Origin of the sequence: Cytobacillus gottheilii, assembly GCF_018582665.1 — a bacterium.
Lineage (GTDB): Bacteria > Bacillota > Bacilli > Bacillales > Cytobacillaceae > Cytobacillus > Cytobacillus gottheilii.
Window position 1 is genome coordinate 520,001 of record NZ_CP071709.1, and the last position, 57,671, is coordinate 577,671.

51 protein-coding genes, 1 rRNA gene and 1 riboswitch (2 of these 53 running past the window's edge) are annotated in these 57,671 nt (G+C 40.2%); of the genes, 44 read left to right on the forward strand and 8 right to left on the reverse strand.

Annotated elements, in window-relative coordinates; genetic code table 11:
* From rrf to purD, 15 genes are all read left to right on the forward strand, one after another.
* Window positions 1-106 (forward strand): 5S ribosomal RNA (gene rrf / locus J1899_RS02610) (it extends 11 nt beyond the left edge of the window).
* Between the two features lie 467 nt (window positions 107-573).
* A complete protein-coding gene (locus tag J1899_RS02615; protein ID WP_180320300.1) occupies window positions 574-1,098 on the forward strand; it encodes a DUF2179 domain-containing protein in 525 nt (174 codons plus the stop codon).
* Entirely contained in the window at window positions 1,095-1,292 is a 198-nt protein-coding gene (locus tag J1899_RS02620; protein ID WP_066450385.1) for an NETI motif-containing protein, read from the forward strand. Before J1899_RS02615 ends, J1899_RS02620 begins: the two co-directional genes overlap by 4 nt.
* Before the next feature lie 125 nt (window positions 1,293-1,417).
* Window positions 1,418-1,519: riboswitch (purine riboswitch) on the forward strand.
* A 199-nt stretch (window positions 1,520-1,718) separates the two neighbouring features.
* Window positions 1,719-2,207 carry a 5-(carboxyamino)imidazole ribonucleotide mutase gene (purE, locus tag J1899_RS02625; RefSeq protein ID WP_066450384.1) on the forward strand — a complete coding sequence of 163 codons (489 nt, stop codon included), beginning with the start codon at window positions 1,719-1,721 and terminating at the stop codon, window positions 2,205-2,207.
* The gene (gene purK, locus J1899_RS02630) at window positions 2,194-3,348 is read left to right on the forward strand and encodes a 5-(carboxyamino)imidazole ribonucleotide synthase (RefSeq protein WP_214477353.1); all 1,155 of its coding nucleotides are present in this window, start codon (window positions 2,194-2,196) and stop codon (window positions 3,346-3,348) included. Before purE ends, purK begins: the two co-directional genes overlap by 14 nt.
* A 4-nt stretch (window positions 3,349-3,352) precedes the next feature.
* Window positions 3,353-4,645 carry an adenylosuccinate lyase gene (gene purB, locus J1899_RS02635; RefSeq protein WP_214477355.1) on the forward strand — a complete coding sequence of 431 codons (1,293 nt, stop codon included), beginning with the start codon at window positions 3,353-3,355 and terminating at the stop codon, window positions 4,643-4,645.
* Between the two features lie 372 nt (window positions 4,646-5,017).
* The gene (purC, locus tag J1899_RS02640; protein ID WP_214477357.1) at window positions 5,018-5,743 is read left to right on the forward strand and encodes a phosphoribosylaminoimidazolesuccinocarboxamide synthase; all 726 of its coding nucleotides are present in this window, start codon (window positions 5,018-5,020) and stop codon (window positions 5,741-5,743) included.
* Window positions 5,731-5,985, forward strand: coding sequence for a phosphoribosylformylglycinamidine synthase subunit PurS (purS, locus tag J1899_RS02645; protein WP_214477358.1), 255 nt, complete (start codon window positions 5,731-5,733; stop codon window positions 5,983-5,985). The genes purC and purS overlap by 13 nt, the downstream gene beginning before the upstream one ends.
* The gene (purQ, locus tag J1899_RS02650; RefSeq protein ID WP_214477361.1) at window positions 5,982-6,668 is read left to right on the forward strand and encodes a phosphoribosylformylglycinamidine synthase subunit PurQ; all 687 of its coding nucleotides are present in this window, start codon (window positions 5,982-5,984) and stop codon (window positions 6,666-6,668) included. Before purS ends, purQ begins: the two co-directional genes overlap by 4 nt.
* Window positions 6,652-8,868: a phosphoribosylformylglycinamidine synthase subunit PurL gene (gene purL, locus J1899_RS02655; RefSeq protein WP_214477363.1), complete on the forward strand. Its 2,217-nt coding sequence runs from the start codon at window positions 6,652-6,654 to the stop codon at window positions 8,866-8,868. Before purQ ends, purL begins: the two co-directional genes overlap by 17 nt.
* Entirely contained in the window at window positions 8,853-10,250 is a 1,398-nt protein-coding gene (gene purF / locus J1899_RS02660; RefSeq protein ID WP_066450365.1) for an amidophosphoribosyltransferase, read from the forward strand. Before purL ends, purF begins: the two co-directional genes overlap by 16 nt.
* Window positions 10,251-10,528: 278 nt before the next feature.
* Window positions 10,529-11,554, forward strand: a complete 1,026-nt coding sequence (gene purM, locus J1899_RS02665; RefSeq protein WP_214477365.1) for a phosphoribosylformylglycinamidine cyclo-ligase — start codon at window positions 10,529-10,531, stop codon at window positions 11,552-11,554.
* A 23-nt stretch (window positions 11,555-11,577) separates the two neighbouring features.
* On the forward strand, window positions 11,578-12,159 hold the full coding sequence (gene purN, locus J1899_RS02670) for a phosphoribosylglycinamide formyltransferase (protein WP_214477366.1): 582 nt from the start codon (window positions 11,578-11,580) through the stop codon (window positions 12,157-12,159).
* A gap of 49 nt (window positions 12,160-12,208) precedes the next feature.
* Window positions 12,209-13,741, forward strand: coding sequence for a bifunctional phosphoribosylaminoimidazolecarboxamide formyltransferase/IMP cyclohydrolase (purH, locus tag J1899_RS02675; RefSeq protein WP_214477368.1), 1,533 nt, complete (start codon window positions 12,209-12,211; stop codon window positions 13,739-13,741).
* Window positions 13,742-13,766: 25 nt separating this feature from the next.
* On the forward strand, window positions 13,767-15,038 hold the full coding sequence (gene purD / locus J1899_RS02680) for a phosphoribosylamine--glycine ligase (RefSeq protein ID WP_214477370.1): 1,272 nt from the start codon (window positions 13,767-13,769) through the stop codon (window positions 15,036-15,038).
* Here the strand turns inward: purD and J1899_RS22805 are convergent.
* On the reverse strand, window positions 15,019-15,129 hold the full coding sequence (locus J1899_RS22805; RefSeq protein ID WP_338024103.1) for an EYxxD motif small membrane protein: 111 nt from the start codon (window positions 15,127-15,129) through the stop codon (window positions 15,019-15,021). The genes purD and J1899_RS22805 overlap by 20 nt on opposite strands.
* Before the next feature lie 65 nt (window positions 15,130-15,194).
* The gene (locus J1899_RS02685) at window positions 15,195-15,479 is read right to left on the reverse strand and encodes a YgaP family membrane protein (RefSeq protein ID WP_214477371.1); all 285 of its coding nucleotides are present in this window, start codon (window positions 15,477-15,479) and stop codon (window positions 15,195-15,197) included.
* A gap of 186 nt (window positions 15,480-15,665) precedes the next feature.
* Here J1899_RS02685 and J1899_RS02690 point away from each other — a divergent pair, with 186 nt between their 5' ends.
* The 8 genes from J1899_RS02690 (at window position 15,666) to pruA (ending at window position 27,238) form a co-directional block, all read left to right on the forward strand.
* Window positions 15,666-17,408: an adenine deaminase C-terminal domain-containing protein gene (locus J1899_RS02690; protein WP_214477373.1), complete on the forward strand. Its 1,743-nt coding sequence runs from the start codon at window positions 15,666-15,668 to the stop codon at window positions 17,406-17,408.
* 167 nt (window positions 17,409-17,575) lie between these two features.
* Window positions 17,576-18,625: a DUF3048 domain-containing protein gene (locus tag J1899_RS02695; RefSeq protein ID WP_214477375.1), complete on the forward strand. Its 1,050-nt coding sequence runs from the start codon at window positions 17,576-17,578 to the stop codon at window positions 18,623-18,625.
* A 30-nt stretch (window positions 18,626-18,655) separates the two neighbouring features.
* Complete coding sequence (locus tag J1899_RS02700; RefSeq protein WP_066450336.1) at window positions 18,656-18,967, forward strand: YerC/YecD family TrpR-related protein; 312 nt, start codon at window positions 18,656-18,658, stop codon at window positions 18,965-18,967.
* 203 nt (window positions 18,968-19,170) lie between these two features.
* Window positions 19,171-19,854 (forward strand): heptaprenylglyceryl phosphate synthase, encoded by a 684-nt coding sequence (pcrB, locus tag J1899_RS02705; protein WP_214477377.1) that lies wholly within the window; start codon window positions 19,171-19,173, stop codon window positions 19,852-19,854.
* Between the two features lie 71 nt (window positions 19,855-19,925).
* A complete protein-coding gene (gene pcrA / locus J1899_RS02710) occupies window positions 19,926-22,145 on the forward strand; it encodes a DNA helicase PcrA (RefSeq protein WP_066450327.1) in 2,220 nt (739 codons plus the stop codon).
* A 200-nt stretch (window positions 22,146-22,345) separates the two neighbouring features.
* A complete protein-coding gene (gene ligA, locus J1899_RS02715; RefSeq protein WP_214477379.1) occupies window positions 22,346-24,352 on the forward strand; it encodes an NAD-dependent DNA ligase LigA in 2,007 nt (668 codons plus the stop codon).
* A gap of 13 nt (window positions 24,353-24,365) precedes the next feature.
* Window positions 24,366-25,535, forward strand: a complete 1,170-nt coding sequence (locus tag J1899_RS02720) for a CamS family sex pheromone protein (protein ID WP_214477381.1) — start codon at window positions 24,366-24,368, stop codon at window positions 25,533-25,535.
* 155 nt (window positions 25,536-25,690) lie between these two features.
* Window positions 25,691-27,238, forward strand: coding sequence for an L-glutamate gamma-semialdehyde dehydrogenase (gene pruA / locus J1899_RS02725; protein ID WP_214477382.1), 1,548 nt, complete (start codon window positions 25,691-25,693; stop codon window positions 27,236-27,238).
* Between the two features lie 98 nt (window positions 27,239-27,336).
* Here pruA and putP read toward each other — a convergent pair whose 3' ends face one another.
* Window positions 27,337-28,800 (reverse strand): sodium/proline symporter PutP, encoded by a 1,464-nt coding sequence (putP, locus tag J1899_RS02730; protein ID WP_281420609.1) that lies wholly within the window; start codon window positions 28,798-28,800, stop codon window positions 27,337-27,339.
* Between the two features lie 623 nt (window positions 28,801-29,423).
* Between putP and J1899_RS02735 the strand changes: the two genes are divergently transcribed.
* The 11 genes from J1899_RS02735 (at window position 29,424) to J1899_RS02785 (ending at window position 41,860) form a co-directional block, all read left to right on the forward strand.
* A complete protein-coding gene (locus J1899_RS02735; RefSeq protein WP_066450315.1) occupies window positions 29,424-29,861 on the forward strand; it encodes a YueI family protein in 438 nt (145 codons plus the stop codon).
* A 452-nt stretch (window positions 29,862-30,313) separates the two neighbouring features.
* The gene (locus J1899_RS02740) at window positions 30,314-31,669 is read left to right on the forward strand and encodes a sodium-dependent transporter (RefSeq protein ID WP_214477384.1); all 1,356 of its coding nucleotides are present in this window, start codon (window positions 30,314-30,316) and stop codon (window positions 31,667-31,669) included.
* A 71-nt stretch (window positions 31,670-31,740) separates the two neighbouring features.
* The gene (locus tag J1899_RS02745; RefSeq protein WP_214478730.1) at window positions 31,741-33,372 is read left to right on the forward strand and encodes a pyridoxal phosphate-dependent decarboxylase family protein; all 1,632 of its coding nucleotides are present in this window, start codon (window positions 31,741-31,743) and stop codon (window positions 33,370-33,372) included.
* Window positions 33,373-33,620: 248 nt separating this feature from the next.
* Window positions 33,621-33,917, forward strand: coding sequence for an Asp-tRNA(Asn)/Glu-tRNA(Gln) amidotransferase subunit GatC (gatC, locus tag J1899_RS02750; RefSeq protein ID WP_066450312.1), 297 nt, complete (start codon window positions 33,621-33,623; stop codon window positions 33,915-33,917).
* A 51-nt stretch (window positions 33,918-33,968) separates the two neighbouring features.
* Window positions 33,969-35,429: an Asp-tRNA(Asn)/Glu-tRNA(Gln) amidotransferase subunit GatA gene (gatA, locus tag J1899_RS02755; protein WP_214477386.1), complete on the forward strand. Its 1,461-nt coding sequence runs from the start codon at window positions 33,969-33,971 to the stop codon at window positions 35,427-35,429.
* A gap of 12 nt (window positions 35,430-35,441) precedes the next feature.
* Complete coding sequence (gatB, locus tag J1899_RS02760; protein ID WP_151574547.1) at window positions 35,442-36,869, forward strand: Asp-tRNA(Asn)/Glu-tRNA(Gln) amidotransferase subunit GatB; 1,428 nt, start codon at window positions 35,442-35,444, stop codon at window positions 36,867-36,869.
* Between the two features lie 505 nt (window positions 36,870-37,374).
* A complete protein-coding gene (locus tag J1899_RS02765) occupies window positions 37,375-38,403 on the forward strand; it encodes a LytTR family transcriptional regulator DNA-binding domain-containing protein (protein ID WP_246586561.1) in 1,029 nt (342 codons plus the stop codon).
* Window positions 38,404-38,527: 124 nt separating this feature from the next.
* The gene (locus tag J1899_RS02770) at window positions 38,528-39,376 is read left to right on the forward strand and encodes an ABC transporter ATP-binding protein (protein WP_214477391.1); all 849 of its coding nucleotides are present in this window, start codon (window positions 38,528-38,530) and stop codon (window positions 39,374-39,376) included.
* On the forward strand, window positions 39,373-40,080 hold the full coding sequence (locus J1899_RS02775) for an ABC transporter permease (protein WP_214477393.1): 708 nt from the start codon (window positions 39,373-39,375) through the stop codon (window positions 40,078-40,080). Before J1899_RS02770 ends, J1899_RS02775 begins: the two co-directional genes overlap by 4 nt.
* A 78-nt stretch (window positions 40,081-40,158) precedes the next feature.
* Window positions 40,159-40,710: a thioredoxin family protein gene (locus tag J1899_RS02780; protein WP_214477395.1), complete on the forward strand. Its 552-nt coding sequence runs from the start codon at window positions 40,159-40,161 to the stop codon at window positions 40,708-40,710.
* A gap of 94 nt (window positions 40,711-40,804) precedes the next feature.
* Window positions 40,805-41,860: an NAD(P)H-dependent flavin oxidoreductase gene (locus J1899_RS02785; RefSeq protein WP_214477396.1), complete on the forward strand. Its 1,056-nt coding sequence runs from the start codon at window positions 40,805-40,807 to the stop codon at window positions 41,858-41,860.
* A gap of 82 nt (window positions 41,861-41,942) precedes the next feature.
* Here the strand turns inward: J1899_RS02785 and J1899_RS02790 are convergent, their stop codons facing one another.
* Complete coding sequence (locus J1899_RS02790) at window positions 41,943-42,875, reverse strand: manganese-dependent inorganic pyrophosphatase (RefSeq protein WP_214477398.1); 933 nt, start codon at window positions 42,873-42,875, stop codon at window positions 41,943-41,945.
* A gap of 149 nt (window positions 42,876-43,024) precedes the next feature.
* Here J1899_RS02790 and J1899_RS02795 point away from each other — a divergent pair, with 149 nt between their 5' ends.
* From J1899_RS02795 to J1899_RS02805, 3 genes are all read left to right on the forward strand, one after another.
* Complete coding sequence (locus J1899_RS02795; RefSeq protein ID WP_214477400.1) at window positions 43,025-43,777, forward strand: metallophosphoesterase family protein; 753 nt, start codon at window positions 43,025-43,027, stop codon at window positions 43,775-43,777.
* A gap of 12 nt (window positions 43,778-43,789) precedes the next feature.
* Window positions 43,790-44,524: a class I SAM-dependent methyltransferase gene (locus J1899_RS02800; RefSeq protein WP_214477402.1), complete on the forward strand. Its 735-nt coding sequence runs from the start codon at window positions 43,790-43,792 to the stop codon at window positions 44,522-44,524.
* Between the two features lie 377 nt (window positions 44,525-44,901).
* Window positions 44,902-45,300: a DUF2500 domain-containing protein gene (locus J1899_RS02805; protein WP_214477403.1), complete on the forward strand. Its 399-nt coding sequence runs from the start codon at window positions 44,902-44,904 to the stop codon at window positions 45,298-45,300.
* A 331-nt stretch (window positions 45,301-45,631) separates the two neighbouring features.
* On the opposite strand, the gene J1899_RS02810 is transcribed toward J1899_RS02805, so the two are convergent.
* From J1899_RS02810 to J1899_RS02820, 3 genes are read right to left on the reverse strand one after another with little or no spacing between them, the layout of a single operon-like run.
* The gene (locus J1899_RS02810; RefSeq protein WP_214477405.1) at window positions 45,632-46,501 is read right to left on the reverse strand and encodes a GNAT family N-acetyltransferase; all 870 of its coding nucleotides are present in this window, start codon (window positions 46,499-46,501) and stop codon (window positions 45,632-45,634) included.
* Between the two features lie 35 nt (window positions 46,502-46,536).
* Window positions 46,537-47,151 (reverse strand): glycerol-3-phosphate 1-O-acyltransferase PlsY, encoded by a 615-nt coding sequence (gene plsY, locus J1899_RS02815; protein WP_214477407.1) that lies wholly within the window; start codon window positions 47,149-47,151, stop codon window positions 46,537-46,539.
* A gap of 59 nt (window positions 47,152-47,210) precedes the next feature.
* Window positions 47,211-48,047, reverse strand: coding sequence for a hypothetical protein (locus J1899_RS02820; protein ID WP_214477409.1), 837 nt, complete (start codon window positions 48,045-48,047; stop codon window positions 47,211-47,213).
* A 114-nt stretch (window positions 48,048-48,161) separates the two neighbouring features.
* Here J1899_RS02820 and J1899_RS02825 point away from each other — a divergent pair, with 114 nt between their 5' ends.
* The 6 genes from J1899_RS02825 to rlmD all read left to right on the forward strand — a co-directional run bounded on the left by J1899_RS02825 (window position 48,162) and on the right by rlmD (window position 54,426).
* Window positions 48,162-48,737, forward strand: a complete 576-nt coding sequence (locus J1899_RS02825) for an RNA polymerase sigma factor (RefSeq protein ID WP_214478731.1) — start codon at window positions 48,162-48,164, stop codon at window positions 48,735-48,737.
* A complete protein-coding gene (locus J1899_RS02830; RefSeq protein WP_214477411.1) occupies window positions 48,734-49,216 on the forward strand; it encodes an anti-sigma factor in 483 nt (160 codons plus the stop codon). The genes J1899_RS02825 and J1899_RS02830 overlap by 4 nt, the downstream gene beginning before the upstream one ends.
* On the forward strand, window positions 49,213-50,286 hold the full coding sequence (locus tag J1899_RS02835) for a hypothetical protein (RefSeq protein WP_214478732.1): 1,074 nt from the start codon (window positions 49,213-49,215) through the stop codon (window positions 50,284-50,286). The genes J1899_RS02830 and J1899_RS02835 overlap by 4 nt, the downstream gene beginning before the upstream one ends.
* Window positions 50,287-50,301: 15 nt before the next feature.
* Window positions 50,302-51,216, forward strand: coding sequence for a hypothetical protein (locus tag J1899_RS02840; protein ID WP_214477413.1), 915 nt, complete (start codon window positions 50,302-50,304; stop codon window positions 51,214-51,216).
* 308 nt (window positions 51,217-51,524) lie between these two features.
* A complete protein-coding gene (locus tag J1899_RS02845) occupies window positions 51,525-52,460 on the forward strand; it encodes a diacylglycerol kinase (RefSeq protein WP_214477415.1) in 936 nt (311 codons plus the stop codon).
* Between the two features lie 595 nt (window positions 52,461-53,055).
* The gene (gene rlmD, locus J1899_RS02850; RefSeq protein ID WP_214477417.1) at window positions 53,056-54,426 is read left to right on the forward strand and encodes a 23S rRNA (uracil(1939)-C(5))-methyltransferase RlmD; all 1,371 of its coding nucleotides are present in this window, start codon (window positions 53,056-53,058) and stop codon (window positions 54,424-54,426) included.
* A gap of 685 nt (window positions 54,427-55,111) precedes the next feature.
* Here rlmD and J1899_RS02855 read toward each other — a convergent pair.
* Complete coding sequence (locus tag J1899_RS02855) at window positions 55,112-56,947, reverse strand: AAA family ATPase (RefSeq protein WP_214477419.1); 1,836 nt, start codon at window positions 56,945-56,947, stop codon at window positions 55,112-55,114.
* Between the two features lie 499 nt (window positions 56,948-57,446).
* On the opposite strand from J1899_RS02855, the gene J1899_RS02860 reads away from it, so the two are divergent.
* Window positions 57,447-57,671: the 5' portion of a hypothetical protein gene (locus J1899_RS02860; protein WP_214477421.1), read on the forward strand. It continues 270 nt past the right edge of the window; 225 of the gene's 495 nt are visible here — the first part of the coding sequence; the start codon lies at window positions 57,447-57,449; its stop codon lies beyond the right edge, outside the window.

Here is a 57,671-nt window from a genome sequence, read left to right on the forward strand (position 1 = left end):
TAGCGAGAAGGTCACACCCGTTCCCATCCCGAACACGGAAGTTAAGCTTCTCAGCGCCAATGGTAGTTAGGGGCTGTCCCCTTGTGAGAGTAGGACGTTGCCGGGCAATATGAAAAAAGTACATCTTTATGGATGTGCTTTTTTTGTCGTTGGAATTCTAAATTGAAGACGATGCTGTTGGAGGACTAGTCATTCAAAATCTTATACTTGAAGCTGGAGTAATGGACCTAAACGACCGTATGGTCTAGTTTTAAAAATGTAAGCTTGCTCAACTGATCTTTTTACCAAACCATAAGGGAAAATATTGATGTTAATGATTTATCCAAAGCAAGCCACCGAGTTTGAATCGTTAAAAATAGGTTAACATAATAAAGAATACATAAATAGTCTTCGCAAAACAGTTATTCTCCTGTAAAATAGGGACTTAACGAAAGACCTCATTGATAAAAGCGCTATTCTGCTAAAGGATTTACCTGCATACTAGACGGTGAATCTTATAAAATGCAGAAAATATTAATAAGGTTAAGTGAATAAGAAATACAAGGAGGGCTTCATTTGCTCGAAAATAGTCTTATGATGGTTGCCATCATTTTAGTGATTAACATTGTGTATGTTTCCTTTTTTACAATCCGTATGATATTAACGTTAAAAGGTCAGCGGTATTTAGCTGCTTTAATAAGTATGATCGAAATTATTATTTATGTAATCGGTTTGGACTTGGTTTTAGACAATGTAGATGAAATACAAAACTTGATCGCTTATGCAGTTGGATACGGGATCGGTGTCATTGTCGGCATGAAAATTGAAGAGAAGTTAGCGCTTGGCTATATCACAGTAAATGTGATCACAAAGGAATATGATCGTGATTTACCTAAAGATCTGCGTGAAAAAGGCTATGGTGTCACAAGCTGGGCTGCAAATGGGTTAGAAGGAGACCGGATGGCGCTGCAGATTTTAACACCTAGAAAATATGAATTAAAGCTGTATCAGACAATTAAAGAGCTTGACCCAAAAGCATTTATTATTGCTTATGAACCAAAAACGATACATGGCGGCTTCTGGGTGAAGTCGGTTAAGAAAGGAAAACTATTTTCATGAGTAAAGGAAAACAGAAATTTGAGGTGCTGGAAAACGAAAGTATTGATGAGTGCCTTGAAAGAATGAAAAAAGAAGGCTATATGGCAGTTAAAAGAACGGAAAAACCAATATTTAAAGAAGTAAAAGATGGGGGAACCGTAACATATGAACCTGCTGGACGGCAAATTATCTTTGAAGGAATTCAAATGAACTAGTAAAACACGAACATTAATTGTCTGACTTTTTATATTGTTCGAGATTTCCGTTGACATACTCTTTCACAAGTTGTTAAGATAAATGTGACAGAAACAGAAGAAAACGAATGTAATCAGTTAATGACGATAAACGAATATTTAACCCTCGTATAATGTTGGGAATATGGCCCAGAAGTTTCTACCCGGTGACCGTAAATTACTGGACTATGAGGGAGAGTTAATATGACCGGCGTTTGGTGCTTCCACATTTGAATTGTCGATGGAATTATTGGCACCTCATATATTTTAGCCTGGGCAGATAACTTTCTCTCATGAGAAGGCATCTGCCTGGGCTTTTTTTATGCAACATGAGTGTTTAGTATGTAAGAGATGTTTGGAGTTTAATAGAATCAAAAAAATAGAAAGTCACACTGCTGGAGGAGAGACATGGGAACAAGAGTAGCAGTCATTATGGGCAGTAAATCAGATTGGGAAACAATGCAGCATGCTTGCGACGTTTTAGAAGAATTGGAAATTGCTTATGAAAAGAAGGTTGTTTCCGCACATCGCACTCCAGATTTAATGTTTGAATATGCCGAAAAAGCCCGGAATAACGATATAAAGGTCATCATTGCCGGAGCGGGCGGTGCAGCACATTTGCCTGGCATGGTAGCAGCAAAAACGACTTTGCCTGTCATTGGGGTTCCTGTTCAGTCAAAGGCTTTAAATGGGTTAGATTCTTTACTATCCATTGTACAGATGCCAGGCGGTGTTCCGGTTGCAACAGTTGCAATTGGGAAGGCAGGTGCTGTAAACGCAGGTTTACTGGCAGCTCAAATGCTTGGAGCGTTTGATGAAAATATAGCTCAAAGATTAGAACAAAGGCGGGAAAGAATAAAGAAAGAAGTATTGGAGAGCAGTGATGAGCTTGTCTAACAAAGTAATTTTACCAGGACAAACAATTGGTATTATTGGCGGCGGACAGCTGGGGAAAATGATGGCCCTCTCGGCAAAGGCTATGGGATATAGAGTAGCTGTTCTAGACCCTGCTGAAGATTCGCCATGCGGACAGGTGGCAGATATTACGATCGTCGACGCTTATGATAGTTTTGAGGGCATCAAAGAGCTGGAAGCTGTAAGTGATGTAATCACATATGAATTTGAAAATATCAGTGCAGAAGCACTTGATTGGCTCTGCAGCCATGCCTATGTTCCACAAGGGAAAGAGCTGCTGGAAATTACCCAAAATCGTATTACGGAAAAAGCAGCAATATCAGCTTCAGGCTCTGCTGTAGCTCCATACGCAGTGATACAAACAGAAAACGACATTTATGATAATATAGAAAAGCTTGGTCTTCCAGCCGTTTTAAAGACTGCCAGAGGAGGATATGATGGTAAAGGGCAATATGTTCTAAAAGATGAAAGCGATATTGCTGAAGCAGCAAAACTTCTTCAAAACGGTCCGTGTGTGCTGGAGCAATTCATTTCTTTTCATAAAGAAATCAGCGTGATCATTTTTAGAAGTCCATCAGGAGAAAAGGCAGTTCTTCCGGTTGCTGAAAATGTCCATAAAGACAATATTCTGCATCAGACAATTGTGCCAGCAAGGATTTCAGGCAAAGCAGCGGAAAAGGCGATTATGGCTGCAGAACATCTGGCTGAGAAGCTGAATCTGACTGGTACGCTTGCTGTTGAAATGTTCTTAACGGATGAGGACGAAATATTTATTAATGAGTTGGCACCTAGACCGCATAATTCCGGTCATTATTCGATTGAAGCATGTGAAACGTCACAGTTTGAGCAGCATATTCGGGCTGTTTGTAATTTGCCCCTGGGAAGCATGAGCTTATTAAAGCCAGCTGTCATGGTGAACATCCTAGGTGAGCATCAGGAGCCATTGCTTGCAAGAATCCCCGCTCTTTATAACTGGAAGGTGCATCTGTACGGCAAGAAGGAAGCTAAGTTTAAAAGAAAAATGGGACATATTACATTATTAAGAGACCATGTCGAAGAAGCGCTTGCTGAGGCGGAGCATACTGGCATCTGGTCTCGCAGTAAGGAAAGAATCGGAGGATAAAAAGATGATTGAACGTTATACTCGCCCAGAAATGGGAGCCATTTGGACGGAAGAAAACCGCTTCCAGGCATGGCTGGAGGTTGAAATTTTAGCATGTGAAGCATGGGCAGAGCTTGGTGACATCCCAAAGGCGGATGTTCAAAAGATTCGCGAAAATGCTTCCTTTAATATCGATCGCATTAAAGAAATCGAAGAAGAAACAAGACATGATGTTGTTGCATTTACACGTGCGGTTTCTGAAACATTGGGCGATGAAAGAAAATGGGTACATTACGGCTTAACATCAACAGATGTAGTAGATACCGCACTTTCATACTTAATTAAACAGGCTAATGATATTTTAGTAAAAGATTTAGAACGCTTTGTGGAGATTTTGAAAAACAAAGCACAAGAGCATAAATACACAGTTATGATGGGTCGTACACATGGCGTGCATGCAGAGCCGACTACATTTGGCTTAAAGCTTGCACTATGGCACGAAGAAATGAAAAGAAATCTAGATCGTTTCAAAGAAGCGGCAGCTGGCGTGGAGTTCGGGAAAATTTCCGGCGCTGTTGGAACATATGCCAATATCAATCCGTTTGTTGAAAGCTATGTATGTGAGAAGCTTGGAATTCAGCCAGCACCCATCTCTACACAAACGTTACAGCGTGACCGCCACGCTCATTATATGAGCAGCATTGCTTTAATCGCAACTTCCATTGAAAAGTTTGCAACAGAAGTACGCGGTCTGCAAAAAAGCGAAACGCGGGAAGTGGAAGAGTTTTTCGCAAAAGGGCAAAAAGGCTCCTCTGCGATGCCTCATAAGCGCAACCCAATAGGTTCAGAAAATATGACAGGCTTAGCAAGAGTGATTCGCGGTTATATGATGACAGCTTATGAGAATGTTTCACTTTGGCATGAAAGGGATATTTCTCACTCTTCTGCTGAAAGAATCATTCTTCCTGATGCAACCATCGCATTAAACTATATGTTAAATCGTTTTGGCAATATCGTGAAAAACTTAACGGTATTCCCTGAAAACATGAAACGCAATATGGATCGAACTCTTGGATTAATTTATTCACAGCGTGTTCTGTTAGCATTGATTGATAAAGGTCTGCCGCGTGAAGAAGCATATGATACTGTGCAGCCGCGTGCAATGGAAGCGTGGGAAAAGCAAGTGCCATTCCGCAGCCTAATTGAAGCAGATGAAACGATTACAGCGAAGCTTTCTCCAGAGGAGATTGAAGATTGTTTTGACTATAACTACCATATCAAACATGTAGATACAATATTTGACCGCTTAGGTCTGTAAAAATGAGCAATATCTGTAATGCATAGGAAAGCTTGAGATTAGATTTTTATAGGGTCAGCCTTTGTCAATTGTTGAGCAGGGGCGATCCCGCTTTCCCTAAATTCTCTTTTCTAAATGATTAATATTGTGTGTAATTGAAACAGTTCTACTTATTTAATATGCTTGTTGATTGGAACGGAATGGTGCGAGACTCCTGCGGGAGGAGTGGGAAGGTGAGACCCCGCAGAAGCGTAGCGACGAGGAGGCTCACCACCCGCCCCGCGGAAAGCGAGTACCATGAAGTGGAAATCACTCATTTTTAGGTCTGAAAATTCATTTGGATCTGACTACCTGGATTATTCCTACTATTTCGTTAAAGGGGGCTCTCCTGTTATGGAAAAAAGAACACTGTTATACGAGGGCAAGGCGAAGAAAATATATAGCACTGATGAAAAGGAAATCGTCTGGATTGAATATAAAGATTCTGCTACTGCCTACAACGGGGAGAAAAAAGCAAGCATTGCCGGCAAAGGAAGACTAAACAATGAAATTACCAGTTTACTATTTTTAAAGCTTCAAGAGCTTGGCATAGGTTCACATTTTGTGAAACGCATTTCTCCAACAGAGCAGCTTGTGAAAAGAGTAGACATTATCCCTCTTGAAACAGTCGTTCGCAATTACTCCGCAGGAAGCTTCTCCAAGCGATTAGGAATGGAAGAAGGACTTCTGCTTTCTCGGCCAATCGTTGAATTTTATTATAAGGATGACGATCTGGGAGATCCGATTTTAACTGAGGATCATATTGAGATTTTAGCATTGGCCAGTGTTGAAGAAGTTGAAGAATTAAAGGTAAAAGCACTGCAGGTAAACAAAGTATTATCTCAATTTTTCAAAGAGTTAGGTATTGTGCTTATTGATTTTAAGCTTGAGTTTGGGAAAGATGCAAACGGAGATATTATCCTTGCAGATGAAATATCTCCAGATACCTGCAGGCTTTGGGATGAAAAAACAAAGGAAAAGCTTGATAAAGATGTCTTTAGAAGAGACTTAGGAGATTTAACAGAAGCATACGAAACTATTTTAGCCAGATTGGGAGGCAGGACAGCATGTACAAAGTAAAAGTCTTCATCACATTAAGAGAGAGTGTATTAGATCCTCAAGGTTCAGTCGTAAAAAATTCTCTGCATTCTCTAAATTATAACGAAGTATCAGATGTCCGCATTGGGAAGTATATGGAGTTGACTGTGGAAAAAACGGAGCGGAATATTGAAGAAGTCGTTAAGGAAATGTGTGAGAGATTGCTGGCTAATGTCGTGATTGAAGACTATCGCTTTCAAATTGAGGAGGCTGTTGCACAGTGAAGTTTGCCGTTATTGTATTCCCAGGGTCAAACTGCGATATCGACATGTTTCATGCCATAAAGGATGAGCTTGGTGCAGAAGCAGAGTATGTGTGGCATGATACAGAAAATCTTGATGAGTTTGATGGTATTTTGCTTCCTGGCGGGTTCTCCTATGGTGACTACCTGCGGTCTGGAGCAATTGCACGCTTCAGCAATGTAATGAAAGAGGTTATGAAGGCAGCAGAAGCTGGAAAGCCAATCTTAGGCGTTTGCAACGGATTCCAAGTATTATTAGAGGCTGGCCTGCTGCCGGGTGCAATGAGACGGAATGAAACGCTGAAGTTCATTTGCCGCCCAGTCAAGCTAAAGGTTGAAAATCGTGAAACGATGTTTACATCCTCTTATCAAGAGCAAGAAGAAATCATGATTCCAATTGCGCATGGTGAAGGAAACTATTATTGTGACGAGCAAACATTAGCTCAGCTAAAAGGAAACAAGCAAATTGTGTTCTCATACAGCGGAACAAATCCCAATGGCAGCCTGGAAGACATTGCAGGCATTGTGAATGAGAAGGGCAATGTTCTTGGAATGATGCCCCACCCAGAAAGAGCAGTAGATGAACTTTTGGGCGGAGCAGATGGTCTGAAACTTTTTCAATCGATCGTAAAAAATTGGAGGGAAGCACATGTCGTTAATGCTTGAACCTAGTCCGGAAGAATTAAAACAGCAAAAGGTATATGCAGAAATGGGATTGACGGATGAAGAATTTGCGATGGTTGAAAAGATTCTCGGACGTCTGCCAAATTACACCGAAATCGGCCTCTTCTCTGTTATGTGGTCAGAGCATTGCAGCTATAAAAATAGTAAACCAGTATTAAAAAAATTCCCTACAAGCGGTGAGAGGGTTCTGCAGGGGCCAGGTGAAGGTGCAGGGATTGTAGACATTGGAGATGAGCAGGCGGTTGTATTTAAAATCGAGAGCCATAACCACCCTTCTGCCATTGAACCATATCAAGGTGCAGCTACTGGTGTAGGCGGAATTATCCGTGATGTTTTTTCAATGGGTGCAAGACCTATTGCTCTATTAAACTCTCTTCGATTTGGAGAGCTTGAAACAGCTCGAGTGAAATATTTGTTTAAAGAAGTGGTTGCCGGAATTGCCGGATATGGCAACTGTATTGGCATTCCGACTGTTGGAGGCGAAATTCAGTTCGAATCTTCCTATGAAGGAAATCCGCTCGTTAATGCGATGTGTGTTGGTCTTATTGATCATAAGGATATTAAAAAAGGGCAGGCACATGGAGTCGGCAACACAGTTATGTATGTGGGAGCGAAGACTGGCCGTGACGGCATTCATGGTGCAACTTTTGCCTCAGAGGAATTAACAGAGCAATCAGAAGAAAAACGTCCGGCTGTACAGGTTGGCGATCCATTCATGGAAAAACTTCTTCTTGAAGCTTGTTTAGAGCTTGTTCAATCAGATGCATTAGTCGGCATTCAGGATATGGGAGCGGCAGGGTTAACAAGCTCATCAGCAGAAATGGCGAGCAAGGCTGGTTCGGGGATTGAAATGAACCTTGATCTTGTGCCGCAGCGTGAAAGAGGCATGACTGCTTATGAAATGATGCTATCTGAATCACAGGAGCGCATGCTCATCGTAGTGAAAAAGGGAAGAGAGCAGGAAATTGTTGATCTATTTTCAAAATATGAGCTTGAAGCTGTAGCTATTGGAACGGTAACAGATGATAAAATGCTTCGTTTGCTTCATAACGGTGAAGTTGTGGCGGATGTGCCAGCAGATGCCTTAGCAGAAGAGGCTCCTGTTTATCATAAGCCTTCTAAAGAGCCGGAATATTTCCGTGAATTTCAAGCGATGGAGAATGAAATTCCTTCAGTGGAAGACTATCGTGAGACATTAATCAATCTATTGAAGCAGCCGACAATTGCAAGCAAAGAATGGGTTTACGATCAATACGACTATATGGTGCGCACAAGCACTGTTGTTGCTCCAGGCTCAGACGCAGCGGTTGTCCGTATTCGCGGCACAGAAAAAGGCTTAGCGATGACAACAGACTGCAATTCGAGATATATGTATCTTGATCCGGAAACAGGCGGGAAAATTGCTGTTGCCGAAGCAGCACGAAATATCGTTTGCTCAGGCGGAGAACCGCTGGCAATTACCGATAACCTTAATTTTGGAAATCCCGAAAAACCAGAGATTTTCTGGCAGATCGAAAAGGCAGCCGACGGGATAAGTGAAGCATGCCGCACCTTAAATACACCGGTCATTGGCGGAAATGTTTCATTATACAACGAAACAAATGGGACTGCGATCTATCCAACTCCAGTCATTGGGATGGTTGGACTCGTGCAGGACATTAAACATACAACCACACAGCATTTCAAAGCAGCTGGAGATCTTATTTATCTTTTAGGAGATTCAAAGGATGAGTTTGGCGGCAGTGAATTGCAAAAGCTCACGTACGGAAAAATCTTTGGAAAAGCACCCGAGCTTCATTTAGAGACAGAAGAAAAGCATCAAAGCCAAGTATTGGGTGCTATTCGTTCTGGGTTAGTGGCATCTGCTCATGATGTTGCAGAGGGCGGACTTGCTGTAGCAGCAGCTGAAAGCTTATTCGGCACAGCAGAGCTTGGGGCAAAAATCAAGGTCACAGGAAATGAAGTATCTGCTCTTTTTGGAGAGTCTCAATCACGTTTCTTGCTTTCCGTTAAAAAGGAAAATCAAGAAGCATTTGAAGCATTAACAGATGCTGTATTGATTGGTGAAGTAACTGATGTTCCAGAATTACAACTATCTTCTGAGAACGGGCTTCTGCTGTCTGAACAAACAGCCATTCTTAAAGAAGCTTGGAAAGGGGCAATCCCATGCTTGCTGAAATAAAGGGACTAAACGAGGAATGTGGCATTTTTGGTGTTTGGGGTCACCCGGAATCAGCACAAATTACCTATTATGGCCTTCACAGTCTGCAGCATCGCGGACAGGAAGGTACAGGCATCGTTGTTACTGACGGCGCAAAGCTCAAAGGAGTAAAAGGTGAGGGACTTGTAACAGAAGTTTTTACCGCAGAAGCTATAGAGGAGCTTGATGGAAAAGCAGCTATTGGTCACGTGAGATATGCTACGGCAGGAGGCGGAGGATATGAAAATGTTCAGCCGCTTCTCTTTCACTCCCAAAGCGGAAGCTTAGCATTATGCCATAATGGCAATTTGACGAATGCAACTGCTCTGAAGCATCAGCTGGAGGCACAGGGAAGTATTTTTCAAACAAGCTCAGATACAGAGGTGCTTGCTCATTTAATCAAGCGCGGCGGTTTTTCGTCTTTTAAAGACCGTGTGAAAAATGCGCTATCCATGGTAAAGGGCGCTTATGCTTTTCTGATCATGACCGAGACAGAAATGATGGTGGCACTTGATCCAAACGGCATGCGTCCCCTTTCACTTGGGAAGCTTGGCGATGCGTATGTCGTTGCTTCGGAAACATGTGCGTTTGATATCGTTGGAGCTGAATTTATAAGGGATGTTTTGCCGGGAGAGCTTTTGATTATCGATGATAACGGCTTCCGTTCTGAAATGTTTGCAATGGCTTCAAATATCGCGATGTGCATGATGGAATATGTTTATTTTTCCCGTCCGGACAGCAATATTAACGGAATCAATGTTCATACTGCGCGTAAAAACCTTGGAAAGCAGCTGGCCGTTGAAGTTCCAATTGAAGCGGATGTTGTCACAGGTGTTCCTGATTCAAGTATCTCTGTTGCGATTGGGTATGCAGAAGCTACGGGGATTCCATACGAAATGGGCTTAATTAAAAATAAATATGTTGGCCGTACGTTTATACAGCCGTCTCAATCACTGAGGGAACAAGGGGTGAAGATGAAGCTTTCTCCAGTTCGCGGTGTTGTAGAGGGAAAACGAGTTGTGATGGTCGATGACTCGATTGTGCGCGGAACAACTAGCAGAAGAATTGTTGCCATGCTGAAGGAAGCTGGTGCTACAGAGGTTCATGTTGTCATTAGCTCTCCTCCAATTAAAAATCCTTGCTTCTACGGAATCGACACATCCACGAAGGAAGAACTGATCGCGGGCAATCATAATGTAGAAGAAATTAGAGAAATCATTGGTGCAGATACACTTACCTTCCTATCAGTAGAAGGAATGGTCAAGGCAGTCGGCAGAAAAGACGGTCAATGTCTAGCCTGCTTCACAGGACAATACCCGACTGAAATCTATCCAAGCACATTACATCCGTATGAAAAGGTATAAAGCGGCACGCATTAGCCGCTTTTTTTAAAGAGACTATTTAATAAGAGAATGTATTTTGTTTAACCTTTTTTAAAGTGGTCATTTTAGCAATACGCTTGTTAATTGGAACGGAATGGTGCGAGACTCCTGCGGGACGAGTGGGAAGGTGAGACCCCGCAGGTGCGACAGCGCCGAGGAGGCTCACCACCCGCCCCGCCGGAAAGCGAGTACCATGGAGTGGAAATAACAGTAAACTTTACGAAAAATTGAAATGAAATATCATAGACGAGGTGAAAAGCATGGCAAATGCTTATAAGCAAGCTGGAGTAAATATTGAAGCAGGCTATGAAGCAGTCACTCGCATGAAAAAGCATGTGGAAAGAACGGTTCGTCCAGGTGTAATGGGAGGGCTAGGCGGATTTGGCGGTATGTTTGATCTGTCTTCATTGAATCTAAAAGAGCCTGTGCTTGTTTCTGGGACGGATGGAGTAGGAACCAAGCTCATGCTTGCCTTTATGATGAATCAGCATGATACAATCGGAATTGATGCTGTGGCCATGTGTGTGAACGATATAGTCGTTCAGGGAGCCGAGCCGCTATATTTCTTAGACTATATTGCATGCGGCAAGGCAGAGCCTGAGAAGATTGAAAACATTGTAAAAGGGATTGCTGAAGGCTGCGAACAGGCAGGATGTGCTCTTATTGGCGGAGAAACAGCTGAAATGCCTGGAATGTACAGTGAAGAAGAATATGACCTTGCTGGATTTTCTGTAGGTGCTGCTGAAAAATCGAACTTGATTACAGGACAGAACATTCAGGCGGGCGATGTATTAATAGGATTAGCTTCAAGTGGTATTCACAGCAACGGCTATTCTCTTGTAAGAAAGCTGTTTTTTGAACAAGCCAATATGAAGCTCGAGGATTATGTTGAAGAATTGGGCTGTACTTTAGGGGAAGAACTGCTCCGCCCAACAAAAATTTATGTAAAACCGCTTTTAGCTGCTATGAAAAAGTTTGAACTAAAAGGTCTCTCGCATATTACCGGAGGCGGTTTTATTGAAAACATTCCGCGGATGCTCCCGGCAGGTTTAGGGGCTGAAATTATGAAAGATTCAATTGAACTTCCGGCTGTCTTTAAGCTTATGCAGAAGATTGGCGGTCTTGAGCAGCAGGAAATGTATAATATTTTTAATATGGGAATTGGAATGGTTGCTGCTGTTAACAAAGAAATAGCAGTGGAGATCGTTCAGTATTTCAATGAAATGGGAGAAAAGGCAGCTATCATTGGTGTTGTCACAGAGCAAGAAGGAATCAGCATCACGTAATGAACAATCCGTGGAGGAAAAAAATGAAAAATATTGCAGTGTTTGCTTCCGGCAGCGGAACGAACTTTCAAGCGATTATAGATGCCGTTCAGACAGGTTCTCTGGAAGCTCAGATTAATTTGTTTGTCTCTGACAAGCCAAACGCATACAGCATTGAGAGAGCGGCCCATAATGAAATTCCAGCCTTTGTTTTTCAAGCAAAAAACTATGAGAGTAAGGAAGAATATGAAACAGAAATTCTTCATGAATTGAAAGCGAAAAACATTGACCTTATTGTATTAGCTGGGTATATGAGATTGATTGGAAACGTCCTTCTCCGTGAATTTGAAGGGAAAATTATTAATATTCATCCTTCCTTGCTGCCGGCTTTTCCGGGAAAAGATGCGATTGGCCAGGCATTGAGAGCAGGAGCGGAATTCACTGGTGTGACTGTTCATTATGTGGACGAAGGAATGGATACTGGACCGATCATCCAGCAAAAAAAAGTACCCGTCGACAAAACCGACACAATGGAAACTCTTCAAGAAAAGATTCATCGAGTGGAACATATTCTTTATCCAAAAGTACTGCAAACATTATGCAAAGATGAACTGTCAGTGAAATAATCGAATGAAACGGTCCTACAGACGGCAAATAGACTTAGGGGGAAGATGAATGAACAAACGAGCGCTTATTAGTGTATCAGATAAAAGCGGGATTGCGGAATTTGCGAAAAGCCTGCATGAACTTGGTTTTGAAATTTTATCAACAGGCGGAACAAAGAAGGCGTTGGAGGAGCAAGGAATTCCTGTCATTAGTGTCAGTGAAGTCACTGGTTTTCCGGAAATTCTGGAAGGACGTGTAAAAACACTAAATCCAATGATACATGGCGGTCTATTAGCTAAATTTGGCGAGCCATCGCATAAAGCACAGCTGGATGAGCATGGAATCAGCCCTATTGAAGTTGTTTGTGTGAATTTATATCCTTTTCAGCAGACGATTGCTAAGCCGGATGTAACGGTAGAGGATGCTATTGAAAATATTGATATTGGCGGACCGGCGATGCTGCGGGCATCAGCAAAAAATCATGAGTATGTAACAGTAGTTGTGGATCCTTCTGATTATGAAACAGTTTTAACACAGCTAAAACAAGAAGGTTCGGTCACAAGTGAAACAAAACGAACACTTGCAGCCAAAGTTTTCCGCCATACAGCTGCGTATGATAGCATGATTGCACAGTATATGACAGATTTAACAGGTGAAGCAGCACCTGAAAAACTAACGGTAACGTATGAATTGAATCAGGGTCTCCGTTATGGCGAAAACCCGCATCAGAAGGCTGCATTTTATCGAAAGCCGCTTGGCTCTGAGTTTTCTATTGCCAATGCAAAGCAATTACACGGCAAGGAGCTTTCGTATAACAATATCAATGATGCAGAAGCAGCTATTCAAATTATTAAGGAATTTGCTGAACCTGCTGCAGTGGCGGTTAAGCATATGAATCCGTGCGGAGTTGGTACGGGCGATACAGTAAATGCTGCCTTTTCAAAAGCATTTGAAGCAGATCCGATTTCTATTTTCGGCGGAATCATTGCGCTTAATAGAGAGGTAGATGGTGATACAGCGCAGAAGCTACATGAAATTTTCTTAGAGATTGTCATTGCTCCTGCTTTCTCACAAGAAGCGCTAACGATTTTACAAGGAAAGAAAAACATTCGTTTATTGACAATACCTTTTACGAATGGAAATAACGAGCAAAAGTACACGTCTATTGAAGGCGGACTGCTTGTTCAGGATTTTGATGGTTATAATCTGGAGCATGCGGACATTTCCATTCCTACAAAGCGTGAACCAACAGAGGAAGAATGGAATGCTTTAAAACTTGGCTGGAAAGTCGTTAAGCACGTCAAGTCCAATGCCATTGTTGTAAGCAGTGATGCAATGACTCTTGGCGTCGGAGCTGGCCAGATGAATCGTGTTGGAGCGGCAAAAATAGCACTTGAACAAGCAGGTGAGCGAGCAGAAGGAGCTGCGCTTGCATCAGACGCATTCTTCCCAATGGATGATACCGTTGAGGCAGCTGCGAAAGCTGGGATTACAGCAATCATTCAGCCGGGCGGCTCAATCAAGGATGCTGATTCCATTAAAAAAGCAGACGAATACGGCATTGCAATGGTATTCACAGGTGTAAGACATTTCAAACATTAATCACTGTGAAGGAGGGATTGGGAAAATGAATGTCTTAGTCATTGGCAGAGGCGGAAGAGAACATGCCATTTGCTATAAAATGAATGAAAGTGAAAGTGTGAAAACCGTTTTTGCTGCACCTGGCAATAAAGGCATGGAGGATGTTGCACAGCTCGTCAATATAGACGAGCAAGATCATGAGCAGCTTCTTCAATTTGCACAGGAAAACCAAATCGGATTAACGGTAATCGGACCTGAGGTGCCTCTTTTGGCAGGTTTGGCTGATCTCTTCAATAAAGAAGGTCTGGCTGTTTTTGGACCAGAAAAAGCAGCTGCAGAAATTGAAGGCAGTAAATCCTTTGCGAAAGAGCTAATGAAAAAATATCATATCCCAACGGCAGAATATGAAGTGTTTTCGGATTATTCAGCTGCAAAAGAATACATTGAAAAAAAAGGTGCTCCAATTGTAATTAAAGCCGATGGACTTGCTGCCGGCAAAGGTGTCACTGTTGCTATGAATAAGGAAGATGCCTTTGCAGCCATAGAGGATATGCTAGTAGGTGCCAAATTCGGAGAAGCTTCCTCTACGGTTGTGATTGAAGAATTCCTGGAGGGTGAAGAATTTTCACTTATGGCATTCGTAAATGGAGAGAATGTCATTCCGCTTGAAATTGCTCAGGATCATAAACGTGCTTTTGATGGAGATCAAGGACCAAATACAGGCGGTATGGGGGCATATTCACCTGTGCCGCATATAGGAGACGAAACTGTTTCTGTCGGTGTTGAAGCAATATTGAAGCCAGCAGCTGCTGCACTTGTTAAAGAAGGGCGTAGTTTCTGCGGTATTTTATATGCAGGATTAATCAAAACAGAACAGGGTCCAAAGGTAATCGAATTTAATGCTCGCTTTGGCGATCCGGAAACACAGGTTGTTCTGCCAAGAATGAAATCAGATTTGGCTGAGGTTATGCTTGCTGTTATAAATGGTAAAAAACCTGCAATAGAATGGGATCATGATATGATGCTTGGTGTTGTTGCAGCGGCTAAAGGCTATCCGGATCACTATGAAAAGGGAGCAGTTTTGACTGGTTTAGGTGCAATAGATGATACAGTCACTGTGTTTCATGCCGGAACAGAACGCAATGAACAAGGAGAGTTTACGGCAAATGGCGGACGCATCCTGCTTGCAGCGGCTAAAGCAGGGACTTTAAAGGAAGCGCAAGAAAAGGTTTATAGCCAATTAGAAAAAATAAAATCAGAAGCTATTTTTTACAGAAATGACATTGGATACAAAGCGATTAAACACGTTTTTTCCTAATATTTCTGATGAAAACAAATAACAGGGCAACAATGCTGCCGATTATAGCAATCAGTACAAAAGACATATCTGTTAGATACTCCCAGAACATTTTGTACCCTCCTTATAGATGCCCCCTGATTAGGGGGCAATTTTTTTATATAATTAATTTGACAATTATTCGTTTATTGGATTATGTGGAAGCATTTGCTGAATAGAATCTTCATCTGTATTTTCTTTTCGTTCATGCATCATTTCCTGACCTTTGTCATATAATGCGACGATTGGGCAATAGCGGACAATTCCTTCTGCAACCTTCATAGCACCAAGTATGGATGCAACTAAATAGGAATCACGCCAAGGAAACTTAACAAGCTTAGCTGTACTCCAGGATAAAATTGTAAGTCCGCAAGTGATCCGAAGCAACGCACTTAAAATGCCAATATTCGGTGTTATTTTCAAAGTTAACAGCTCCTTCATAAAATTTTTACATTTTTAACCTAATTCTTTAATGCGTTAAAAAGGCAAATATGTTATGATAAATTAAAGATGTAAGGGTTTTCTGAAATTAAAAACTACTTGTCATTATAAAAATTCACTATTTCACATAGTCTGTAAAATTCATACAAAACAAAAGGAGGGAGTAGCGTGCTGGAACAGAGATATCGCTGGAAAAACAAGCATCTGCGACAACATGTTTCCATTTTAGATGGAAAGACTGCACCAACTATATTGCTTAAGAATGCCCGTTACTTAAATCAGATTTTGAGAAAATGGGTGAATGCAAATATATGGATATATGGAGATCGTATTGTTTATGTTGGCGACAAACTGCCTGAAAAAACAGATGGCTGCCAAGTGGTTGACTGCTCGGAATATGTCCTTGTTCCAGGATATATTGAACCACATGCTCATCCGTTTCAATTATATAATCCCCACTCACTTGCAAGTTATGCATCGCAATTCGGAACGACAACATTGATCAATGACAACATGATGCTTGCATTGCAGTTAAATAAAAAGGAAGCGTTTTCATTACTTCGTGAAATGCGTAACATTCCTTCAACAATGTATTGGTGGTGCCGCTTTGATCCGCAAACAGAGCTGCAAAATGAGGAATATCTTTTCTCTCACAGCAATGTGAAGGCATGGCTTGAGCATGATGCTGTACTGCAGGGCGGAGAATTAACCGGATGGCCAAAGCTTCTTGATGGCGACGATATGATGCTGCATTGGATGCAGGAAACGAAACGCATGCGTAAACAAATAGAGGGACATTTCCCCGGGGCATCTGAAAAAACATTGGCTAAGCTCATGCTTCTTGGTGCGGACTGTGATCATGAAGCTATGACCGGCAAAGAAGTATATGACCGGTTATTGCAGGGCTATACCGTTTCTTTAAGATATTCGTCTATTCGTCCTGATTTGCCAAAGCTTCTCGATGAAATCCATGAGCTTGGGATAGAGCATTATGATCAATTTTTCTTTACAACCGATGGATCATCATCTACCTTTTCAGAGAGCGGAATTACTGACGAAATGATCCGGATTGCTATCGAAAAAGGGGTTCCTGTTATAGATGCTTATAATATGGGCACGATTAATATTGCCAAATATTATAATATTCAATACCTGCATGGCAATATCGCAACAGGACGTGTGGCTAATATCAACTTCCTCAAGGATGAAAAAGATCCAACGCCTGTATCTGTCCTTGCCAAAGGGAAGTGGGTAAAGCTTGATGGCGAAGATCAGAACATGTATGAAGAGATTGCCTGGGATGAGTTTGGGTTAGAGCCTCTTGAAATCGATTGGGAGTTATCAATGGATGATATGCAATTCTCTATGCCGTTTGGCATTAAGATGGAGAATTCAGTCCTTACGAAACCATATTCTGTTGCCATCGATGTTTCAAATAATGATCTTGATTACTCACATGATGAATGTTTCTTTATGCTTGTAGACCGCAATGGCAAATGGCGCGTTAACACAGTCCTAAAAGGATTTGCAACAAAGCTGGATGGGCTGGCAAGCTCTTTTTCAAATACTGGCGATATTATTGTGATCGGAAAAAATAAAGAAGATATGCTGAATGCATTTTTAAGAATGAAGGAAATTGGCGGAGGAATTGTTATTTCTGAGCAAGGAGAAGTTGTGCTTGAAGTTCAATTAAAGCTAAAAGGATTAATGTCTCATAAGAAAGTTGAAGATCTAATCGAGGATGAGAAGAAGCTCCTGGCTTATCTGAAAGATAAAGGATATCAATTTGCAGATCCAATTTATACCCTGTTATTTTTCTCATCTACCCATCTTCCTTATATTAGAGTTACACAAAGAGGCATATATGATGTTATGAATAAAACTGTACTCTTTCCAACGATAATGCGTTAAAATATAAAAGAGAGTATGATATAAACATTAAGTTTATGAACAGTGGCTAGCTCCAAAAGCCCCGTCCTCCGAGATGTTACGTCTAGGTGGATAGCAGCAGGCAGGGATTGCCTTCTGCTAGCTGATCGCGCCGGAGATGCCAGTTCTTTTCTTGTAAGGAGTGTATGATGTCAAAAATATGGATGGCAGTTTTTGCTGCAGGTATTCTTTTACTATCAGGATGCAGCGGGGATCAGACAGAAATTGATGAGACAGATCATTCGAATAATGAACAGCAGCCAGAAGAAGTGGCTCAAGAACAAAATGAGTCTGAATTTATTTACCCGCTTACAGGTATCTCGGCAGAAGCAGAAGTAAATGGACGGGCAGTGGCCGTTATGATTAATAATCACCCGCTGGCTCGTCAGCAGTCTGGTTTGCATGAAGCGGATATTGTGTATGAATTGCTTGCCGAAGGAGAGGTTACAAGGTTTTTGGCGATTTATCAAAGTCAAAAGCCTGCACAAATTGGACCGATTCGGAGTGCACGCGACTATTATATTGAACTTGCCAAAGGATATGACAGTCTATATGTTGCTCACGGCAACAGTCCTGACGCAAAAAAATTAATGGATAGCGGCTATATTGACAGTTTGAATGGCCTCTATTATGATGGCACACTATTTAATAGGGTCAGCTTTAGAAAAGCGCCGCATAATTCCTATATCTCTTTTGAAAATATTGAAAAGGGTGCACAAGAGCAGGGGTATGATATGAACAATGCTCCATCTCCTTTAGTGTACTTGAATGAGGAAGAAATAGAGCAGCTGGACGGAGACGAAGCTGCTAATATCGAAGTTTCTTATTTTTCAAGGGAGACATTTAATTCGGTCTACGAGTATGATGCTGTCCAAGAGAAGTATAAGCGTTATTCAAATGGTGAGCTGACAGCAGATTATGAAACGGATTCACCGGTTCTGCTCGATAACATATTCATTGTTGAAACAGAACATCAAATCGTCGATAATGCCGGGAGACGGAACATTGATTTAATGTCAGGCGGAAGAGCTTACCTGCTTCAAAAAGGAACACTTCGTGAAGTAAATTGGGAAAATATTGACGGTAAGATCCTGCCGGTTGCAGATGGGGAGCAAGTTGGGCTTATTCCCGGGAAAACGTGGATTAATGTCATCCCCACAAGTGTCGGTTTAGAAGATTCCGTATCCTACGGTTCATAGAAAGTATTTATAACAAAGGAGCTTGAATATATGCAAATAAATAAATTAAAAGGAAAAGAACTCGATCAGCTTTTTAACTCGGTCTTATCTTTAAAAGATTTAGATGAATGCTATCGTTTTTTTGATGATTTATGCACTGTAAATGAGATTCAGTCTCTTGCACAGAGGCTTGAAGTTGCGCGCATGCTTCGCGAAGGAAAAACGTATCATAAAATTGAAACAGAAACTGGCGCAAGCACAGCTACTATCTCTCGTGTAAAGCGCTGCTTAAATTATGGAAATGATGCCTATGAAATGGCACTTGAACGGATTAAAGAAGATAGTCCAACAGCACAAGAATAAAATGGGGCTAAACTGCAGGGATCAACACCTGCAGTTTTTTTATTTTATTCCCAAGTAAAATGCTGGTAATAACTGACCGTAATCCTCGTTTTGCACGGTAAATCCCATGGCAGTAAGTCTGAACAATCAACAGGTCTTTACTTTTTGATCTTATACACAAATGATATAATGTTGGATGGAATGATAGAATGGAGGCAGTATGTATGTATGATATTAACGAGTGGCGCCATGCCTTTAAACTCGATCCTAATAAATATATTTCTGATGAAGACTTAGAAAAAATCTGTGAATCTGGAACGGATGCCCTGATTATTGGAGGGACTGATGGGATTACCCTCGAAAATGTACTGGATCTAATGGCTCGTGTTCGAAGATATACGGTTCCGTGTATTTTAGAGATCTCAACGATTGAATCGGTCACACCAGGTTTTGATTTATATTTTATCCCCTCCGTTTTAAATAGTACGGAAGTAAAATGGATAACAGGACTTCATCATGAGGCTGTTAAAGAGTATGGTGACATCATGAATTGGGAAGAAATTCTCGTGCAGGGCTACTGCATATTAAATGACGAATGTAAGGCGGCAAGTGTCACAGCAGCAAATACGGATTTGACAGCTGATGCTGTCAGAGCCTATGCGATGATGGCAGAAAAGATGCTTCATCTGCCTATTTTTTATCTTGAATATAGCGGCAAGTATGGTGATCCTGCAATCGTTAAAGAAGTAAAAGAAACACTTGAGACAACTGCACTTTTTTATGGAGGCGGAATCCAATCAGCACAGCAGGCAAAAGAGATGGCTGCCTATGCCGATGTAATAGTTGTTGGCAATATCATTTATAGCGATTTAAAGGCTGCTTTACAAACAGTTGAAGCAGTGAGATAAAAGCTTGTTTATCTGAAAAAAAACAGGTACGATATAGAAAATAGAACATACGTTTGTGGTGGTGAATAGAAATGCAATATTTAACTGATAAACTGTTAAACGGATTAAATACAGAACAGCAAAATGCTGTTAAGGCGACGGATGGACCTCTACTGATAATGGCAGGTGCAGGAAGCGGAAAAACTAGAGTATTAACACATCGAATTGCCTATCTAATGGTTGAAAAACGTGTTTCGCCTTATAACATTCTTGCGATTACATTTACAAATAAAGCGGCACGGGAGATGCGTGAGCGGATCCAGAAAATGATGGGCGGAGCAGCGGATGATATCTGGATTTCGACCTTCCACTCTATGTGTGTAAGAATATTGCGCAGAGATATTGACCGGATCGGATACAATCGCAATTTCACTATTCTAGACACAACAGATCAGCAATCGGTTATTAAATCGATTTTAAAAGAACGCAATATTGATCCAAAAAAATTCGATCCCAGAGCAATTCTAGGTTCAATCAGCTCAGCCAAAAATGAACTGATCACGCCAGAGGAATATGCCAAAACTGCCGGTGATTATATTCAGCAGGTAACGAGTGATGTATATGCAGATTATCAAAAACGCCTTCGCAGAAACCAGGCACTGGATTTTGATGATCTTATTATGATTACCATTCAGCTTTTTCAGCGTGTGCCTGAAGTGCTTGAATACTATCAGCGCAAATTCCAATATATCCATGTGGATGAATATCAGGATACGAACCGTGCGCAATATATGCTTGTAAAGTTTTTGGCTAATCGCTTTAAAAACCTGTGTGTTGTTGGGGATTCTGATCAATCTATTTATAGATGGAGAGGAGCAGATATCGCCAATATCCTCTCGTTTGAAAAAGACTATCCAAATGCCAGTGTCATCCTTCTTGAGCAAAACTATCGTTCGACAAAGCGCATTCTTGCTGCGGCAAACGAAGTAATTGCGAAAAATATGAATCGCAAACCGAAAAACTTATGGACAGAAAATGACGAAGGAAACAAGCTGTTTCATTACCGTGCTGACAGTGAACAAGGGGAAGCTCAATTTGTAGTTGGAAAAGTGAAGGAGTTAATGAACTCCAGCAATCGCAAGCTCACAGATTTTGCGATTCTCTATCGAACCAATGCCCAGTCTCGTGTAATGGAGGAAGTACTGCTTAAATCCAATATTGAATACTCTATTGTAGGCGGCATTAAGTTCTATGACCGTAAAGAAATTAAGGACATTCTTGCGTATCTGCGCCTGATAGCCAATCTAGATGATGATATCAGCCTGCAGCGTGTCATCAATGTGCCTAAACGCGGCATTGGTTCAGGATCAGTCGATAAAATTGCTAATTTTGCTACCATGCACGATATGTCTATGTTTGAAGCATTAGAGTCAATTGAATTGATTGGACTAAGCCCGAAGATTACAAAAGCGGCAGCAGAATTTAGGGATCTTGTGAGAAATTATTATCAAATGCAAGAATACTTATCTGTAACAGAGCTGGTTGAAGAAGTCCTTGAAAAATCAGGCTATCGTGAGATGCTAAAGGCGGAAAAATCGATTGAGTCTCAAAGCAGACTTGAGAATATCGATGAATTCCTTTCTGTTACGAAAAACTTTGAAGATGCATCAGAGGATAAATCCCTAATTGCTTTTCTGACAGATTTGGCTCTTGTGGCAGATATTGATAAGCTAGATGATGATGGCCAAAAAAGCGATGCAGTAGTGCTGATGACCTTGCACTCTGCTAAAGGGCTTGAATTTCCTGTTGTCTTTTTAATTGGAATGGAAGAAGGCGTATTCCCGCATAGCCGTTCCTTAATGGATGAAACGGAAATGGAAGAAGAGCGAAGATTAGCGTATGTAGGAATTACACGGGCAGAGCAAGAGCTTTATATTACAAACGCTCAAATGCGAACATTATTTGGCCGAACAAATATGAATCCTCCTTCCCGTTTTATTAAGGAAATACCAGAGGATTTACTGGATGGGATACAGCCGCCTGTGCAAGGAAAACGAGGAGCATCACCGTTTCAGGATTCACCAAGACAGACCATGCGCAGAAATGCGGTTGTGCGTCCGGCAGCAGCTGCAACAGGTGGAGACAGCCTTTCATGGAGTGTCGGCGATAAAGCCGTCCACGGCAAATGGGGAACAGGAACAGTTGTCAGCGTAAAAGGATCTGGTGAAGGCACAGAGCTCGACATCGCTTTTCCAAGCCCTGTGGGCATTAAGAGGCTTCTTGCAAAATTCGCGCCTATCCAAAAAGGGTAACCGAAAGGCAGACTCAGAAAATGATCAGTGTATAGCCCAGACCAGTCCAATAAGAATCGGGGCTGCATAAGGAGCTTGTGCTTTAAGAATTATAAAAAGTAATAATAAGAACAGTGTCTAGCTCCGGCGTCTTGCCCACGAGGTTTTCTTGTTGTGGCTGAGCAAGGCGCCCTGAGCTTTTCTATGAAAGGGCTGGGTTAATGGACATTCAATCAGCTGAAAGAAAAATTAAGGACCTGCAAAATATCCTCAATCAATATAACTACGAATATCATGTGCTGGATACACCATCTGTCCCAGATTCAGAATATGACAGACTAATGAATGAGTTGACCGCTCTTGAAGAACAGTTTCCGCAGCTGAAAACAGAAGATTCGCCAACACAGCGTGTCGGCGGAGAAATACTTGATATGTTTGAAAAAGTTGAACATGAAACGTCAATGCTGAGCTTGGGCAATGCGTTTAACGAACAGGATTTAAGGGATTTTGACCGCCGTGTCCGTCAAAATGCCGGCGAAGATGTGACTTATGTATGTGAACTGAAAATTGATGGGCTCGCTGTTTCATTGCGTTATGATAATGGCTTATTTTCAATCGGTGCAACACGCGGCGATGGCACTATTGGAGAAAACATTACAGCGAACCTGCGCACCATCCGCTCTATCCCACTGCGCTTAAAGGAAGAGGTTTCTATTGAGGTTCGCGGTGAGGCATTTATGCCGAGAAAGTCATTTGAAGCCTTAAACCAAGCAAAAGAGGAAAGAGGAGAAGAAGCATTTGCAAACCCGCGTAATGCAGCTGCGGGTTCATTAAGACAGCTTGATCCAAAAATAGCTGCCTCGAGAAATCTCGATATTTATGTTTATGGTCTTGCAAACGCTGATGAACTTGGAATAGCAGCTCACAGTGAGGGATTGGATTATCTCGAAAAACTTGGATTTAAAACAAATAAGGAACGAAAAAAATGTGTTTCGATTGAAGAGGTTATCGAGTATGTAACAGATTGGACAGAAAAGAGACCTCAATTATCATACGATATTGATGGTATTGTAATAAAGGTGGATGGTTACGAGCAGCAGGAGCAGCTTGGAACCACGGCTAAAAGTCCAAGATGGGCAATCGCTTATAAGTTTCCAGCTGAAGAAGTTGTAACGATCTTAAAAGACATTGAACTCAGCATTGGAAGAACTGGTGTTTTAACGCCAACAGCTATTTTAGAACCAGTACGGGTAGCGGGTACAACCGTCCAGCGTGCTTCCCTGCATAATGAAGACCTGATCCGTGAAAAAGATATTAAGATCGGGGACCATGTAGTCGTCAAAAAAGCAGGAGATATCATCCCGGAAGTTGTCAATGTTCTGCCTGAGCGCAGGACAGGAGATGAAGTCGACTTCCAAATGCCTTCCGTCTGTCCTGAATGCGGAAGCGAGCTTGTCAGACTTGAAGGAGAAGTGGCTCTTCGCTGCATCAACCCAAAATGTCCAGCTCAAATCCGTGAGGGACTCATCCATTTTGTTTCAAGAAATGCGATGAACATTGACGGATTAGGTGAAAAGGTGGTCAGCCAATTATTTTCAGAGCAGTTAATTGAAGATGTTGCTGACTTGTATAAGTTAACCTTTGAGCAGCTTATTCAGCTGGAAAGAATGGGTGAAAAATCAGTTCAAAATCTATTAAGTGCAATTGAAGCATCTAAAAAGAACTCGCTGGAAAAGCTTTTATTCGGACTGGGAATACGGCATGTCGGAGCGAAGGCAGCCAAAACACTAGCAATGACTTTCCATTCAATGGAACAGTTAAGCAGTGCTTCTCGCGAGCAGCTGATTGAAATTAATGAAATTGGCGACAAAATGGCTGATGCAATTGTATCTTATTTTGAGCAGGAAGAAGCTCTTGAACTGATACAAGAACTGAAGAGAGCTGGCGTCAACATGGAATATTTAGGTCCAAAGCGGGTTTCAGCTGAAAATATCGATTCTGTATTTGCAGGTAAAACAATTGTTTTAACAGGGAAATTAGAGCTGTTCTCCAGAAGTGAAGCAAAAGAAAAAATTGAAGCCCTAGGCGGAAATGTATCAGGAAGCGTTAGTAAAAAAACAGATATTGTCATTGCTGGTGAGGATGCAGGTTCAAAGCTGAAGAAGGCAGAGGAACTTGGCATCACGGTATGGAATGAGGAGAGACTGGCTGAGGAACTAACCAAGTAAGAGGTGGAGAATCGTGAAGAAAACAATAATGATGGCTGTTTCTCTTTTGCTCGTGCTGACGGGGTGTGCTCCTAACTTCAGCAAGCAGGAGGAAGTCATTCAGGATGATGAAAACTCAAATGAAACGGCGATTATTCCGAACTATAAAATATCGGATGATTATTATAAAACGCTGCTTCCTTTTGAGCCGAGTGAAGCAAGGGGGCTTGTGGTTAATAACATTAACACCAAATATGATTTGACCGAATTTGAAACGGGCTTAATGCGCGTTGCGCAAAATAGTTTTGACACCGACAGTTACTTCTTTCAGGAAGGTCAATTCTTAGATAGTTCGACTGTCCGCTCGTGGCTCAATCGCAAGTTTACACCTGCACAGCTTGCTGAACGTAATTTAGAGGAAGCGGATAATGTAGGGTTGAATCCTCTTGATGATGAAAAAGGGGATATTGACGAACGCAATACAAAGAGTCCGATCTACCTCGCTCATATTTTAGAGCATAATTATCGAATTAAGGGTGAGGGAGACACGGTTACACTTGGCGGGGTAGTGATTGGTCTGGCTTTAAACTCTGTCCATTACTATCAGAAGGAACAGTACGGAGCAACTTACGAAACAGATATTAAACGAAGTGTTTTAGAAGCAGAAGGTAAAAAGATGGCGGCCGAAGTGCTTACTCGTCTTCGCGGCATGGATGAGCTTAAAGATGTGCCAATTACCATTGCCCTATTTGAACAAGCCAGCAGAACCTCCGTTGTACCAGGAAACTTTATTGCCTATGCGGAAGCTGGAAAAGGAAGCGGCAAGTTAAGCGAATGGAAGAATGTTGCTGAAAAATATGTGCTATTTCCATCATCAGATGCTGAAACGAATCATCGTGATGACAATACAGCCTTCAAAAATTTTAAACAGGATATAGAAGCGTATTTTCCAAACTTTAACGGAGTCATCGGCAAAGCGTTTTATGCCGGAGATCAGCTGCAGGACCTTAATATTGATATTCCAATTCAATTCTATGGAAAAGCAGAATCAATCGGATTTGCACAGTATACGGCAAGTTTAATCATGAAGCATTTTCCAGAGTATATTTCTGTTCAGGTAAATATTACGTCCGTGAATGGCCCTGAAGCGCTGATTGTGAGAAAACCAGATGATACAGAACCATTTGTTCATATTTATGATTAAAGGCAAAGATTGATGAATTTTAACTAAACATGTTAAAATAAACATTGAGAAAATTCTATAAAAGTAGCTGCTGTATTAGGGATGAACTGTAAAATATTACATGCATCATCCCTTCCATTCTTATACAGTGCAATAGTACATAGGAGGCGTTAACGATGGTACAACCTTACAAGCATGAGCCTTTCACAGATTTTAAAAATGAAGAAAATCGTGAAGCATATTTACAAGGGTTAAAAACAGTTGAAAGCTATTTAGGTCAAGATTATGATCTTTTAATTGCTGGCGAACGTGTATCAACTGAAGATAAAATTGTATCGATTAATCCGTCTAATAAAGAGGAAGTAATTGGTCGCGTTTCTAAAGCTAATCAGGAGCTTGCTGAAAAAGCAATGCAAGGTGCTGTAGAAGCATTTAAAACGTGGAGAAAAGTAAAGCCTGAAACACGTGCTGATGTATTATTTAAAGCAGCTGCGATTATTCGCCGCCGCAAGCATGAGTTTTCTGCATTGCTTACAAAAGAGGCTGGAAAGCCTTGGAATGAAGCAGATGCTGATACAGCAGAAGCAATTGACTTCCTTGAGTATTATGCTCGTCAAATCTTAAGTATTAAAGATGGCGTACCTGTTAACAGCCGTCCAAATGAATACAACCGTTATGACTATATTCCATTAGGCGTTGGAATCATCATTTCTCCTTGGAACTTCCCGCTTGCGATTATGGCTGGTACAACGGTAGCGGCTATTGTAGCTGGAAATACAGTACTATTAAAGCCAGCATCTACAACTCCGGTAGTTGCTGCAAAATTTGTTGAAGTAATGGAAGAAGCAGGTCTTCCTGCTGGTGTATTAAACTTTGTACCAGGCAGTGGTGCTGAAGTAGGCGACTACTTAGTTGACCATAAAGATACTCGCTTTATTTCATTTACTGGATCTCGTGATGTAGGTTTACGCATTAATGAGCGTGCTTCTAAGCTAAATGAAGGTCAAATCTGGCTTAAGCGCGTAATCGCTGAAATGGGCGGTAAAGATACAATCGTAGTTGATAAAGAAGCTGATCTAGAATTAGCTGCTCAATCAATCGTAGCATCTGCATTTGGCTTCTCAGGTCAAAAATGTTCTGCATGTTCACGTGCAGTTATTGTAGAAGATGTTTATGATCAAGTGTTAAATCGTGCAGTTGAATTAACAAATGAATTAACAGCAGGCAGCCCTGAAGATCAAACTCACTTTATGGGACCAGTGATCGACCAGGCTGCATTTGATAAAATTATGAGCTATGTTGAAATTGGAAAACAAGAAGGCAAGCTGATGACAGGCGGAGAAGGAGACAGTTCAAAAGGATTCTTCATTAAGCCAACTATTTTTGCTGATCTTGCAGCTGATGCTCGTCTAATGCAAGAAGAAATTTTTGGACCGGTTGTTGGTTTTACAAAAGCGAAGGATTTCGATCACGCTATTGAAATTGCAAACAACACAGAATACGGCTTAACTGGAGCTGTAATCACGAAGAACCGTGAGCACATCCAAAAAGCACGTGAAGATTTCCACGTTGGTAACCTTTACTTCAACCGTGGATGTACTGGCGCAATCGTTGGATACCAGCCATTTGGCGGATTCAACATGTCAGGTACAGACTCTAAAGCTGGCGGTCCTGACTATATTCAGCTTCATATGCAAGCTAAGACTACATCTGAAATGTACTAATATAAGCAGGCAAATAACTCCCTCTGCAACTTATGCAGAGGGAGTTTCTTTTTGGATATAGAAATCAAGCATCCCAGCAAGAGGACCCGGCAGTCAAACTACAGCTTACCTTTATAGGTGCTATATTCCTCCTGTATTTGTTTACTGGGGGTTCTGTCCATCAGACTGAAAATAATAATAGCGATGACACCTAGTAAGAATCCAGGTGCAAGCTCATAGAGTTCAAAGATGCCTCCTTCAATTTGCGACCAAATAATAACGGTTAGAGATCCAGTAATGATCCCTGCCAAGGCGCCATTGCGAGTCATTCGTTTCCAGAAGAGGCTTAGTACGATAACTGGACCAAATGCAGCACCGAAACCTGCCCATGCATAACTAACAAGCTCAAGAACTTTGCTATCAGGATTATAACCTAGCAATATAGCAATGACTGCAATTCCGATAACAGCGATTCTGCCAACAATCATCTCTTCTTTTTGGGAAGCATTTCTTCTGAAAATGGCTTTGTAAAAATCATTAGCAAGTGCACTTGAAGAAACGAGCAACTGTGAATCAACAGTACTCATGATTGCTGAGAGAATGGCTGCAAGTAAAAAGCCGGCAACAACTGGGTTAAATAAAACCTGCGATAACATAATAAAAACCGTTTCTGAGTTTTCAAGCGGAGAATCTGCAAAATAAGCAATTCCGGTAAATCCAATAAAAATAGCACCAAACAAGGATAACACCATCCATCCCATTCCAATGAATCTGGCTTTTGGTATATCTTCTTTAGCTCGGATGCCCATAAAACGCACAAGTATATGCGGCTGGCCAAAATAGCCTAACCCCCATGCAAGCAAGGAGACTACTCCAATAACCGTTGTCCCAGAATACACATTTAAATAAGAAGGATCTATACTGCCAATTGTATTAATCGTTTCACTCCAGCCCCCAAGCTCAAAAATGACAACAATGGGAATGATAATAAGAGCAAGAAACATGAGAATTCCTTGGATAAAGTCCGTCCAGCTTGCTGCCAGAAAGCCTCCGAAAAATGTATAAGATACAATGACCAAAGCACCAATCCATAATGCAGCAATATAATCCATGCCAAAAGAATTCTCTAGTAAAATAGCTCCTCCAACCAAACTTGAGGAAGTATAAAAGGTGAAAAATACTAGAATAACAATTGCTGAAATTACACGAAGAATTTTGGAATCATCTTTAAAGCGATTTTCAAAGAAATCAGGTAATGTAATTGAATTGTTGGCAACTTCCGTATACACCCGCAAAGGCTTAGCGATAAACTGCCAATTAAGATATGCACCAATTGCCAAACCAATTGGAAGCCAAATCTCACTCATACCTCCAACATACATTGCGCCGGGAAGTCCCAGCATAAGCCAGCTGCTCATATCAGAGGCTCCTGCACTTAACGCAGCTACTCCAGGTCCCAGTCCTCTTCCGCCGAGCACATAATCGGTTAAATCCTTCGTTTTTCTTGCGGCCAGATAGCCGATAATGATCATACCAACTAAATAAATGATAATAGAAACGAGTGTAGGTATATTAATGTCCATTGTATTATTCTCTCCTCTTTTCAAAGTAATAGGTAAACGCAGATAAGATGACTAATAAAGGCATTGGCACAAGCAGCCAAAACCAAGTAGCAGTAGTTAACCCCATAGTTGATCCTCCTTTTTTTATAATTTATTCAGGTTTATACAAAAATAATAGAATACCAATTTGTTTCCACCTGAGAAAATGCACTATCAATGATAACATAGGTGTATAATTCTGTCTTTTTGAAAATTCAAATTCCTTTGTCGAAATGTATAAAAATGCATTAATAGTTATGATCTCCTTGCTAATCTTTAAGAAGAAACATATCTATACAATCAAATTAATAATATTAAGTCTGTCACCCATGCAAATGTCATGATATGCCGAATGATTATGGACGTCATTTAATCATAATTAAATTTAATATGAATACGGTTGAATAAAATTGACTCTTTTGGGTTAAATCATACATATTAATGGTTTTATGAAGCATCTCATGGAGAAAGAGGGGACTGAAGGCTGTTTACATGAAAAACACTGACCATATGTTATAATTTTCATAACATATACGAACATACATATTAATCAAACGTTTGATTAAATAAAAAAGGGACAGGTAAAATCAAGCTGGAGGTGCAATATGGCCGATCATGTGGATGACTATTTGCAAAAAGGCATGTACGGAGAAAAACAGACAAAGCCAGATGAGCGAAGGAAGTTTTTAGGCACGTTAAGAGAAAGAATTGTGTTGGCTTTAACTCAGCCTCAAGTTCGAAAAAACGGAATTAACCATGAAGCAGAAAAAGCGATGAAGGAAAATTCACAGGCACATCTCTACTTAAATGGAAATATGAATTATGAATACTTATCAAAGTATATCAAATCAGCTACGAAGTATAAGGTTGAATATACGATTGTCACCAATAAAGAGCATAACTCTGATATTGGTCTAGTGCTTGCATATGACTATGCTATTGATAAAGAGAACATTTTTGTGGATGATGAAAAACCGCACATACAGCCAGAAATTAAAAAACAGAAGACCGGATTTTTTGCCAAGTTATTTGGAGGCAAATAAAGAGGGGCGGATATACCGCTTCTTTTTTTAGGCCATTTTTTTAAATAAGTGGTGTGTTTAAGAAGTTGGTCAGGAAGCATGTCATTGTTTATATTCGATCTACTGGTGGAGAGAATAAAAAAAGAAGGTGCTGCGCCTGTCACTTCAAAAGTGGCAATGTGAAGGAGAATGCCCACACTCACCTTCTTATAATAGAAGAAAGTATACGAAAACAGTATAAAAAATTGACAGAACAAACCATAACATAAGGTGATTTTTTCATATATTTTTTGTAAATAAAAATAGGTGAAAGGAACTATTACGTTATAAATATTTCTAAAAATTGATACATAAATCCTATGCTATGATTAAGGAAACTTACTTCTAACATCTGATGAAGAAGAATATCAGTGAATAATGAAGTAAACAGCTTATACATATGTAAAACTACGTGAAATGGAAGGAAGAAAAGAATGGCGCAGAATGAACAGTGGACTTCGAAAATAGGTTTTATTTTAGCTGCGGCTGGTTCTGCAATTGGTTTAGGGGCGATTTGGAAATTCCCTTATATTGCTGGAACAGGAGGCGGCGGAGCGTTTTTCCTTGTGTTTTTACTTTTTGCCTTATTAATTGGCTACCCATTACTTGTAGGAGAATTTATAGTAGGCAGAAAAGGGCAGGATGATGCCATTTCTATTTATAAAAAGATGGCTCCTGGATCTATGTGGCATTTATTAGGACGAGTTGGGGTGTTAATTGGCATTTTAGTGCTTTCCTTTTACAGCGTTATTGGCGGCTGGATCATCTTATACTTGTTTGAAGCTTTGACAGGCGGTTTAAATGGCTTATCAATGGATCAATATGTGCAATTGTTTGAGCGGATTATTTCTGATCCTGCAGCAACACTGATTGGACAGTTTGTCTTTATTGCTCTAACAGTAGTGGTGGTTGCTAAAGGTGTGCAACAGGGCATCGAAAAGGTGAGTAAAATCCTCATGCCTGTTTTGTTTGTATTATTTCTTATGATTGTGGTTCGCTCACTTACACTAGAAGGTGCGGCAGAGGGAATGAAATTCCTGCTGATTCCGGATTTTGGTCAATTAACCTCTGAATCTATATTATTTGCTCTTGGGCAAGCCTTTTTTACCATCACTTTAGGTTCTTCTGTTATGGTGACATATGCATCCTATTTACCGAAAACACAGAATCTGCCCCGCTCGGCATTTTCTATAATTATGATGAATTTATTTGTGTGCTTGCTCGCCGGGCTTGCTATCTTTCCCGGAGTGTTTACGTTTGGTATTGAGCCAAGTGCTGGACCGCCGCTTGTATTCATAGCTCTTCCTGCGGTATTTGCACAGATGGAATTTGGGTTGTTCTTTTTTATTGCCTTCCTGATCCTTTTCTTGTTTGCTGCCTTAACTTCAGCATTCTCTATGATTGAAATAGCTGTGGCGGTAACGGCAAAAAAGGATCCTGTAAAAAGACAAAGATATACTTGGATGTTTGGGCTTCTCATTTTTGTTATTGGAATTCCATCTGCACTTTCTTACGGTCTTATGGCAGATGTAAAGCTTTTTGATAAGACGGTGTTTGACTTAGTCGATTATGCGGCGAGCAATGTCTTAATGCCGCTTGGAGCACTTTTTACGTCTTTATTTATCTCGTTAAAATTAAAGAAAAGTGACTTAATTCGAGCGATGAGGCAAGGAGCAAACGTTTCGCTTCCTTTCTTTCATACATGGTACTTCCTATTAAAATATGCTGCACCAGCTGCGATCGTGGTTGTTTTTTTAGATGTGCTTGGCGTGCTTGATTTGATCTTCTAGAACAAACGTGTTTGCTTTTTATAATCTATTAAATGAAAAGAAAAGTCGGAGGATGAAAGAACATGACAGTAATGGAACAATTACAGCAATTATTCCCGAGTGCGGATGGCAATCAACAGCAGCGTGATGAACTGGTGGGGTATTTTCGTAAAGTGCTGACAAGAATGGATGAATTAAAGGATCCGTCTAAGCTGACCCTAGGTGAGATGCCTGATTATAGTGAGGATTATTACAATAAAATCATTCAAGGTTCATTTGTGCCGGAACATGGAGTTTCAGTGGATGAAACCATTGATAAATTAATGGAGCTTGTCGAAGGCCACCGTTTCTTGAATAGCAATTATGTGGCAAACGCAACACCGCTTCCTAACATTGCAAGTATCATAGGGAATCTTGTAATGGTTCTTTTAAACGGAAATAATTTATGGGATGTGGATGGATCGGCAGCTGCGAATGCTGAAGTGCGGATCACAAGTATGCTTTCTAAAATGATTGGCTATGATCAAAACGAAAGCGCAGGCTATACAACCTGGGGCGGACAAGGAGCGGTATTTAACTCGCTGCGCTTAAGCATAGCACGCAGATTCCCGCATTCAAATAAAACTGGAATTCCTGATAACCTTTATTGTTTTTGCTCTGAACTGTCTCACTTCAGTTTGTATAAGTCGGCAGAAGCAACTGGCATCGGTGTGGATCATATGATACGGGTGAAAGTAAATGAGGATCATTCTATGAATCTGGAAGATTTAAAAGAGAAAATGGAAATGGTTATTGAAAAGGGTGGAATACCCATTTATGTATTAGCTACAATGGGAACAACAGATACATTTGGGATTGATGATTTATATGGTATGAAGCAGCTGCTGACAGAAATTGAAGCTGCATACGATTTAGAGCCTATTTATGTTCATGCAGATTCTGCAATGGGCGGAATGTATACGTTCTTTAATGATTATAACTTTAATGCAAATCCGCTGAGCTTTGAGGATGATGTGCTCCACGTCCTGTCTGAGTATCAAACGCGTTTCAAACATATGAATCTTGCGGATAGTATGGTCTTTGATTTTCATAAATTAGGACAAACCCCTTATATTACTAGTTTATTTTTAATTAAAGATAGACGCCTGCTGGAATATGTGGATTTAGATGCGGCGGAGACCCCTTATGTAGGAAATCGCGGATATGGAAGCTATCATACAAGCTATACATTAGAATGCTCACGGATGGGGAGTTCAATAGCCATTTATGCATCGCTTCTGGCTTTTGGCATAGAAGGCTATCAGCAGCTGCTTGCCAATTACTTGAGTGTCAACATTGCTTTCCGTAACAGGCTGCTTGCAGAATTTCCAAATGCCGCAGTAACAAATGAAGTATCCCCTGTCACAACTTTTAGGTTTTATCCGGAAGCACCGAACTGGAGCAAGGAGTTAGCGGGTCAGTGTCAAGCCGAAGAGATCCGCGAAGTGAACAATTATAATGAAGAATTTGCAGAATTGATCGGCTTGGATCGAGATATTATTTTCTTCGGAAACACAAAAAAGCAGCGCTACATTTCTGCAGTGGATTCAGAACAGCGGCTGCCTGTCTATGTTCATAAATTCTATACAACTTCTCCTTATTCAACTGTCGTAGAGGTTGATCGGTATATTGAATTCCTGAAGTCACATATGCAAATACATCAAAAAAGTCTAATGCTTGTATAGGATTGAAACTTGAGTACATCACTTTAGAGAGGTTGATGTGCTTTTTTTAGATTTTATACGGTATTAGGAGAGCGTGTAACTGACACTTAACTGGACAACCCTTATTAATCAGGAAAAGTCCGTAACAAAAAGGAATTTCATGATAAAATATGTAGGTACAAAAAGGGCGGATATTGCTTTAACGCGTGAACGTTTGATATGATCAATAGTAATGTACATACGAATAAAATGTTTTGGAGGTGCACGAAATGACAAGAATTTCATCAGATCAAGTAAAACATGTAGCCAATTTGGCGAGACTGCAGCTATCGGAAGAAGAAACAGAGTCTTTCCGCAATCAGCTTGAGGCGATGATTACCTTTGCTGAGCAGCTTAATGAGCTTGATACAGACGGAGTCGAACCAACTTCGCATGTTCTTGATATGAAAAATGTGATGCGGGAGGATGTGGCAAAGCAAGGCTTGCCGCAGGCTGAGGTTATGAAAAATGCCCCAGATCATCAGGATGGCTATATTAAAGTACCGCCTATTATGACTGAAGATTAAAAGAGATTGCACGATGCTTGATATAAGATAGAGAGAATTGGAGGGAAACATATGAGCTTATTTGATGATGGAGTAAAAGCATTGCATGAAAAGCTTCATAGAAAAGAAATTTCCGTCTCTGACCTCGTTTCATATTCTTTTAAAAGAATTTCGGAGGTAGACGAAAAAGTTCAGGCCTTTTTAACATTAGATGAGGAAAAGGCGCTTCAAAAAGCAAAGGACTTAGATGCCAAGCTAACAGCTGGAGAAACCAAAAGCATGCTGTTTGGGATGCCAATTGGTGTGAAAGATAACATTGTCACTCAAGGCTTGCGAACAACTTGCGCAAGTAAAATTTTGGACAACTTTGATCCAATTTACGATGCTACGGTTGTGAATAAATTACATAGTGCTGAGACGGTGACGGTTGGAAAGTTAAATATGGATGAATTTGCAATGGGTTCTTCTAACGAGAACTCGGGCTTCAAACCAGTACGCAACCCATGGAATATTGACCATGTTCCCGGTGGTTCTTCAGGTGGATCTGCTGCATCGGTTGCTGCGGGAGAGGTTCTTTTTTCATTGGGATCAGACACAGGCGGTTCCATTAGACAGCCGGCATCCTTTTGTGGAGTGGTCGGTTTAAAGCCTACATATGGACGTGTTTCTCGCTTTGGACTTGTTGCGTTTGCATCTTCCCTTGATCAAATTGGTCCTATTACTAGAAATGTTGAGGACAATGCCTTCTTGCTGCAGGCGATAGCTGGAATTGATCCAATGGATTCCACTTCAGCCAATATTGAAGTGCCAAACTTCTCGGAAGCTCTAACTGGGGATGTAAAGGGACTGAGAATAGCTGTGCCAAAGGAATACTTAGGAGAAGGTGTAACAGAAGAAGTGCGTGCTTCTGTTTTAAAATCGTTAAGTGTTCTTGAAAAATTAGGAGCAACATGGGAAGAGGTTTCACTGCCTCATTCAAAATATGCATTAGCAGCCTATTATTTATTATCATCATCTGAAGCATCTGCCAACCTAGCCCGTTTTGATGGGGTACGGTATGGCTATCGAACGGAAAATCCTGAAAATCTGTTAGAACTATACAAAAAGACGCGAGCTGAAGGGTTTGGAGACGAAGTAAAACGCAGAATTATGTTAGGTACATTTGCATTAAGCTCAGGCTATTATGATGCTTATTATAAAAAGGCACAAAAGGTGCGCACATTAATTAAACAAGACTTTGAACAAGTGTTTGAAAACTATGATGTCATTATTGGACCAACAACACCAACACCAGCCTTTAAGCTTGGTGAAAAAGTGGATGATCCGTTAACGATGTACGCAAATGATATTTTAACCATTCCAGTGAATCTTGCAGGTGTGCCAGGCATTTCAGTTCCGTGCGGATTATCAAATGATGGCCTGCCGCTGGGGCTGCAGATTATTGGGAAACATTTTGACGAAAGCACAATTTATCGTGTTGCTCATGCGTTTGAGCAGGAAACAGATCATCATAAACAAAAACCGGTATTGTAAGGGGGGAACGACATGAACTTTGAAACGGTCATAGGACTAGAGGTACACGTTGAGTTAAAAACAGACTCAAAGATTTTTTCATCAAGCCCAAACCATTTTGGTGCTGATCCAAATACAAATACAACGGTCATTGACTTAGGTTATCCAGGTGTGCTGCCTGTTGTGAATAAAAAAGTAATCGATTATGGCATGAAGGCTGCAATGGCATTAAACTGTGAAATTGCACCAGTCACGAAATTCGACCGCAAGAATTATTTTTATCCAGACAATCCGAAGGCTTACCAAATCTCTCAGTTTGATAAGCCAATTGGGGAGAATGGCTGGGTCGAAATTGAAGTGGACGGCTATAAAAAGAAGATTGGGATTACGCGTATTCATTTAGAAGAGGACGCAGGAAAGCTTACACATGGAAAAGGGTACTCCCTAGTTGATTATAACCGTCAAGGAACTCCGCTGATTGAAATCGTATCGGAGCCGGATATCCGTACGCCAAATGAAGCATATGCCTACTTAGAAAAATTAAAATCCATCGTTCAATACACTGGAGTGTCTGATTGTAAGATGGAAGAAGGCTCTCTCCGCTGTGATGCTAATATATCCTTGCGTCCTGTTGGACAAGAGGAGTTTGGAACGAAGACAGAGCTGAAAAACCTAAACTCATTTAACTTTGTGCGCAGAGGACTTGAGTTTGAGGAAAAGCGCCAGGCAGAGGTTTTAAGTGGCGGCGGTATAATTGAACAGGAAACAAGAAGGTTCGATGAATCAACAGGTGCAACATTGCTGATGCGTGTAAAAGAAGGATCTGATGATTATCGCTATTTCCCAGAGCCTGATCTTCTGGACATTCATATTGATGATGAGTGGAAGGAAAGAATTAAAGCTGAAATTCCAGAACTTCCGGATGCCAGACAAAAGCGTTATATTGAGCAATTTGGCCTGCCGGTTTACGATGCTGCTGTATTAACGGTTACAAAGGAAACGGCAGATTTCTTTGAGGGTGCTGTAGAAGCGGGTGCAGAGGCAAAACAAGCATCTAACTGGGTGATGGGCGAACTTTCGGCATACTTAAACGCAGAACAAAAAGAACTTCATGAGACAAAACTTTCACCAGAAGGTCTTGCTGGAATGATCAAGCTGATCGAAGATGGAACAATTTCTTCAAAAATGGCAAAAACTGTATTTAAAGAATTAGTCGAGAACGGCGGAACGGCTCAGCAAATCGTTAAAGACAAAGGTCTGGTACAAATTTCCGATGAATCTGCGCTGCTGAAGATTATTTCCGATACTTTGGACAATAACCCTCAGTCTATAGAGGACTATAAAAATGGAAAACAAAAAGCAGTAGGCTTCCTTGTTGGCCAAATGATGAAGGCCACGAAAGGACAAGCAAACCCACAGCTTTTAAACAAGCTACTAATGCAGGAAATACAAAAAAGGTAATTAGAAAAGCAGAGGGCGCTTGCCTTCTAACTTAAGAGGCTGGGACATAGTATTTAACACAACCACAGAACCGAATGATTAGGAATCTTTCTAATCATCCGGTTTTTTGTTTGTTTTTAAACATTTAATATTTCTAAACTCGAGTGAAATGGAGCGGAGGACACTCGACTCCTGCGGGCAATAGAGGAAAGGCTGAGACCCCGCAGGAGCGGCAGCGACGAGGAGGCTCAGCTTCCTCCCCGTGGAAAGCGAGGGTCCGCAGCGCAATGTAACGGGCTTATTTTTTATTACCATATTCCATGCTAGGATTTTTCATATTGTAATATGAATATTTTAGTTTTGTAGCAGTGTTTTTTTCGCAAGTATGTCTATATATTTCGACATGTTTTCTTTTTATTTCCCAGGAAAAGATGATTATTCTCAAAATTAGACAAGTTTTCCCATGGTAAATTCATGTATAATGATCAAAGATACTAGATATATAGCAGAAAAAGGCGGTAGGAACGTGACAATTTTATCATTTAACAATATTGAAAAACATGATGGCCATACGATTGTATTTCCCTCTTTTCAGCTTTCCATTGAATCTGGAGAAATTGTTGGTCTGATGACGAGCATAAATGTGAGAACTGTTCTTCTTGAAATGTTAAGAAGAAAGATACCCGTTCCTGATCAGGCTATAGCTATCGATGGGAAAAGTATTCAGCAGTTGGGGAAGAGTTATCATCAGCGTGTAGGTATACTGTCTATTGATGATGGACTTTACGAGCGCCTAACGGTTAAGGAAAGCCTTTTATTTTATCAAAGATTATTCGATTCAAAACTTCCGATAGACGGAATTCTACAACTAACCCAGCTTGAGGCAAAAAGAAATGTCCGAATTAGCAAGCTGACATTTTCAGAAAAAAGAAGAGTCCATTATGCTCAGTTGCTTCTAAGCAATCCAGATATTTATATATTGGAAGAAGCAGATCAAAATGTTGACCTGGAGACAAAGCGAGTTTTAATGAAGGTAGTGCAGGAACTGCAAAAAAATAATAAGGCGGTTTTTGTGCTGACCAGTAATATGGACAGTGCTCTCGCTGTTACAAACACGATTTATCGGCTGGATGAACATGGATTACATAAGCTGGACGTTATGCAGCAGGAAATGGAACCGGAGGATACGGCAGTCGAAGAGGAACCAATTGTACAGCCGGTCCGTTTTGAAAAAATACCAACTAAAGTGAATGAAAAGATCATTCTATTTGATCCGCCTGAGATTGATTATATTGAAAGCAGTGAAGGAAGCTCACAGCTATACATAAAAGGTGACATGTATCAAAGCATGTTTACGTTAAATGAATTGGAACAAAGACTTCTTCCCTATGGATTTTATCGCTGCCATCGTTCGTACATTGTTAACCTTCAAAAGGTTCGGGAGGTTATTACCTGGACAAGAAATAGCTATTCACTTGTCCTTCATGATCAGTCATCCATTCCGCTTTCAAAAACAAAAATGGCGGAATTAAAGGAGATGCTTGGGCTTAAATAATGCTCCATTCACCCTTTATATGGTCTATTCAACCTCTAAATTGCTCTTTTCATTGAATATATACTGCATGAACCTGTGGACTGGCATATGATGGAGTCAGCAAAACAAATGCAGGAGGATGACAATGGAAAATATCATTGAGGTTCAATCGTTAGCAAAATTATTTGCCAATCAAACAGCACTTGAGGATGTTTCATTTCAAATTAAGAAAGGTGAAACATTTGGTTTCCTTGGTCCAAGTGGTTCAGGTAAAACAACTACTATTAAAATCTTAACAGCTCAAATGGCGCAGACAGATGGAGAAGCATATGTGTTTGGTCGCCCTGCTCATCTTTTAAAGGATCCGGCTCAGCGTGGAAGAATCGGTGTGCTGACAGATAACAGCGGATTATATGAACGATTATCAATCTACGATAATTTAAAATTATACTGCGGATTATACAATGTACCTCATTCCAGAATCGACGAAGTATTAGAGATGGTTAATTTAAAGGAAGAGAGAAAGAAAGTTGTTTCGAAGCTCTCTAAAGGGATGACACAGCGTGTAACATTGGCAAGAGCATTCTTGCACAAACCAGATTTGCTCTTTCTGGATGAGCCAACTTCTGCTCTTGATCCAGTCAATTCTCGTCATATTTACCGGGGTCTTAATCAATTGAAAGAAAATGGTACAACGATTTTCTTAACAACTCATGATATGAATGAAGCAGAATTGCTTTGTGATCGCGTTGCTTTTTTAAATAAAGGAAAAATCCAGTTAATTGGGCCGCCTAAGCAGCTCCGCAAACAATATGCAGATAATACGATATCTGTTGAACTGGATAATGGGCAGATTGAGGTGCTTGAGAAAGGTGATAAAGGAGCACAGCGCATGTATCAATTGATGTCTGAAAATAAAGTTGTTTCTGTTAACTCGAACGAGCCAACACTTGGAGATATATTTGTAGAAATTACAGGGAGGAAGCTATCATGACATTTTCATTAAAACGTACTTTAGCTATTTTTCAAAAAGATTATAAAGATGTTAGTAAAAATATGTATGTTTCATTTACCGTTATTGTTCCGCTATTAATGGCCTTTCTTTATGGCATGCAAGGTGATATGGGCATTGACATGGTCTACACTGTAATTAATATGTCATTATCTCTTGTTGGAGCCTATATTCAATGTTCCTTAATTGCTGAAGAAAAAGAGAAAAATACATTGCGCGGACTTATGCTTTCACCTGCTAGTACATTGGAAATCTTGGCTGGTAAAAGCTTGCTGACATTCGTTACAACTATTCTTGTTATCGTATTTTCTGCTATGATCATTGATTATCAGCCAGAGAATATGGTGATTGTAGGTGTTGCGATCGCATTATCTACTCTTTTCTACATCGGCCTTGGAACTATTTTAGGATTAGTAACAAAGTCTGTGATGGAAGCATCTGTCGTGATCATGCCATTTTTCTTCCTTTTCACATTCGGCTCATACGCAACTCTTTTAGCAGAGCGCTTCCCGGTGTTGAAGGCGGCAGAATATATGCCGAATACTCAATTGATTGAATTAGCGAAAGAAGTTCAAACTGGTGCGGGCTTTGGTGATATATGGAGTTATCTTGCTGTTATATGTGTATGGATTGCTGCGGTATTTATCTTATCCTACGTTACATTTAAAAAACGAATGATGGATTAATGAAAAATCACGCTATTTGTAATTCTTCCCTCGCCCTTATAAAATATAGGTATGAAATTAACAAAGGGGCGATAGGGAATGAGTTTACAAGAGTGGTTTAATAAGGGACTTACAACAGAAGAATATCTTGCTGGAATGAACGTGAATAAAGATGAAATGATGGGGATTTACAGCAAATATACTTTATCCTCAGAAGAAAAAGAAAAATTGCAGCCTGTTAAAGATCAAGGGCTTAAAGCAATCGTGCTAACAGAGGACTGGTGTGGAGATGCGATGCTCAATAATCCAGTCCTTCTAAAGATTGCAGAGGAAATCGGCATGGACGTTCGCTTCATATTGCGAGATTCTAACTTAGAATTAATGGATCAATACTTAACAAACGGAACATCAAGAGCCATTCCAATCTTCGTTTTCCTTAACAGTGAAGGAGAAGAAGTGGCTGTTTGGGGACCGCGTGCTCCAAAACTTCAAGAGCTTGTTATATCTGAAAGAAGCAAGCTGCCGGATGCTGAGGCTGATCACTTTAAGGACGAGCAAACGGCGATGTATAAGCGTTTAACTGCTTCATACCAAGAAGATGAGAACCACTGGCACACAGTGGCTGACAGTATTATAGAAAAGTTAGTATAGACTGGCGGGAGATTTCCCCCCCGGTCTTTTCTCTTATTGTAATTAACTGAATGTTTTGTTAATAATTTATAATTCTTTATAAGGAGCTGTACCAATGAGCCGGTATAGAAATCAATTGACAGAACTTCTCCAAATCCGTTATCCCATTTTACAGGCGGGAATGGCAGGAGGAGTGACGACAGATCACCTTGTAGGCGCTGTTTCTGAATTTGGCGGTCTTGGTCAAATCGGAGCAGGATATATGCAGCCGGAAGAGATCACTCTAATGATTAATAGGGTTAGAGAACGGACAGCCAAACCGTTTGCTGTAAATTTATTTGTAATGGAGAATTTCCCAATGCCTATCCTTGAAGAGATGGAAGTGGCAGCGAAAGCACTGGAAACCATTGAGTCGGAACTAAATGTGGAGCAGTTATTAAGAAAGATGGAAGTGAACAGCAAGTCGGTGTTTGAAAATCAAGTTGAAGTAGTACTTAAGGAAAAAGTTCCGATCGTTAGCTTTACATTTGGGATTCCCGGGGAGGAGATCGTTCGGGAGCTTAAGAAAAATGCTGCTGTATTAATTGGGACCGCAACTACTGTAAAAGATGCATTAAGGCTAGAAGCTAGTGGAATGGATGCAATCGTTATTCAAGGAGAAGAAGCCGGAGGGCACCGCGGAACATTTCATGGAGAACAAGATGAATTAATCCCTGTACATGATTTAGTGGCACAAATTGTTCCGAAGCTTCGTATTCCAATCATTGCAGCTGGAGGAATAATGAATGGGGAATCCATTCAGGCCGTGTTGGGCTCAGGTGCTCAGGGAGTCCAGCTCGGAACAGCATTTTTAACATGCGAGGAAAGTGGAGCAGCATCTGCTTATAAAGAGATATTAATAAATGGAAAGGAAGAAACTGTTTTGACGAGAGCTTTTTCAGGCAAGCTGGCACGGGGCATTCATAATCAATTTATCGCTGAAATGAATGGAAAACCGACCTTACCGTTTCCTTATCAGAACACACTCACCGGAGGGGTAAGAAAAAAGGCAGCTGCGCAGGGGAATGCCCAGTTTATGTCGCTATGGGCCGGAAGTAACTATGGAATGGCCAAGAGGCAGACGGTGAGTGAATTAATGGGAAGGCTAGTAAATGAGCTAGATGGAATGTGAAGATAACTACAGTTCTAGTGAGGAAAATGGATATATGTTCATAAAAAACATCCCATAATATTTAACGGGATGTTTTCTACTATTATTTCGCTGCCAATACATTCGTCAAAGGTGGAACAATCTGCTTCTTACGGGAAACTACACCTTTTAACACAGCTTTATTGTTTTCAAGACTTACGCCAAATGCTTCTGCAACGGAAGGGCTTTGGTTTCCGATTGCAAGTGCAACAGAATCGTTGTTTAAGATGTCTGTTACAACTAAAAGGAAGAGGTCTAAGTTTTTAGACTCAACAATTAGTGAAATAGCACTTTCAAGCTCATCTTGACGGTTCATTACGTCGTTTACATCAACAGCGTTTACTTGTGCAACTTCTGTTTTATAGCTGCCCATTTGGAATTCTTTCGCATCAATTGTCAGCAGGTCTTCGATTGTTTTATCGCTTAGGTCTGCACCAGCTTTTAACATTTCAAGACCATATGCTTCCGCATCAACTCCAGCAATTTCAGCAAGTTCTTTTGCTGCTGCCACATCTTGATCAGTGCATGTTGGAGATTTAAACAGCAGGGAGTCTGAGATAATAGCCGATAGCATTAAACCGGCCATTTCCTTTGTAATTTCAATGCTGTTTTCTTTGTAGATTTTCTTCAAAATCGTTGCAGTACAGCCAACAGGCTCAGCACGATAATATAGAGGATCGCTTGTCTCAAAGTTTGCGATACGGTGATGATCAATAACCTCAAGGATTTTCACATCTTTAATATCGTTGGCACTTTGCTGAAACTCATTATGGTCAACAAGGATGACTTCCTCTGCCTCAGATGCTACAGCTGTTACTAGACGAGGTGCATCTACGTTGAAGTAGTTTAAAACATACTGTGTTTCTGCGTTTACTTCGCCTAAACGGATTGCTTCGGCATTCATGCCTAGTTTGTTTTTTAATTCTGCATATACAAGCGCTGAACAAATTGTGTCTGTGTCAGGGTTTTTGTGTCCGAATACAAGAACTTTTGACATAACTCTTCTCCTTAATATTTAAAGAATCAGGCATCACTTGCCCTACCCGTTATTTTAACATATATTTTTTATAATCAAAATCAGCATGCTAAAATTAAAGGAAAAGCTTTCCTGTATAGAGAATGAAATGGATAAAAGGGGGGATCACGATGGATAAAATTGCAGTAATATCAGATATCCACGGTAATCTTACGGCGCTTGAGGCGGTTTTAGACGATATAGAAATAAGAGATATTCATACGATCCTATGCTTAGGTGATCTAATTGGAAAAGGGCCGAATTCGAAAAAAGTATTGGAGCTGATTCGTGAAAAATGTGAGGTTGTGGTGCTTGGCAACTGGGATGATTTTATTCGAAAGCCGATTGACTCCTCGGAGATTGTCTGGCAGCAGAACCAGCTTGATGAAGGGGATATGGCGTATTTAGGGAGTTTGCCGTACCATTATGATTTTTATATGAGCGGTAAATATGTAAGATTATTTCACGCTTCCGCTAAGAGCGTCTACCATCGGGTATTTCCAATGGGAGCATCAATCGAGGAACTGCAGGATATGTTTGCTAATACAGAATGGATTGTTCCACTGGAAGACGGTGCAGCTCCTGATGTTGTCGGCTATGGAGATATTCATGCTGCACTTATACAGCCGATCTATCCGCAGCGAATGCTTTTCAATGCAGGAAGTGTTGGAAACTCACTTGATATGAGAGGGGCAACCTATTGTATCCTGCATGGTGTCTATCAATCCAAAGAAGCTGCACCTTTTTCGATTGAGCTTGTCAGGCTGCCATATGATATTGAAAAGGAATTGCTGATTGCAAAAGAGATGGGACTGCCAGGGTTAGAGGCGTACGAACTTGAATTGCGTGAATGCAGATATCGAGGGAGACCAAAATCAGAGTAAGGGGGAAGCAATATGGAATACAAAGGATCATCTGTATATGAACATAAAGATTTTTTTGAGAATTATATGAAACGCCGCCATCGCAAAGAGAGTCCGAATATAGTGATTGAACTGCCTGCTCTTCTAAGCATGATGGGGAACATTGAAAATCAAAAAATTTTAGATGTAGGCTGCGGGGATGCCTCGCTTGGCGAAATGCTTCTTCAAAATAAAGGGAATACATATACAGGCGTGGATGGATCTGAAAGCATGTGCCAGAAAGCAAAAGAGTTACTTGGAGATCATCCTGGCTGCACCATTTTGCATTCGTCCATAGAAGACTTTGATTTTGATACTGAAGTCTATGATCTTGTTGTATCACAGCTTGCTCTTCACTATGTTGAAGATTTGCAAAGTGCAGTTAACCGGATTTTTTCATGCTTAAAGCAGGGCGGCCGCTTTATCTTTAGTGTACAGCATCCGCTCCTGACGAGCTCATCTAAAAGTGTGCAAGGCGGTGGCCGGCGCTCTGATTGGATTGTTGATGATTACTATCACACAGGGAAAAGAGTTGAACCTTGGATCGGTGCACATGTCGTCAAATATCATCGGACAATAGAAGACTATTTTTCTATTCTTCAGCAAGCTGGGTTTAAGATCACCGCATTAAGTGAAGCCCGTCCGCTTAAAGAGAATTTTGTTGAAGAAGCTGAATATGAAAGACGAATGAGGATTCCGCTGTTTTTGCTGTTTTCTTGTGTAAAATAATCAAATAAGACTTTGCTGTTATTCTGCTTTTTGTACTATTTCAAGAGGTTCTCTGATTAATAAGGTGGATTATTTTAGATCTTTTTGGCGTATTAAGCGGTAACACATTCTTAAGCGGGTGGGGATTCTATTGAATAAAAATCAACCGATGGCAAAGGTTACATGGGCGATCATCGGCGGAATATTTGGTCTCAGTATTGGAGGAATAGCAGGATTCATTGCTTATTATGTCATAACTGGCTAGCTTTGAAGTCACTGATTAAAGATACAGGCAAAAGGTGTTGTCTTGATTAAAGATAACATCTTTTTGTTGTTTGAAACATTCTGAATTATTAATCGTATATAAATGAATACGAATGTAAAGGAGTGATCATTTGATGGACCCATTCTATGGAGGAGATCTTATTTTTCAAATTGTTCCTATCATTATTGGGATTATTTTTGTTATTGTTATTGGCGGTATATTATTTAACATATTTAACGGGATAGGGCAGTGGCGAAAAAATGAACAGTCACCAAGGCTTAGTGTGCCGGCAGTTGTGAAATCAAAACGTACTGATGTATCCAGACATGCAAATCATCATGATCATCACCACCATGTCAGCTCATCGACTAGATATTATGTGACATTTGAGTTTGAGAGCGGAGATCGTTCTGAACTCCACCTTTCCGGTAAAGAATATGGATTGTTGTCTGAAGGAGATAGTGGCGTGTTAGACTTCCAGGGCACAAGATATTTAGGCTTTGAGAGAAATAGATCAGCACAGGATAGTTAAATCTTTATACAGAATGAGGCTGGGACAAAACGAAATTAATCTTTTTAAAACACGAATATTCAATAACTTGATTTAGTTATTTAAACAAGTCCGTTCCATTGCGCTGCAGACCCTCGCTTTCCGTGGGGAGGAAGCTGAGCCTCCTCGGAGCAAGCTCCTGCGGGGTCTCACCTTTTCCTCTATTGCCCACCGGAGTCGAGTGTCCTCCGCTCCATTACACTCTTGCTAATAAAATATATTTTATAATCATAAAAAACCGAATGATTAGAAAGATGATTTCCTAACCATTCGGTTCTAGGAGTGTTAAATACTTATATCCCAGCCTCGTATTTTAGCTGGATTCTTCCTCTATCAATTGATAACTCTCTAGTATATGATCTAATTTAAATCCTGCAGCAACATAAAGTTTAATAGCGGCACGGTTATCCTCATTAACGCATAAGGTGATCTCAGTAATGGAAGGAAAACTGAATAGACGTAGAAGTGCCGTTTGAATCAGCATCGTGCCGTAACCTTTTTTCTGGTGAGCAGGAGAGATGGCGATGTATTCAATACTGCCTTCACCATGTTTTGGATCTGCTTCAAAATATACATAACCAATAAGTGACGAAGAATTCTTGATCAGCAGCAGCTGCCGGTGATGATTTATATTTTTAATAATGTCCGCTGCAGAATAATATGTATTTGGAAATATGAAGGTATGCAGTTGTGAGAAGGCATCTTCATCAATAGGCGTAAAAGGCTGAACGATAGCGAGATCATCGAATCTTGCTTGATCACGGGACATTTTTAAGATGGCATAGGTTCCTTTGCCTACTGCTCGCTTAGTATTTAGCCAGCGGATGGCTCTCATGTTTTTTATATTTATAAAAAAATGCAGTTTGTGAATTGCAGTTAGTTTTGCAAATAATGCCTCTGCTATGTGCTCCCAGCTGCTATCTTCTTCTATGTGGATAAAAGGTCCCCATACCTCTGCTTCTTCGTTTGAATCATAAATATCCAAACCGATGGCACCAATCAGTTTTTGTTCTTTATACGCACAGACGAACGCTGACTCTGCATTCAGCTCGTGAAGTGTATCGTAGATTTCTTCTTTTTCTTGGCCGCAGAAGCCGATATGATTGGAAGGCATATTATTCAACTGTACTAAAAAAGAGGCAAGTTCATGCAAATCTCTAGGGTTTTCGTAAATAATGGCCATATGAAGCTCTCCTTTATATCTTTGTAAAAACCCGCCTAAATTTTTCTAGGCGGGATTCGATCGTTCTTTAAGCTTTTGTCATTGATTTTTGGCTCCTGTTTGTTGAGGTGATTTCGAATATTAGAGCGATGCAGATAGATAAGGAGCAAAAAGAATATAGAAAAGACAAAAACATGTTCCGTGTCAGGGGTGAAAAAAGAATAGATTAATAGTGAAAGTCCAACCGAAAGAGAGCCATAGTAAACATATTTAGTAAAATAAATGACTGCAATAAATGAAATATAGGCAATGAAGAACATTTGAATATCTGCTACAAGCAAGGTGCCGGCAGTGGTGGCAATCGCTTTGCCTCCCCGGAAACCTGCAAAAACAGGAAAACAATGTCCAACAACAGCAATAAGGCCGGTGTAAAGCGGTTCAATATCAGCATTAAAAAGAATCGGCAAAGCTGCCGCTAGTGCTCCTTTTCCGATATCAATCAGCAGCACAGCGATGCCCGCTTTTTTACCGAGCACTCTGATGGAATTGGTTGCACCAGGGTTATTACTGCCATGCTCCCGTATATCAATCTGGAAAAAATACTTTCCTACGAGTAAAGCGGTTGGAATGGAGCCAATTAAGTAAGCTGCTAATGTAAATAGTAAACTCATATATGCCTCCTTCTAGAATTCTGTATATCATTATATTCCTAGTTGTCCCATTTTATAGCCTAGTTGTTCTGAAAAACAATCAGATCATCTTTATCCAAAAAGGATCCATACATTTGCTGTAAATAATGTTGTGCCTGCTCCGGCAGCGTCATTTGGTTTTCCAGAAACATCAGCCATTCATCTTCCAATTTCAGTAAACTTTTACCATAGATCGTTTCTATTGTATCAGTTAAATTCTGTTCGTTGTAGATACTCTCGAATTTTTCCATTCCATATGTTTCAATTAAATAACTGATAAAGGAACCTGCTTGTACATAGGCAATATGCTGAATTTTATATCCGTCTTCCGACGACATATTTGGCCGAAAGAGTTCAGTGCTATTCTCCGTGCTTGCCAGCAGGGGGAGAGAATAGATTTTATTATATTGCTTTAAAAATCTCATATGGGAATGGTGAGGAATGGCGTTATTTGTGCCGTATTTTTGCTCAAAATATTCAGCAATCCCCTCTTGTGTAAGAAACCCAGAACTACTATCAAAATTTTCCCCATATCCAAGCAGTATATGGCTTAGTTCATGTACAATTGGGTAGGTATCCGTATTTCCATATAATTTAATCGTGTTTTTAAAACCAGAAGAAACAAGATTGCCTTCTTTTAAAATGACATGAATCTCACTTGGATATTTATAGTCAATTTTAATAGAAGAAGTAATCTTTTTATATGCGTTTTGTAAACGAGTCTCAACAGTCTTTACATCACTGTCTGGTAAACCAGCTTCGTTTTCAATTTTAAAGACAACCTGTGGAGCTTTCTCTTCATATGTGTCTATCTCCGGCGGTGAACAGCTGCTGATAAAAAGAAGAATAAATCCTAATAATATAAGCCTTTTAGACATAAAAACCCCCTTGGATAAAAATGGATGAATCATTTTATCATAGTATTACGATTAAATGTTAAAAAAGTTTTCATTTTTTTGTAGGGATACGTGTGTGTAGCTTCGTCTATTAATGTGGAAGCTGACAGAAGGGGGGAGAGAGAGATTAGCGACCAAGTTCTTATCCAAAAAGTAAAAAGCGGCAATGATCATGCGTTCCGCCTTCTTGTTGAAAAATATCGCTTAGACGTGTTCCGGACCATCTATGCGGTATTAAGAGATGAGAAAGAGGCGGAGGATGCCGCACAAGAAGTATTTATGAAGATTTATACCTCTCTCTCCCAATATGAGGATCAAGGCTTTAAAACATGGGTAAAAAGAATTGCAGTCAACCATGCAATTGATGTAAAAAGAAAGAAGGACAAAAGGCAGGAGGATTCAATTGAATCTGCAGGCTACGATTTATACGGAGGTCAAAGGGAGCAAGTGGAAACAGAAGTGATCAATCGAGCCCGGCAAAAGCTAGTATTGCAAAGGCTTGAAGAGCTTCCTGACAATTACCGTCATGTTATATATGATTTTTATATTCGGGAAAAAACATATCAGCAAATGGCCAAGGAGCAAAATGTGCAGGTGAAAACGATTGAAACAAAGCTTTACCGAGCCCGCATCTGGATGAAAAAGCATTGGAAGGAGGACGATTTTTCATGAAGCACTATTCTTTAGATGAATGGATGAAATATGTGAAAAATGAAGTAGATGATGACACACGCGAAATGTTTGAGGATCATCTATACAGCTGCGACCAATGTCTCGATCTTTATCTTCTTGCGGTCGAGGAAGCAGAGGATGATTTGCCTGTTATGGGGGATGAACTGAATTTTACAGATATGGTCATGTCTAAGGTTCAAAACCAATCCCAAGCAATCATTATTCCATTTCCAGAGCAAAAGAAGCTGGAAAAGAAAAAAACGGTGCACAAAACGGCGATTTTTCATTATGCTGTGGCGGCGGCGATGACGCTTTTATTAATGACAACAGGTGTGTTTCAGTCGCTTACCCAATATGCAGAAGGTGTAAAAAGCACAAATTTCCAAGAGAAAAAGAATTCTGTTACAGAAGGACTGGTGGATAAAACCTTCGCTTGGATGGATTCTCTTGAGAGTAATAATAAGGAGGAAGGCAAATAATGAAAAATCCCATTATTGCGTTTTTGTTAGGATTTTTCCCTGGCGGAGGCTTGCTGTATTTAGGAAAGGTACTGCGGGGATTAGGTTATATGTTTACTGAGTTTATTCTGATTGCAATCACATTTATTCTGGCTGCAAGCGGCGGAGTCAATATTGCCATCTTTATCGTAATAGCTGGTGTCTTTTTATATATTGTCAGCTTGGTCGATACGGCCATTACTGCTTCTAATCTGCTGCAGAATAAATCATCATTTCAGCAGCAGGAGCAGAAGTCATCTGAAATGGAATATGAGCGTTTTAGGACTATCCTGTTATCTTTTATCCCTGGTGTCGGGCATTTTCATCTTGGATTGATGAACCGGGGGCTAACACTACTTGCTGCCTTTCTGGGGCTTGGTATTATGGTTTTATTTGTATCCTTTTTGACAGGCAGAAGTGAGTTTTTAATTTTCCTGCTTTTGTTCCCGGTCATTTGGGTCTATGGCTTTTTTGACGCAATCGGGCAGCTGAATAAAAAACAGCAGGGAATCGAACTGATTGACCGTACGATTTTAGAAGACTTTGAAGTGCGCCGTGAAGAGGGGAAGAAAAGTAAGTCAATTGCTACCTTTTTATCCATCTTTCCTGGTGCCGGCCATCTATATTTAGGTCTGCAAAAAAGAGGCGTTCAGCTGATGGCGGCGTTTCTGTTTTCTGTCTATATCCTGGATGTGCTCCGACTTGGCATATTCCTTTTTCTCATCCCGATCATTTGGTTTTACAGTTTCTTTGATGGCCTGCAAAAAGCCTCTCGATACGGAGAAGAGGAACTTGAAGATGTACCGATTATTTCCTACTTTATCAATCATCAGAGGTGGATTGGCATTGGGCTAGTTGTTGTCGGGCTCTATTACATGACTACCAATATTCTGCTGCCGATCGTGGCACCAATGATTTATGACTTTAACATTTGGTATGTGTTCAACCAATACTTCCAAACAGCTGTTGTCTGCATCGTATTAATTGCAGGCGGCATTAAATTGCTTTCCGGCAACTTAGAAAAGAAGAAAAATGAAGATCCAGTTAAATAGAAAGGGGGAAATAGAATGAGGACTTGGAGAGTAGGAACCTTTTCAATGGGAGCTGCTTTGCTCCTGCTTGGCATTTATTTATTATTTTCCCAGCTGATGGGCTTTAATATAGAACACATTATGATTTCATGGTGGCCGATCATCTTAGTGATTCTAGGTCTTGAGATTTTGCTGTTTTTACTATTCTCACGTAAAGAAAAACCATTTTTAAAATATGATTTTATTAGTATTTTCTTTGTGGGTGTCTTGGGAATGAGCGGTATTGGCTTTGCGCTGCTGAGTTCAAGCGGTGTTTTACAAAGTGTCAGCGCGTACATGAACAGTGAAGAACACACCTATGATATAAAAAATATGGAGCAGGCTATAGGAAAAGACGTGAAAAGGGTAGTTGTCAGTACAGGCGGCAATCCAATTTCTATTGAAGGAACAGATATAAATGAAGTTTCAATGTTTGGCACTGTGCATAGCACATTAGCAAATAGTGAAATGTCAAAGATGGATTATGTTTCGATGAATGAAAAAGGAGATACACTATATATTAATATAAAGAGAATGCCTGAATATACGAATGGACCATTTAATCATCATACAAGCATGGATGCAACGCTTCTTGTACCTGTAGATCTAAAGCTGGAAGTTGAAGCTGAAGGCAGCTCTGTTACAGTCAAGCCCCGCTTGTTAAAAAGCGATTGGACCGTGGATGGGAGCTCAGATTTAAACGTTATGCTGGAAGAAGCAAGTGATGTCAGTCTATTAGCAGATGGAGTGCAGGATCTTGGCGGCAATGAGCAAGAGTGGACAATCAGTAATAAAGAAAAAGCGGATTCATACTCTGAACCGGCTTTCGATGCTTCCTTCAAAACAGGAGAAGGAAGCCATACTCTGCAAATCGTGAACGGGTATCGAGTAAGCCTGCACACGATGAAATAGATTGAAACCTTTCTAATGGACATGCCGTATAGAATAAGAGCGCCCGGCTGGCAAGTTTTTTCGAAACTTGGATCATATTTATGTGAACAATAAATTTAGAGTCCATTCGGGATTGGCAGATTACTTTAAAAGCTCGCCAATCAGTAAGTTTTCTTAAAGACTAAACGTGAAAGCTTGTTTTATATAAGCAAAATGAATAGAATAAATGATGCTGATTCCAAATACATTGCTATATAGAAGCAGTTTCGTTATGATGTAAAATGATGGAATACGCAAGATAAATAAATCATTATTTTAGGATGATGGGCATGAAAAGAGCAAGAATTATTTACAATCCAACTTCCGGCCGGGAGATTTTTAAAAAACATTTAGCAGAAGTACTACAAAAGCTGGAGAATGCAGGATATGAAACCTCATGTCATGCAACGACTGGTGAAGGTGATGCAACAAAAGCAGCTCGCCTGGCAGTTGAGCGCCGCTTTGATCTGATTGTCGCTGCAGGCGGCGATGGAACCATCAACGAGGTTGTTAACGGTATAGCTGAACAGGAATTTATTCCAAAACTAGGTATTCTGCCAACAGGGACTACGAACGATTTTGCACGTGCATTGCATATTCCACGCGATATTGAAGCAGCTGCTGACATCATCGCCAAAGGAGATAGCATCCCTGTAGATATCGGCAGAATTAATGAAAAATATTTCATTAATATTGCCGGCGGCGGAAGAATTACCGAGCTGACCTATGAGGTCCCAAGCAAGCTCAAAACGATGATCGGCCAGCTTGCATATTACCTAAAAGGAATCGAAATGATCCCTTCAATCCGCTCAACAGAAGTGAGCATTGAGTATGATGGAAAAATGTTTGAAGGAGAAGCTATGCTATTCCTTGTTGGCCTTACTAATTCAGTAGGAGGCTTCGAAAAGCTGGCACCAAACGCTTCCATCAATGACGGTTTGTTTTCACTTCTCATTTTGAAAAAAACGAACCTGGCAGACTTTATTCGAATTGCGACCCTTGCATTAAGAGGTGAGCATGTGAACGATCCTCATGTGATCTATACACAGGCGAATCGCATTAAAGTCCATTCAACTGAAAAAGTGCAGCTGAATCTCGATGGCGAATTCGGCGGACTTCTGCCTGCGGAATTTGTTAATTTGTACAGGCATTTAGAAGTGCTGGTTCCAATTGATCAAATTCGCGAAGAAGACCGGCCAGTTGAATTGGAAGAAGGAAAAGAATAAGATGAAAGAAGAGCTTCCAGTACTGCGGATAGCTCTTTTTTTTGTAGGAAGAACAGTGGAGCAGTTTAAGGAAGAGGACATTATGATATGGATCTTCATGGGGGATTTTTATTAGTAATTTGATGAGAAGAAGAAGCTGATTCCGCTTCTAGAAGTCCGCTTATACAGGCGGGAGGATCTTGTTCAATACCCGTGTTCATAAATAGACGGAGAAATTCCGCTTAATCAGTAAAAGTCACCGAAAATAGCTAAAATAGCGGGAGAAATTCCGACTATTGGCCCGAAAAACGGAAAAAAGTGAGTTTTTTCTATAAATAGTCGGAAAATCTCCGTTTAAATTCCCTCTAAATAAGGGTCTGCCTGCAAATAAGCGGAATCTCTCCGCTTATTTTACAGCTGATAAGTTGGCATTCAATGTTTAAATGGAATTAGGGTGTAGAGTCAAAAATAGAGCGGGCGGTTTTTCTAAGCAGTTAATAGGTAAGTCATCTAGGGTATAATAGTAAAAGCTGTGATCCGTTTCGTATTCAGGCTGATTATATGGTACAATTTTGCTAGCAATCAGCACGTATTAAGAGAGTAAAGGAAGACATATATGAGCAAAACAATTCCAGTTCAAAAGAATGATTATATACAGGTAGAATTCGAGGATTTGACCCATGACGGTGCAGGTGTGGCTAAGGTAGATGGTTATCCAATCTTTGTTCAAGGCGCACTGCCAGGGGAAAAGGCAAATATTAAAGTAATTAAAGTCAACAAAGGCTATGGAATCGGCCGGCTGGCTGAACTTTTAGAACGAAGCCATTTTCGAGTCGATATAGCTAAGGAGGATAGCCATAAGTATGGCGGCTGTCAGCTTCAGCATATCAGCTATGAAGGTCAGCTTACATTCAAGGAGAATCAAGTACGTCAAGTACTGACACGAATTGGGAAGCTTGAAGATGTGAAGGTTCATCCGGTTCTGGGAATGGAGCATCCATGGCATTACCGAAATAAAGCACAGGTTCCTGTTGGGGAGAAAGATGGGAAACTGATCTCGGGCTTCTTTAAACCCCGAAGCCATGAAATTATCGAAACGGATGAAAGCTTAATCCAACTTCCAGAAGTAGATCAAGCAATCCAGACGGTGAAAGAGATCTGCAGTGAGCTTGGCGTGAAGGCTTACAATGAAGAAACACATAAGGGAGATCTGCGTCATATTATGGCTCGTTACGGGAAGGAAACGGGTGAATTGATGGTTGTCATGATCACAAGAACCCCTGATTTCCCGAATAAAGATAAAATTGTCGCTGGAATAGTCAAGCGTTTACCAAAGGTGAAATCCATTGTTCATAATATCAACTCCAAACGGACAAATGTGATTTTAGGGGATAAAGTGAAGGTCCTTTGGGGAAGCGAAGTGATTTACGATTATATCGGTGATGTGAAATTTGCCATTTCTGCTTTGAGCTTTTATCAGGTTAATCCCGACCAGACTAAGGTTCTCTATGATAAAACCTTAGAGTATGCTGGTCTTGCTGGAGATGAAACGGTCATTGATGCATATTGCGGCATCGGAACGATTTCGTTATTCTTGGCACAAAAAGCGAAGAAGGTCTATGGAGTCGAAATTGTTCATGAAGCCATTGAAGATGCAAAGCGAAATGCTGAGCTAAATGACATTACCAATGCGGAATTTGCTGTTGGAAAGGCTGAAGAAGTGATCCCGAAATGGTACGAGCAAGGAATTAAAGCGGATGTTCTAGTCGTCGACCCGCCACGTAAAGGCTGCGATGAAGCCTTGCTTCAGACCATCATTGAAATGAAACCCAAAAAAGTCGTCTACGTCAGCTGCAATCCAGCCACCCTCGCAAGAGATCTCAGAATTCTTGAGGATGGTGGTTATAAAACTTTAGAAGTACAGCCGGTGGATATGTTTCCGCAGACGACGCATGTGGAATGCGTGGCGTTAATAGAATTAAGGTAGTATTTAAATTGGCTCAAAAATCCCGGGTTCCTTAACAGGAATTCGGGATTTTTTGTTTCAGTTCAAATTCAATAGCAGCCTGTGAGTCTATTATCACTTTTCTAAATGGACTCAAATCATTTTCATATATGTGTCATTATTTTACTCCCACTCTAACTTCAGGGCAAAAAAAGCTTAATATGATTATAGCCAAGAGATTTTACCACCCTCGCCATCTTATTTAGCACTTCGCCAAGTAACTTACCAATCTCCGTCAACACGACTACCAATGCCAAAAAGCCCAACGCAATTCTGGGTCGTGCCAGGCACCGGGTACTACCTAGAGGACTTGAATAATATTATCGACAAGACATATGTTTATGTAATACACGAAGATGTTATCGAGGAAATAAAACTGAACATATTATAATAATTAAAATTGTGAAGTACCAAATATATTGGTTGTTTATTTCTATGTATTAACCATTTTTTTATAAAAAATATAGTAAATCTGTTTAACAAAGCTTAATAAAAGGGCTGATCTAAAAAAGATAAAGCGGATGGGCTATCCATCTGCTTTATCTTTATAAAGGTACTCGATTTATAAAACGCTAGCTTTGTATTGCTCGAATAGTTTTCAATTATCTACTAGTAAAGATTGTAATCTTATGTTTTCTTAAACTGCCTAAATACTTACAGAAAGAAATTAATGTGATGTAACAACAGATCTTTCATTAACTAGTGTTAGGAAGTCTAGAATCATGTCTGTAAATTCAAATTTCTCTTCTCCACTTTCCGTAAGATAGCTTTCAGATTGTCTAATGTTTTCAAAAGTCATCATTGGCCAAAAATGCTCTAATGCTTTTGTTTTACTTATTCGAGTGTGTTGGTTTATTGTTACTTTTGCATCCTCTGTGTCAGAGAAGTTGATACTTAGCCCATAGCTTGAGAAGCAATCATTGTGTAGGTAATTCTCTGGCTCTCGTTTACGTGTTAAGTATATCTTTATACCTTGTCGTTCTAATTCCTCTTTTGTCTCAGTATTCTTAATTGCTTCTGGAGTTCCTAAATCAGAGTCCAATAGAACACACCAAGGAATTTCAAATTGTTCAGCTAATTTTAAGGTTGACCATGCTTTTAAGTTACCACAGCCTCCTGTTGGTACTAATGCAAATCCTGCTTCTTGTAAAGTGCATGGTATGACTCCACCTTCTTTAAGCTTTTCACATAGGTGTCTTATAAAGACTACATCTCCTTGTCCTTCAAGCAGTAATAATACTTTAGTGTTTAAAGTAATAGGATCAGGTAAGATCCCTAAAGTGTCAACTATTTCCTTAAACACACTTTCCTCTCCACATTTTACAACTCTATTTCCATTATCCTTGGTAATAAATCTTAAACTCTCTAGAGGAAGTAGACTACCAAGAGCAGGAGTATGGGTTGTTAAAATAACTTGAGAATTGGTGTTATAGGCTAAATCCATAAATGCCTGCATTAGAATTTCTTGATGTTTAGGATGTTGTGATGTCTCCGGTTCCTCAAATGCATAAATAACACTTTGTGAACCACTTTCGCCTAACTTACGCTCAACCTCAGCTCTAAAGAAGTTGAGTAAAATCAGTCTACGAACACCGCTCCCACGCTTGTTTATAGGAATATTATCATCGGAGTTAATAGATAACTTAAAAAGTGAATCGAATTTTGGTTCGGTTTTGAATTCAGGTATTAATGAGGAAGCAAGTTCGCTGTCCATCTCTTTAAGTTTTTCTAGAGTTCTTTCAGCAGTACTTATTGCCTTTTGCTTTACTTCTTCTTTTATTCTTTCTAATTCAGCGTTCAATTCAAGTAATGCTTGTTGTACGGCTAGTTTCATTGGGTCAGTAACTTCCTTGTCATCATCCTTACTAGGTCGGTCTGATTGAAATAAAGCATATATCGGGAGGTATTTCTCTAGTGAATCGTATATTTTCTTTGCGTTCTCCTTATCAACTTGAAGCTCAGTCAGCTCTAGCTGGAGATTATCAATACTATGCCAGATAGCAGCGCGAATACTTGGATTTGAGTTTGCTTGATAAATATCAGCTGGCAAATTAAGCCTACGGGCTAATGCTTTTAAATCTGCGTTTTTTAAATCTAATAAGTTATGGTACCCTTGTACACTTGGGTGGTTACATACTATAAAAGTAGTTGGTTTAGGCTTAGAAGAAGTGGCTTTAAAACATTTCTTGATTTCCAAATCATCTTGTGGATTAAGAAGAAATTCATTTGCTAAATTAGTTGGAGAAGTACTATCGAGAGTTATAATGTCTGGTAGATTATTAAAAATACAAGTAATTTCAATGGTATCTCCAACAGAATTTATACTTAGGTCTTCCCTTTCACAAGTTACGATACTATTATTAAAGAATATTTCAAGAGCTTCTAATACGGTAGACTTACCTGCATCATTTTTACCAATAAAGGCGGTTAGATTCTCAAAGTTAATAGTTGTTTCATCGCTAAATCCTCTGAAGTTTTTAATTTTAATACTTTTTAATTTCATAATGTTGTTCCCTTTACCATAAATTTATTTATTTTAGATAATTCGACAACCACCTACAAATTCCTTCAAATTTCATTATCATTGAAAAAGCGGATGCACAAAAAATATTTTTCAACCCTAAAAAGATAAATACAACAAAAGATGAAGAATTGTATGATTTAAATGAAGATCCAAAAGGGAATGAAGAAGACATTTACAACGTCCTGCTTGATTCGGGTGCTTTTTTATTTCTTCTTTCATAGTAGGAGCCATAACCACTGGCCAAATTTTAGAAAAGTGTGCATCATTTCCGATGGTTCAAACTTTAATTCACTGAGGAAAATTATTTAGTTCCAATGAATGTACTGACGAATTCTTGAAACATAATATTTTCTTGTGAGCCTGCAAATTTTAATAGCTGAAATTAAATTTGCTTTGCGACAATTATTGGTAAAATAGAAGTAAGATTATCGGACTTTGTAGAAGATAATAACAATTTAAATAAGGGATATGATTCTAAATGAGAGATCCAAGCAGAATCAGAAGAATTTTGGCATTGCTGCAACAGATATGGGAGTATCAACAGGACGTAAGGTTTAACCAATTAGTAAGCAACTTGCAGAGCATATACTCGCAGCAACATGATAACTATGGTAGGCGAGAAGTGTTCGAAAAGAAATTTATTGACATGGATAAAAGCTCATACTTGGATTTCTTTTTTCTAGAAGACGACAAATGGGAGGAT

What these genes read in the sequence shown, in the direction of transcription:
- J1899_RS02785 (WP_214477396.1), top strand. Translation starts at nt 40,805, where the DNA reads ATGAGCCGGTATAGAAATCAATTGACAGAACTTCTCCAAATCCGTTAT.
- pcrA (WP_066450327.1), top strand. Translation starts at nt 19,926, where the DNA reads ATGCAATATTTAACTGATAAACTGTTAAACGGATTAAATACAGAACAG.
- purL (WP_214477363.1), top strand. Translation starts at nt 6,652, where the DNA reads ATGTCGTTAATGCTTGAACCTAGTCCGGAAGAATTAAAACAGCAAAAG.
- J1899_RS02795 (WP_214477400.1), top strand. Translation starts at nt 43,025, where the DNA reads ATGGATAAAATTGCAGTAATATCAGATATCCACGGTAATCTTACGGCG.
- J1899_RS02740 (WP_214477384.1), top strand. Translation starts at nt 30,314, where the DNA reads ATGGCGCAGAATGAACAGTGGACTTCGAAAATAGGTTTTATTTTAGCT.
- purE (WP_066450384.1), top strand. Translation starts at nt 1,719, where the DNA reads ATGGGAACAAGAGTAGCAGTCATTATGGGCAGTAAATCAGATTGGGAA.
- purN (WP_214477366.1), top strand. Translation starts at nt 11,578, where the DNA reads ATGAAAAATATTGCAGTGTTTGCTTCCGGCAGCGGAACGAACTTTCAA.
- J1899_RS22805 (WP_338024103.1), bottom strand. Translation starts at nt 15,129, where the DNA reads ATGTTCTGGGAGTATCTAACAGATATGTCTTTTGTACTGATTGCTATA.
- J1899_RS02830 (WP_214477411.1), top strand. Translation starts at nt 48,734, where the DNA reads ATGAAGCACTATTCTTTAGATGAATGGATGAAATATGTGAAAAATGAA.
- J1899_RS02810 (WP_214477405.1), bottom strand. Translation starts at nt 46,501, where the DNA reads ATGGCCATTATTTACGAAAACCCTAGAGATTTGCATGAACTTGCCTCT.
- J1899_RS02820 (WP_214477409.1), bottom strand. Translation starts at nt 48,047, where the DNA reads ATGTCTAAAAGGCTTATATTATTAGGATTTATTCTTCTTTTTATCAGC.
- gatC (WP_066450312.1), top strand. Translation starts at nt 33,621, where the DNA reads ATGACAAGAATTTCATCAGATCAAGTAAAACATGTAGCCAATTTGGCG.
- J1899_RS02805 (WP_214477403.1), top strand. Translation starts at nt 44,902, where the DNA reads ATGGACCCATTCTATGGAGGAGATCTTATTTTTCAAATTGTTCCTATC.
- purB (WP_214477355.1), top strand. Translation starts at nt 3,353, where the DNA reads ATGATTGAACGTTATACTCGCCCAGAAATGGGAGCCATTTGGACGGAA.
- J1899_RS02735 (WP_066450315.1), top strand. Translation starts at nt 29,424, where the DNA reads ATGGCCGATCATGTGGATGACTATTTGCAAAAAGGCATGTACGGAGAA.
- purM (WP_214477365.1), top strand. Translation starts at nt 10,529, where the DNA reads ATGGCAAATGCTTATAAGCAAGCTGGAGTAAATATTGAAGCAGGCTAT.
- rlmD (WP_214477417.1), top strand. Translation starts at nt 53,056, where the DNA reads ATGAGCAAAACAATTCCAGTTCAAAAGAATGATTATATACAGGTAGAA.
- J1899_RS02800 (WP_214477402.1), top strand. Translation starts at nt 43,790, where the DNA reads ATGGAATACAAAGGATCATCTGTATATGAACATAAAGATTTTTTTGAG.
- J1899_RS02695 (WP_214477375.1), top strand. Translation starts at nt 17,576, where the DNA reads ATGTCAAAAATATGGATGGCAGTTTTTGCTGCAGGTATTCTTTTACTA.
- pcrB (WP_214477377.1), top strand. Translation starts at nt 19,171, where the DNA reads ATGTATGATATTAACGAGTGGCGCCATGCCTTTAAACTCGATCCTAAT.
- ligA (WP_214477379.1), top strand. Translation starts at nt 22,346, where the DNA reads ATGGACATTCAATCAGCTGAAAGAAAAATTAAGGACCTGCAAAATATC.
- J1899_RS02775 (WP_214477393.1), top strand. Translation starts at nt 39,373, where the DNA reads ATGACATTTTCATTAAAACGTACTTTAGCTATTTTTCAAAAAGATTAT.
- J1899_RS02615 (WP_180320300.1), top strand. Translation starts at nt 574, where the DNA reads ATGATGGTTGCCATCATTTTAGTGATTAACATTGTGTATGTTTCCTTT.
- J1899_RS02780 (WP_214477395.1), top strand. Translation starts at nt 40,159, where the DNA reads ATGAGTTTACAAGAGTGGTTTAATAAGGGACTTACAACAGAAGAATAT.
- purF (WP_066450365.1), top strand. Translation starts at nt 8,853, where the DNA reads ATGCTTGCTGAAATAAAGGGACTAAACGAGGAATGTGGCATTTTTGGT.
- gatB (WP_151574547.1), top strand. Translation starts at nt 35,442, where the DNA reads ATGAACTTTGAAACGGTCATAGGACTAGAGGTACACGTTGAGTTAAAA.
- gatA (WP_214477386.1), top strand. Translation starts at nt 33,969, where the DNA reads ATGAGCTTATTTGATGATGGAGTAAAAGCATTGCATGAAAAGCTTCAT.
- J1899_RS02745 (WP_214478730.1), top strand. Translation starts at nt 31,741, where the DNA reads ATGGAACAATTACAGCAATTATTCCCGAGTGCGGATGGCAATCAACAG.
- purC (WP_214477357.1), top strand. Translation starts at nt 5,018, where the DNA reads ATGGAAAAAAGAACACTGTTATACGAGGGCAAGGCGAAGAAAATATAT.
- J1899_RS02620 (WP_066450385.1), top strand. Translation starts at nt 1,095, where the DNA reads ATGAGTAAAGGAAAACAGAAATTTGAGGTGCTGGAAAACGAAAGTATT.
- purK (WP_214477353.1), top strand. Translation starts at nt 2,194, where the DNA reads ATGAGCTTGTCTAACAAAGTAATTTTACCAGGACAAACAATTGGTATT.
- pruA (WP_214477382.1), top strand. Translation starts at nt 25,691, where the DNA reads ATGGTACAACCTTACAAGCATGAGCCTTTCACAGATTTTAAAAATGAA.
- purS (WP_214477358.1), top strand. Translation starts at nt 5,731, where the DNA reads ATGTACAAAGTAAAAGTCTTCATCACATTAAGAGAGAGTGTATTAGAT.
- J1899_RS02845 (WP_214477415.1), top strand. Translation starts at nt 51,525, where the DNA reads ATGAAAAGAGCAAGAATTATTTACAATCCAACTTCCGGCCGGGAGATT.
- purD (WP_214477370.1), top strand. Translation starts at nt 13,767, where the DNA reads ATGAATGTCTTAGTCATTGGCAGAGGCGGAAGAGAACATGCCATTTGC.
- putP (WP_281420609.1), bottom strand. Translation starts at nt 28,800, where the DNA reads ATGGACATTAATATACCTACACTCGTTTCTATTATCATTTATTTAGTT.
- J1899_RS02770 (WP_214477391.1), top strand. Translation starts at nt 38,528, where the DNA reads ATGGAAAATATCATTGAGGTTCAATCGTTAGCAAAATTATTTGCCAAT.
- J1899_RS02790 (WP_214477398.1), bottom strand. Translation starts at nt 42,875, where the DNA reads ATGTCAAAAGTTCTTGTATTCGGACACAAAAACCCTGACACAGACACA.
- plsY (WP_214477407.1), bottom strand. Translation starts at nt 47,151, where the DNA reads ATGAGTTTACTATTTACATTAGCAGCTTACTTAATTGGCTCCATTCCA.
- purH (WP_214477368.1), top strand. Translation starts at nt 12,209, where the DNA reads ATGAACAAACGAGCGCTTATTAGTGTATCAGATAAAAGCGGGATTGCG.
- J1899_RS02855 (WP_214477419.1), bottom strand. Translation starts at nt 56,947, where the DNA reads ATGAAATTAAAAAGTATTAAAATTAAAAACTTCAGAGGATTTAGCGAT.
- J1899_RS02700 (WP_066450336.1), top strand. Translation starts at nt 18,656, where the DNA reads ATGCAAATAAATAAATTAAAAGGAAAAGAACTCGATCAGCTTTTTAAC.
- J1899_RS02840 (WP_214477413.1), top strand. Translation starts at nt 50,302, where the DNA reads ATGAGGACTTGGAGAGTAGGAACCTTTTCAATGGGAGCTGCTTTGCTC.